The sequence below is a fragment of the Pseudoalteromonas sp. NFXS53 genome (assembly GCF_056629255.1).
In genome coordinates, this window is sequence record NZ_JBWVBR010000004.1 from 115,344 (window position 1) to 173,014 (window position 57,671).

Genomic DNA, 57,671 nt, shown 5'->3' on the forward strand with positions numbered 1-57,671 from the left:
CTGAGTTGATGTCGCGCTTTAGTCTATCTGATAAGCAAGCTGAAGCCATTCTAGATTTAAAACTTCGTCATTTAGCCAAGTTAGAAGAGATGAAAATCAAAGGCGAGCAAGATGAACTTGCGGCAGAGCGTGACAAGTTAGAGTTAACGCTTGGCTCTGATCGTCGTATGTCGACCTTGATGAAAAAAGAAATTCAAGAAGCTGCAGAGCTTTATGGCGATGAGCGTCGCTCGCCAGTGGTTGAGCGTGGAGAGTCAAAAGCCTTAAGTGAAAAAGATTTAATTCCTTCAGAAGCCGTGACGGTGGTGCTATCTGAAAAAGGCTGGGCGCGTGTAGCTAAAGGCCATGATATTGATGCAGAAGGCCTAAACTATCGTTCAGGCGATGAATATAAAGCCTCAGCACGGGGTAAGAGCAACCAGCCAGCCGTATTCTTAGACAGTACAGGGCGCGCGTTTGCGACGGATGCACACAGTTTACCGTCAGCCAGAAGCCAAGGTGAACCAATGACAGGTCGCTTTAGCTTAGCGGGTGGCGCGACATTTGAACATGTGGTGATGGGCGAAGAAGAAGAGCTTTACCTAATGGCAACCGATGGCGGCTATGGCTTCATCACTGGCTTTAATGACTTAGTCAGTAAGAATAAAAATGGTAAAGCGTTAGTAACTGTGCCGAAAGGAGCTGAACTTATAGCGCCTATTTCTGTGAATGATGTTGCAACCGATCGCTGTATGGCAATTTCGAATGAAGGCCGAATGCTCATCTTCCCACTACGTGATTTACCCAAACTGGCTAAAGGTAAAGGCAATAAGATTATTTCGATTCCAAGCGCGAAAGTACAAGCACGAGAAGAGTTTGTAAAAGTACTTGCGTGTGTGCCAGATGGTGCATCGGTTACACTACATGCAGGTAAGCGCAAACTAACCCTTAAGCCGAGTGATTTAGAACATTACTATGGTGAACGTGGTCGTCGTGGTAATAAACTACCAAGAGGGCTTCAACGTGTTGATGAATACGAGATTGAGTTTACCAAGGCAGAGCCGATAGAAGAGGCCCCGTCAGAAAGCTCAGAGTAAGTATCTAAGTTTTGAAAGCCCGCAATAGCGGGCTTTTTTAATGGCTAAACAAATTAACTAATTATCTGAACTTTAAAGATAAAATTTCGTGTCGGGTAAATGTCGTGGTTGTATCACTGTACTTTGTTCATAGTGACCTCGTTGGAAGCAAGGAAACAAGAAATAATGGTTTTAAAACAATTAAGAGTCAGTCGACACTTAACCCAAGAGCAGTTAGCCGAAATGTCAGGCCTCAATGTGCGTACAATTCAGCGAATCGAAAGCGGTCATAATGCCAGTTTGGAATCATTAAAATGCCTTGCTTCTGTTTTAGAAGTGAATGTAGATACATTGCAACAAACGAGGTTAGATATGAAAACACAAGAAGAGTTATGGCAAGCTGCGCCACTGTGGGTCAGATGTTGGTTTGCTTTAAATTATCTCAATTTAACGCCGTCAAAACGAGCGACAGTTCGGGCATTATTTACTTGCCACATTAGTGGTTATTTATTCTGCTTACTAGGCCTTATCAGTCAGCCAGCATTGGCGGGCGGCATCATTATGTTGGGAGTCGGGTATTTCTTTAATTTTTGTTTATGGCTTGGCAATAAGTACAGTATCTGGAGTGATGCAGAGCACACTTAATTTATTATGTTCAGTCAGTTTCTAAAGTGAGTATTAGACCAGTTGCTATTGGCGAAAAGCGACTGAAGCTGATAAGTTTAATGCTCACTTATTACACAAGATAAAAACAAAAAATGAAAAAACTGACTCTTAGCTTAGCCTTATTACTCAGTGCTAATATTCACGCCCTAGATTTAGATAAATCGGTTCAACAAAGTTTACCTAAACTCAATCAGCTTTATTTACACTTGCACCAGAACCCAGAATTGTCCTATCAAGAAGAGCAAACAGGCAAGCGTTTGGCCAAAGAGCTAGATCAGCTTGGTTTTGATGTCACTAACAATGTGGGTGGTTTTGGCGTAGTTGGTTTATATAAAAATGGTAATGGCCCAACAGTGATGATCCGTGCTGATACAGATGGTCTTCCTATTGTAGAGCAGACAGGTAAACCGTATGCATCAAAAGTGAAAGTGATAGATAAGCATAATAACCAAGTCGGTGTTATGCATGGCTGTGCTCACGATATTCATATGACCAGTATGATCGGTACTGCTGAGCAGTTAATGAAGCATAAAGATCAATGGCAAGGGACGCTGATGATGGTTGCTCAGCCTGCTGAAGAAGTCGGTGGCGGTGCCAAAGCCATGATCAAAGAGGGGTTATTTAAAGAGTTTGCAAAGCCTGACTATGTGTTGGGTTTACATACCAGTGCATCACTCCCTGCTGGGCAAGTGGCAATTGCGCCCGGGTATGCTTTAGCGAACGTTGATTCGGTGGATATTTCAGTCAAAGGCAAAGGCGGACATGGTGCTTACCCACATACCACTATCGATCCTGTGGTATTAGCATCTCGCATTGTTTTAGGTCTGCAAACCATTACCAGTCGAGAAATATCACCGCTTAAGCCGTCTGTTATCACAGTCGGTTCAATTCATGGTGGCTCAAAGCACAATATTATTTCAAATGAAGTGAAGTTGCAGCTAACGTTACGCTCGTATGATCCTGCGGTTCGCGAGCAACAAATTGCAGCAATTAAACGTTTAACCGCGGGCATTGCGCAAAGTGCCGGGTTAGATGAGTCGCTTTATCCTGAAGTGTTGGTGCATGAATCGGAGTCTATTCCATCAACTTATAATAACCCTGAACTTGCAACTCGTATGACGAAGAGCATTAAACAGGAGTTAGGTGACTCGCAAGTTGTCAAAGCTGAGCCTGTTATGGCGGGCGAAGACTTTGGTTTATTTGGCCGTACTGAAGAAAACATTCCAATTACCATTTTTTGGTTAGGCGGGGTTGAGCCAAGCAGCTACAAAGCAGCAATGCAAAGTGGTGAGCCTTTACCTTCATTGCATTCTAGTAAGTTTGCGCCAGATTATGAATTGGCAGTACATACGGGTGTAAGAGCCATGACAGCGAGTGCACTCGATCTTTTTAAGCAGTAATTTTGTTATCTAACCTGAGCTCAGGTTATTTAGCTAAATGATAAGAAGCGCCGCAAGATAAAATGCAGCGCTTTTATTTAAAACGGTGCTGGTGTGGTAAAAGTCATCATCTCTTCATTGCGAGGATGTGCGATTTGCAACATTTCAGCATGTAGCTGCAAACGGTTTGCTGCGGCTAGCGCTTCATCTTTAGCATATAACCTGTCACCTAAGATCACATGACCGAGTGATAACATGTGTACTCTCAACTGATGTGAGCGCCCTGTGATAGGAGTGAGTTTTACGCGCGTTGCAGCTGCTTCATAGTCTAACACTTCAAAATGTGTCAAAGACGGTTTACCACTTTCGTGGCACACCATTTGTTTTGGTCGGTTAGGCCAATCGCACGTCAGCGGTAAATCAACTGAGCCTGTAGGCTGCGCTAATTTGCCATGCACACGGGCAATGTAATACTTGTTGGTCAATCTATCTTGAAACTGAATACTCAAAAAGCGATGTGCTTCTTTGTGCATGGCCAAACACAGTACACCAGAAGTCGCCATATCTAAACGATGGACTATTCGCGCACTTGGAAAAACACGGTTTACTCGCGCAATTGCACAATCTGCATGCTTTGGGTCTTTACCGGGTACTGTTAACAATCCACTGGGCTTATTGATAACCAACATATCGTCATCTTGATACAGAATATCTAAATATGGGTCTAGTGGGGGAGCGTAATTAAGTAGCACAGTAATACCTCGTTTTTAGCAAGGGCGCTATTCTACCTTAAGGCAAAGGTAATAAGCGAGTTAACTTCGCATACAAAAACAGACTCATAGGAGTCTGTTTTAAATTTTTAAAGTTATCGATTTTCGCTAAACTTTAAACTGCTCAAGCATATCTTCTTGATGTGCAATTTTATCAAACTGTGACTGCATGGTTTGGTCGACATTGGCAGCTTGAGAAAGCACAGTATCTGAGATAATACGAATTTCAGAGGCATTGTCATTGACGTCTGTGACCACTTGTCTTTGTTCATGTAGCATATTGGCGATTTGCATATTTAAATCAACAATATGTGCAATTGAATCACGAATTGCGTCAAGGGCATGTTTGGTTTCATCGGCTTTACCTACCGTCGTTTGTACCACTTGCTGACTTTGTTTCATAACTTGAACTGCACTCATAGCACCAGCTTGCAGTTGATCAATCATCGATTTGATTTCAGTAGTCGCTTCTTGTGTGCGCTGTGCAAGTGTTCTGACTTCATCGGCAACTACCGCAAAGCCTCGACCTGATTCACCTGCACGGGCTGCTTCAATTGCCGCATTCAGTGCTAACAGGTTAGTTTGCTCGGCAATGCCATTGATCACAGACAGAATTTGTTCGATACCACTTGTTGAGACTTCAAGTTCATTCACAACATTAACAGCATCGCTTATTTGCTCGGATAATTGCGCAATTGAAGAGGTAGTTTCTGAAACAACCTTTTGACCGTCTTGTGCTGCTGTATCGGTATTTTGAATCGCTGAAGCGGCTTCTTGTGCGGTATTGGCAACACGCTGTTCGGTATCAGACATACTGGCTGTCGCCTCGACTAACGCACCTAGTGCATTCACCTGACGAGAGATTTCTTGTCTAGATTGGTTTGCATCATTTGACGTTTGCTTCGCATCTGCAAGAATTTCACGACCTAGGCTTTGAATTTGCTCAATGATCCCCTGTAGACGTGCAGTGAATAAGTTGAAGTTTTCTGCCAATTCAGAAAATTCAGGGTCGCTATCAGTGTTTAATCGCACAGTTAAATCAGCATTGCCTTTTGCAATATTCGCCATTGCGTCATTAATATCCTCGAGCGGCTTAAGTAGAACATTAATCACAATAGAAAGCAGTACAACAGCAATAATCACAAATAAAATAGTGAAAGTGATTGAGTCACTGGTTAAGTTATCAACCGCGGCAAATACTTTATCTTTTTCAAGTGCCACGCCAACCAGCCAATCAAATCCTTCAACTTGTTGAAACACCAGTATGTGCTCTTTACCATTGAGCTCTATGCTTTGCATGGTTTGTCTAAATTGAGTTTTACCTAAGAATTTAGAGGCTTTTTGACCATTTAATTTGCTATCAGGGTGAGAAATAATGGTACCGTCTTCACTCACCATGAAGGCGAAACCGGCGTCAAATAAGTTGAATGAGTTAATCATATTACTCAGTTTTGCTAAGCTCACATCAAAGAAAATAGCACCATGAAATTGACCTGATTTTTTAACTGGCGTACCAATTGAAACGAGGATTTCTTTCGATACTGAATCGGCATAAGGCGCAGTCACAATCAACTTGCCTGCGTTTTTTGCATCTTGATACCAAGGGCGCTTTCTTGGGTCCCATGTTGGGCCGGGGTTCCAGCTCGGGTCGCTGGCAACATATTTGCCCGTAAGCTCTTCCCCGTAACCAATCAATATAAATTCTTGTTGCAGCTTTTGTTGGCTTAGTAGAGGAGCTGCCTCGTTTAAGCTGTCTGTTTGCGCCACTAAATCAGTGGTTAGGCTAGCCAAGTTCGCACTGCCTTGCATTTGGGCTGTGACTGTGTTGCTGATCCCTTGAATAATTTCGGTCACGCTTTGTTCAACTTGTTTTTCAAGGTTACTTTTAAGCGAGAAATATTGTTTTATAGACAGCACAGTCAGTGCAAGCAGTAAGACCAGTGAGGATATGACGATGATTTTGTGTTTAAACTTCACACATAACTCCAAAGGCCTGAGGCCAGTCATTTATTATTATTAAAGTTTTGATTTGTATCTGTTGATTTGTGAGTGATTACTCAGCGCAATCACTCACTCGGCTAAATGCTAAACCCTACTAAAGTCTAGGGTTTAAATGCTTAAAACACAACCTAACTCAAAGAGTAAAATTAAAAGTGTTTTATTGTTTGCTGGTATTGATTAAATAGACGGCTGAAAGAGCCAACGTGCCGCCAATAGCAACACTCAAAGGAATGGTTTCTCCAAAATACCAAACCGACAATCCCATAGCGGTTACAGGGACCACAAAGATAAATGAACTAGAGCGACTCGGGCCTATTTTTTGGTTTGCCAAGAAAAACACACTAGTGGCAATACTGACCACGATCACGGATAGAAATAGCATATGGTGCCAATAAACCTCAGGATAGTGAGTCATTGAAGTAAGAGGGTCTAAATCAAAGGCAAATATATAACTCAATATGCTGGCCCATAAGTACATTAGCGCGCTAAATGTCATGAAGTCGGCAAATTGAGTTCCACGTTGGCTGGCAAGTGTCAGAAAAGCCCATGAAAGTGCTGCGAGTACAAAGAATAAGTTACCTGATGCAAAAATTTGCTCGGTATCAAAATGCCAAACCTCAATCATCATCATGCCACCCGCAAGGCCTAATAGCATACCCACGAGCTGCAAAGGTCTAAACTTTTGCTGATTAAAAATAGCAGCAAGCGCAAATGTCATAATGGGGTTTATGGTTGTAACCAGCATGCCGCCTTTACCAGGTAAACCGTCATGTAAGCCTAAGAAGAACAACTGATTATAACTGGCCAGCAAAAGTCCTGCGGGTAAAGACCACAGTAAAGCGGGCATAGCAAAGCGTAAATTTACTAGTTTGAATTTTTTTACTAGAAAAAGAATAGGTAGCATACTAACGGTTGCCAGTGCCAGGCGATAAAAAACGGTGAGCTTTGCTGGGGCCATATCGGCAATGATTTTCCCCGAAATCCAACTCGCGCCCCAAAATAGCATCGCGGTCACGAGTGCGAGAATAACTGGTGCATCATTCGAATTTTCTGACTGCTGCAAAGAGTGCATGGTTTTCCTTTAAAGCCCTAATCTAGACAATAACGTTTTATATCATACTTATTTCAGTTTTATTCGAAAAAGTGGATGAAATGCACTGGTTTTATCGAGTGCTCAAAAGGCGGTGTGAATGTTTGATCTAAGTCGTTTTAAGTACTAATTTGTGTTGGTGTTTTTTTTAGCCTTTTCAACTTCTATTTCTATACTTCAAATAATAAAGGTCAAAATGGTGAAAAACATGGATATTAAAGTACTCCTCATTGACGATGATAACTTTATTCATAAAGTGGTGAGAAAAGCAGCGGATGGGGTATTTAGTGTTTGCCACGCATACAATGGACCAGAAGGCTTTGAAATAGCCAAGGCTGAACAACCCGATGTGATTTTGCTAGATGTTGAAATGCCAGGACAAAATGGCTATGAATGCTGCGAGGTATTGAAGTCTGACAATTCAACGAAAGAAATTCCAATTGTATTTTTGTCAGGAAAAACAACTTTAAGAGAGCGCATGCTAGGCTACGAGGCCGGTGCTGATGATTATCAACTCAAGCCTTTTGATACCGTTGAGTTAATTGCTAAATTGAAGGTGTCAGCTAAATATAAAACAGAGCGAGATTCATTAAAAACAGAAATAAAAACGGCGCATAACACCGCGATGGATGTGATGACTGGTAATAGCGAGCTTGGCTTGGTGATGCGCTTTGTTGAAATGACCTATGGTATTCGCCAGTTAGATTCTTTAGCTAAACAGTTGCTCGATTTAACGTCTAGCCTAGGTTTGAAATGCTCAGTGTTGTTTGATTTTAATGGCAAGGCATTTACCTATTGTAGCTCAGGTTTACTGTCGCCCATAGAGCAAGAATTGCTAGAAAGCTGTCGCACTAATAAGCGGTTTATTGATTTTGGTTGCCGCACGATTATCAATTATCCGAAAGTAACCCTGCTTGTAAAAAACATGCCTTTACACAGCCCTGAAAAATATGGGCGATTCAAAGATGTTTTGCCTACTGTTTTAGGTGCCACCGATGCCAAACTTAGATTGATGGAAACCAATGATCTCTTACTTAAACAAGGCGAGAAAACCCATTTTGCTTTCACCAATATTCGCCATTCATTACAGGATCTTGTCAAGAGCTTACATGTTCACCAAGCCGATGCGGGAGAAAGTATCGAACGCCTTGCCACGAGTATGCAACTTGAATTACCCAAGCTTGCGCTTGAGCCGGACCAAGAAGAGTTTATCCTTGATTCTATCACCAATACATTTGACGAAGTCTCTGAGCACTTAAGTAACTCAAATGAAGTGAATATTACGTTTGTGCACATTTTAAAAGAGATGAAGTCCTTAGTCGGAGATCTAGAAGGCGTGATTTCTGCAACTCAGCAAGACATCTGCTTTATGCAAGGTGCCGAGGTAGATATTGACGATGAAGACGGCTACCAAATGGACGTAGAACTATTTTAGTGACAATTTGTTAATGAGTAGGGCGCTACTCAGTGAGTAGTTTGTCTATATCCTTGATGGCATTTTGGTAATTGATGATCATAAACTCTTCTTGTGCGGTTAGCTCTTGCAGCAGGTTTCTCATTAAATAAAGTGTTTCTAATAAATATGCCTCTCTGACAGACTCTCGGGAGTAAAAAATATCCCCTAATCGAGTCAAAGTTGCTTCTATGCTTAAGGTTTGAAAACGATATAGGGTATTTAACGCAGAGATAGTCTCTATACGCATATTTGAAGAGATCCCTGATTGCTTTAGTGCATCCCAGGCGGAGTTTCTTAACATATCTTGCACTAAACCATTTGGCATCTGACTCAAAATAAATGCTCGTTGCTTACTACTATCTAGAAACTCAGGTGGCTCGGTAATAGCAGATTCAACATTGGCAAGTACTTGTTGATGATAAGGTCGCCACTGTTCTAGCAATGCTTTATTGGTTGTTAATTCAGCTTTTATGAGTTGCAGGGCACGGACTTTTTCTTGGTCTTTTTTAACTTGCGAATGCATTTCACTCAAAAATAAAGCCAATAGTACACTGAATACGATTAACCCAGATTCAAATAAAACTTTGATGATATTTGCCCGTGCTTTTTTAGTTTGAAAAATCATCGTCCATCCCCTGAAGTTAAGTGGCAACCTCTTTTGGTTAAGAGGATTATCAAAAACATAATAGGGCTGTATCTGATTAGGGTAAATAGAAAAAAGGTAAGTTCACGATGAAAAATCATCAACTCTCTAGTAATACTACTAGGCAGGGGCTTTGGAAGTGCAATTGATATCTGTTTGCAGGTTTAGAAAGAAATGTAATTGAGGGGAAAAAGAGGCCAGCCATTGACTGACCTCACAGGGAATTTAGTGAGATACCACAATTAAGCGGATCGCATCGAGTTTCAATTGCGCTTTTTCAATAAATTCATCAAGCTGCGCTTTTTGCTTATCAAACACCTGAATTTCTTCATCACGAATATTCGGGTTGATGGCTTTAAGTGCCTCAAGGCGACCTTGCTCTTCGTTTAACGACATTTGCATCTTCTCTTGTGCCGCAGCCCTTAGCGTCACTAACTCAGCTCCGGCTAGTTCATTTGCTTTGTTAATGAGTGGGTGGATCGCAGCTTGTAACGCATTTGCCAATTTACTACCCGTTTGGCGACCAACTGCCGAAAGCTGGTTGTTGAATGCATCGAAGGCCACATTCTCAGCTAGGTTATTACCTGCTTTATCAAGTAATACGCGAATAGGTGTTGGCGGTAAGAAACGACCAACCTGCAACGCTTTTGGTGCAGAGGCTTCAGCGACAAAAATTAACTCAACAAAGAAGGTACCTGCAGGTAGCTTTTTGTTTTTCAGTAGTGCCACAGACGCACAACCAAAGTCATCGTCACAGATCATGTCCATGGTGCCTTGTACCATAGGGTGATCCCAACTGATGAACTGCGCATCTTCTTGAGAAAGAGAGGTTGCACGATCAAATGTCACTGTAATGCCCTCATCACGTAAACACGGGAAAGATGGGTTTAGCATATGCTCAGTTGGCTTCAAGATAATGGTATTTTCGCCTTTATCTTCTTGGTTTACACCAAACATATCAAACACATTTATCATGTAAGCTGGTAGTACAACATCGTCATCAAGTTGTTCAATTTCAGCGGCTAATGCATCTGATTTACCTTGACCACTCGAGTGTAGCTCTAATAAACGGTCACGGCCTTGTTCCATTTGCTTACGTAGTTGTGAGTTTTGTTTCGCAGCTTGCTCTAAAAGCGGGTCTAATTCTTCCTCGTCACAGTTATGCTCACTGATAAACTCTAATAAGTCATCGCTGAACTCTTTGTAAAGAAGCTGACCTGTTGTGCTGGTGGTTTCGAATGCATCAAGGCCTTCATGGTACCAGCGCAATAACACTTCTTGAGCGGTATTTTCAAAGTAAGGCACATGAATATTAATATCGAACTTCTGACCAATGCGGTCAAGACGACCAATACGTTGCTCTAGTAAGTCTGGGTTGAGCGGTAAATCAAACAACACAATGTTATGTGAGAATTGGAAGTTACGGCCTTCAGAACCAATTTCAGAACAGAGTAATACTTGCGCACTGTCGTATTCGTCGGCGAAGTAAGCGGCTGCACGGTCACGTTCAACAATGCTCATGCCTTCGTGGAAAACGGCTGACTTAATGGCTTCGCGCTCACGTAAAATTTGTTCAAGGCTAATTGCGGTTTGTGCTTCGGCACAGATCAACAACACCTTTTCGTGCTTAAGCTCTTTGAGCTTGGCAATCAACCACTCAACTCGAGGGTCAAAACCTGCCCAGCTACTGCCAGCGCCTTCAAACTCTTGGAAGATTTTTTCAGGAAACAGGGCGCGTAATGCAGACTTTTCTGGTGTTTGAATGCCGCCCATATTACCCATTACAGTCATAGCGGTTTTGTATTGCTTAGGTAACTCAACCGGGTAGCTATGTAATTTACGGCTTGGGTAACCATCAATACCACTGCGGCTATTACGGAATAAGATACGACCTGTACCGTGTCGGTCTAATAGCATCGACAAGATTTCTTGCTTTGCTGCGTCATCACCGCTTTGCGCTTTGGCTAGTAATTCCGTGATGTCAGTTTCTTTTAACAGGGTCTTTAAAGTCGTCTGATTCTTTTCATCTAACTCGCCTTGCTGTAAAAGCTGGTTAGCTGCATCAGCCACTTCTTTATAGTGGCTTTCTTCTTCAACGAAAGCATCGTAATCGTAGAAGCGGTCTGGGTCTAACAGTTGCAGACGAGCAAAGTGACTGTAGTGGCCTAGTTGGTCTGGCGTTGCTGTTAGAAGAATTAAGCCAGGAATATCTTGGCTCAGCTCTGCAATACGCAGGTATTCTGTGCTTGGCTTTTCTTTAGTTACTGTTAAGTGGTGGGCTTCATCGATGATCAATAGATCCCAATCAGCCAAAGTGGCTTGTTCAAACCAGCGGCGTTTTTTAGTGATGAACTCAAGACTCACTAATACCAGTTGCTCAGTCTCAAATACGTTTGGAGAGTCGGCAAAAGCTTCATCACAACGTTCTTCGTCGAAGATAGAGAAATACAAGTTGAAGCGACGCATCATTTCAACTAACCATTGATGCTGTAAGTTTTCAGGCACAACGATTAAAACGCGACTAGCACGGCCAGTTAAAATTTGTTGATGTAAAATCATGCCCGCTTCGATGGTTTTACCTAAACCTACTTCATCTGAAAGTAAAACGCGTGGCGCGTGACGTTGGCCCACTTCATCTGCGATGTACAACTGGTGTGGAATAAGGCTGGCACGTTGGCCAATTAAACCTTTTAAATGCGATTGCTGACGGGTGAACTGGTGCTGCCATGTGTTATAGCGCAACGTATAACGGTCGAATCTGTCAATTTGACCTGCGAATAAGCGATCTTGTGGCTTATTAAACTTAATAAAGTGGTCTAAAAACGTTTCTTTTAGCGTGGTTTTTTCTTCTGTATCGAGGCGAATACCGTGATAGCTCAGAATGCCATTTTGTTCTTCAACGGTTTCTACCTCTAGTTCCCACTCTTCGACACTGCGAATAACATCACCGGGATTAAAAATTACACGGGTAACCGGAGCTTCTTGTACTGAGTAAACGCGGTTTTCTCCACTGGCAGGGAATAAAATCGTAAGCTGTCGCCCCTCTAAAGCTACGATGGTACCTAATCCTAAATCTGATTCAGTATCACTGATCCAGCGCTGACCTAAGGAAAAATTCATGTTTGTCTCGACTTAGCAGAAAAAAGGCGGCTATGTTAACCGTAAGCAAGGGCCTATTCAATCTTGTTTCTCAGGCAATTTTATGCTTTTGAGGATCCAGTAGCGCGCAGATAAATCACTGCCTTTTAAGATAGTCGAAATCTTCTGATTTAGTGAAGGGAATTGAGCAGTGTATTGAGCTTTGTTTTGAACAAAATTTATGCCTTAAAGATAAACACAATCTATTTCTGTCATAAAACAGACTTTTATGACAGATAGGCTAAACTTACAGTGTGGCCATGAGTTTTTGATGGCAACGTCATCAAAAGCCATGGCTGTCGCGGTATCAATGCAACGATAGGAAGATGCTATGGTAAAAGCTCAAGATGTCGATAAAAAAATGTACGTGCTCGACACTAACGTACTACTCCACGAACCCCTCGCATACCTCTCTTTCCAAGAACATGATGTAGTCGTCCCCATGACAGTGTTAGAAGAGCTTGATCATATTAAGGATAGAAAACGTGATGTAAGCCGTGATGCACGTGTTGCTATACGCGGTCTTGAAGATATTTTAAGAGATGCCTCACCAGAACAAATGTTAGAAGGGGTGAAGCTCCCTAATACAACTGGTGAGAATAACTCAGATAATTGTGGTCGCCTTGTGATCATCAACGACCATTTATTTCCTGATAATGTCTCTGGTCTACCGGGTAATGAAAACGACCACAGAATCATTAACTGTGCCATTCATTTACAGCAGCAACATAAAAGTACCAAGGTTGTGCTGGTCACCAAGGACATTAACATGCGCCTCAAAGCAAAAGGGGCCGGACTGAAGTTTGTAGAAGACTATCGAACAGACCAACTCATTGACGATATTAAATTGCTCAGTTCTGGGTTTAAAAAGTTCCAAGGTGATTTTTGGCAAAGTGTTGGCGAATGTAGCTCAGAGCAGCAAGGGCGCTACACGCTGCATCATATTCCTAAAGAGCGCATTGAAGACGTTTTCAGCAATGAGTACATCGTTGATGAAACCGATCACTTTGCAGCGCGAGTGGTGGGGTATGACGAAAAACATATTACCCTCAAAGATCTCGGAGTTGAGCGCCTTATGCATCAACAAGCTTGGGGCGTTTCACCGAAAAATATTTATCAAGGCATGGCACTTGATGCTTTATTAGACCCTGAAATAGAACTGGTCATTCTGACAGGCCCAGCCGGTTGCGGTAAAACACTCCTTGCTTTGGCCTGTGCGTTGGAGATGGTGATTGAGAAGAAGGTTTATGACAAGGTTATTGTCACTCGTAATACTCCTGAAATCGCAGAGAGTATAGGTTTTCTTCCCGGCACAGAAGAAGAGAAAATGGCACCTTGGCTTGCGGCTATTACCGATACCCTTGAAGTGCTACATAAAAATGATGAAAGCCCCATTTCAAGCCGAAACTACATTATGGAAAAGGCTAACATTCAATTTAAGTCAGTAAACTTTATGCGAGGCCGCAGTATCCAAAATGCAGTGGTGATTTTGGACGAAAGCCAAAACTTAACTGCTTCGCAGTTAAAGACCATTATTACCCGATGTGGTGAAGGCACAAAGCTCATTTGTACGGGTAATTTGGCACAAATAGACAGTAATTATCTGACCCCAGTGACCTCGGGTTTGACTTACTTAGTTGAGCGGTTTAAACATTTTGAAGGTAGCGCCACCATCAATCTTAACGGTGTGGTGAGAAGTCGTTTGGCGTCATTTGCCGAAGAAAATTTATAGCTAAATTAAATCTTTTCTATTCAAATCAATGCTCACCTAGGTGGGCATTTTTTTATGATTGGGTTTAATCAATCCTTTTATGTTTTTATTTCGTAGCTATATTTTGATACAGGAAGTTTGGGTATATAAGCAGTTAATAATAACGAAAACTGAGAGTCATCATGAAAACATTATCGATATTAATCGGGGCGTCTTTACTCAGCGCGTCGTTTACAAGCATCGCAAACGTCAAATTTAAGCTAGAGGCATTGTCTGAAAACCTACATGTGCTTTATGGACGAGGCGGTAACATTGCCATTAGCACGGGCGATGATGGCATTTACTTAGTAGACGACCAATTTGCCAAGCTCAGTGATGACATCAAAAAACAAATTAGTCAGTTAAAACCTGGTGCGCCTGAGTTTGTGATTAACACACATCACCATGGCGATCACACTGGTGGAAATGAGAACTTTGCCAAAGCAGGGAGTCATGTCATTGCTCATCATAATGTTTATAGCCGTTTGAAAGAAAAGCATGGTAAAGGGTCTAAATATCTGCCTGTTTTAAGTTTCAGCCAAGATATGACGCTTCATTTTAACAATGAGCATGCGCAGCTTTGGCACTACGCTCATGCTCACACAGATGGCGATGCTGTTATTTTTTACAAGAATGCCAATGCAGTACACATGGGAGATATTTTCTTTAATTTAGGCAGTTTACCTTTTGTAGATGTCGACAGTGGTGGTTCTCTCGATGGGGTGATAAACGCGGTAGAGCAAACCTTATCAAGAATAGATAGCGATACTAAAGTGATCCCAGGTCACGGCCCAGTTACTGACAAGCAGGCACTCGAAGCGTATCGAGCATTACTATTACAAGCTAAAAGTGCCATGGTATCAGCAATGAGCGGTGGAAAATCGCTTGAAGAGGTGCTTGCTGCAAAGCCGCTGTCAGTGTTGAATTTAACTTATTCAAATTGGTTACCAGAAGAGCGAGTGACCACTTTGTTTTATAGAAGCTTGAGTGCGCCAATCCACAGTCATTAAATAAAATAAAACATACCCATCCATCAGGATGGGTATGTTTTATAATCACTACGACTAAAGTTTACGTCCCTAAATTTAAAACCTTGTTTTAGATCAATTATTTTTCTTTGTACCCTGCCACACTCAAAACAGTAGTAAGAGATCAAATCTAATTGAATGGGAAATTCACATTATGACTTCAGCGTTTTATATTCCAACAGTAAATCTTATGGGTGCAGGTTGTTTGAAGGATGCCGCCGACAGCATTCAAGCACAAGGTTTTAAAAAGGGCCTTATCGTTACCGACCAAGTATTAAATAAAATTGGTGTTGTGGCTCAAGTGCAAGCTTTATTAACTGAACGTGACGTGCAAACGGCTGTTTTTGATGGCACGCAACCAAATCCAACCATTGGCAATGTTGAACAAGGGTTAAGCATCTTATCTGACAACCAATGTGATTTTGTTATTTCACTGGGGGGGGCTCTCCGCATGATTGTGCAAAAGGTATCGCACTAGTTGCCGCTAATGGCGGAAAAATTGCTGACTATGAAGGCGTTGATCAGTCTGCAAAGCCGATGTTACCGCTGATAGCAATTAACACCACAGCAGGAACGGCATCAGAAATGACGCGCTTCTGTATCATTACCGATGAAGCGCGCCACATAAAAATGGCGATTGTTGATAAACATACTACGCCGCTTATTTCAGTAAACGACCCAGAACTGATGTTAGCAAAACCAGCGTCATTGACAGCTGCAACGGGTATGGATGCACTGACACATGCCATTGAAGCGTATGTATCAATTGCAGCGACGCCAATTACAGATGCAGTTGCAATTAAAGCCATTGAATTAATTCAAGCCAACCTGCGTGAAGCTGTGCAAAACGGCGAAAACATTGAAGCGCGTGAGCAAATGGCTTATGCACAGTTTATGGCGGGGATGGCATTTAATAATGCATCACTTGGTTATGTGCATGCCATGGCACACCAATTAGGTGGTTTTTACGACTTGCCACATGGCGTATGTAACGCAATTTTGTTACCTCATGTACAGCGCTTTAATGCCAAAGCTTGCCCAGAGCGACTAACGGATGTGGCAAAAGCCATGGGTGTCGATGTAAGTTCATTGACTGCAGAACAGGGCGCTGAAGCGGCGATTGATGCCATCGTTAAATTAGCGGCTGATGTAGGTATTCCTTCTGGTATTGAGCAGCTAGGTGCCAAAGCTGATGACATTCCAACTTTAACTGAAAATGCATTGAAAGATGCCTGTGGTTTTACCAACCCAATTCAGGCTACAGCAGAAGAGATTTCAGAAATCTTCCGTGCTGCAATGTAATTAAAAAGAACGAATTTGCTTTTTAGATGTCGAAGCCTTGATAAATTTATCAAGGCTTTTTTGTTTTTGGGGTTCGCTTTTACTTTTAGCTGAGGATTTTTTATCCTTATGCTTTATGTTGTCATTTGTAAGCTAGGGTCAAGCTATGTTTAGTAAAATTGTAAAGCTTAAAGACTATCAATTACTCACATTAGGTTGGATAGTCATGCTGTGTCTGGTGTGCTTAAACTGCACGGTGCATAGTTTATTTATTGCTAAACAGCGGGTTGATATACATTCATCGATCCTTTGGTCGCTACAAGAATTTGGGATCTGGTTGTTGATCACGCCGTTTATTTGCTTTGCTTTACAACGCAGCATGCAATTAAAGCAGTTGATGCTGGTTGGTATGATCTCTCTTGCTTGTGTATTAATGGTTAACACCGGTTTAGATGTGTTTATTGAGCAAATGACTTGGCAAGAAAGCCTTTTTTATAACTGGCATAAACATGTTATTGCTTATTTGGCCATAGTCACTTTGGTGCATTTTAAAAGCCGGTTTGTCGATGTAAATCGGGTACAAAGTAGCATCTCAGTTGCCCAAGCGTCCCGCTTATTTGTTAATCAAAAAACTGAAGAACAAACAGAGTTAAAAAGATTGCAAATAGAAGAGTTTGATATTGCGTTAGCAGATATTTATTTTGCAAAAGCCGCGGGCAATTATGTTGAGTTACATACCAAGCAAGGTATGTCGCTTGTACGCACAACCATGAAGGAGCTTGAAAGCAGCTTGCCTGCAAAAACATTCTATCGCTGCCATCGCTCTTATCTTGTCAATCTATCGCATAGTGAAAAGCTCATCAATGCGCGCTCTGGGCATGGCCTATTAGTGCTTAATAACGATATTGAAGTGCCTGTCAGTAAAAGCAACCGTTCAACAACTAAATTGCTTTTAGGCCTTTAAAAATAAAGGCTAGGGACGAATGGATGAATCACTTTTTGTCCCAAATCTATTGGATTCGTCACATAGCGCTGGGTTAAGGAACATCGATTTTATATAGTTTTCATCATCAAAATTCTGAGGAGAAAACAATATGAATAAGCCGTCGCTTACTCCAACGACTCGGTTACTACACTGGTCTGTTGCATTTACTATGCTAGGTTTGATTAGTGTGGGTTATTACATGGTGAATTGGGAAGTATGGTCTTTATATCCTATCCACAAAGCGTTAGGTGTTATCGCGCTCTTACTTGTATTACCGCGTGCGATTTACCGCATTAAAAAAGGCTTTTTACCTGCTGAGGACAATGCGTCTGAGGCGCTAAATAAAGTCATTCACTACGCCCATTGGGGTTTATTATTAGGTACGCTTCTTATGCCAGTAAGCGGCATGCTTTACTCAGGCTTTGGCGGATACGGTATTGATGTGTTTGGCCTGACTTTAGTGCCAAACAACTATACAGAGAATGGCGCAGTACCTTTCAATGAGACTATTTTTGTGGTTGCTAAAGTTGCACACTCTTACATTGCTTACGCGTTAACTGGGCTCATTGCATTACATGTACTAGGTGCGATGAAACATCACATCTTTGACAAAGATGCGACGCTACTACGTATGCTCGGTCGTGCTTAATTAAATGGAGAGCTTTAACCTTAGCTTTATTTATGTGGTTGAAGTTAAAGCTTCTCTTCGACCACATGCACAATACTGTAAAGCCCTTGTTTGTCTGGAAAGATTAAATTTTCATTCGTATCGACCATTTTCCAATCGGTCCGACAGGTACCTGGGTATTTTGGCGTAGTGAACTCAATAGAAATATCTATGATTTCACCAGATTCTACTGTAGGCAGGGGAATGCTATCTCTTGAGTAGCATAAGTTAGGGTCCTGAGGCGTCATACGTTTTAAATGTTTTTCTTTCCAAGGCACGGTGCCAATATTTTGCACCCGCCAAGTTTTAGTAAAACGCGTGTTAATAGGGATAGGTGTACCATCTGGAATAGTGACGTCTTTAATAAACTTGGTTGCAAAGCCGGTTTTTAGTTTTATTTTTTCATTCTCACCATCTGAAATATAAGCATAAAAATAATATGGCGACGCTATTAAGCAGATCAAGCTAACTAGCCATACCACATAGCTAGGTAAAGTCTCAGGCTTCAATTTATTCACTATAGCGCGCAGCCTAACAGCGTTAAGATTATTACTGTTAGTCGATACTTTTCTTTGTTCATCAGCTTTATTTGCTTGCAACAACACTACAAATTCTTCTTCGCTTATCTCTAAAACGGCCATTAATTTATTTTGCAGGCTTTCACTGGGTGTACGTTGACCATCAAGTACTTTGTAAAAATGAGAGCGGCTGCATTCGCATAGGTTAACTATTTGTTTTATGGTTAGTCCTTTTGTCTCCGAGACACGTTTTATCTGGCGTCTGAGTGGTGTCATGTTTATTCCTTTTTGGGACTTTTTAGTACTTTAAGTTTTTTGTCTCTGAGACATTTTTTCCATTGTACATAAAAAAAGCAAGGCATAGAGTATGTTGTAGGACTTTTGTAATACAAAATACTTATAAAGCATAACAATAACCCTAGCCCCAACGCCAAATAAGAAATTTAAGACAATGAAATGGTTAAAGAATTTTTGGTTTTATCTAGTCACGTCTAGTCGAACATGTGAAGAGTGTACTCTGATATTTAAACCAAAACAGAGTAATGAACGGCTATGTGAAAAGTGCCAAGCGCGGAGAAATGAGGTAAAGCAATGAGCTTTATTGAGTGAGTAGATTAGTTATAAAACCTCTCGAAGTTGTAGGTGTCGATTATACTTAATAAAACTTCTTTTTTAGAGGCGACATAATGAGACGAGTATGTCTTGTTTTCCTATTAATTATATCGACCTGCTCATTGGCTAAGCCATTTAATGTTGTAACAGGTATTGATAGACCGCCGTACTCTTTACAACGAGCCAAAACAGGGTTTGAAATAGAGCTATTAAGTGCTGTACTAGACAAGGTAGTGAATAAGCATGAATTTGTTATCGCCCCCTATGGTCGGTCAATTAAAATTCTAGATGTTAGAAACATAGATGCTATGACTACAGCCAGTGTCGCTTTGTATAGAGAATCAGGCAAGCTTAGTCTGCCCTATATTCAATATCAGAATGTCGCAGTGACTTTAAAAAGCGCAGATTTAAAGCTTGGGTCAATCAATGACCTAGAGCACTTTTCTATCGCTACCTTTTTAAATGCTAAAACGATTTTAGGAGACACTTTTAACCAAGCAGTCTCAAAGTCGAGCCAATACACCGAATTATCAGACCAATCTCTGCAATTACACATGCTCAGAAAGAATAAGGTTCAAGTCTTAGTAATGGATATCAATATATTTAATTACTTCAATAAGTTTCATGAACTTGAGGTTGATATTCACCGGATCTTTCCGCTCACTGCTTATGGACTTCTTATTAAAGAGAATGCTGTCAAAGTCCATTTTGATCATGCATTACAGCAATATTTAAATTCCGACGCCTACCTTTCATTAGCCAACAAATGGTCTATTGACCCTAGTCTATTAATACAGCAGTAAATTTTAAATTGCATTTAGTATGCATGTTATTTTTTTTACAGAGAAAAATATGCTTACAGCCTGGTTCTACCAGTTTCAGTTAGATAGCTTTTTCGATGGAAATATTTCTTTGTTTACAAAGTTTCACATTCTACTTTTTTAATTTAAATCTATTTAAAACAGTTTATTAGCTTCTTTGCTTAAGTGGGGTTTTATGTTGGTTGTTGTAATAAAAGATTCATTTAGTTTACAAATTTGTAAATGTAATTAGAATTTATTGCATACAATATTCTTTGTTGTATTTTGGACTGACTTTCGTGCAACTTGAGTCAGTCTTTTTTTTGCGTCAGATCAGCTGGTTATTGGCTTAATCCGTTTCCAACGCAATGGTAGTAATTGATTATCTGGAAGTAGAAGTATGATGTATAAATCTAAAAAGTTGTTTGTAGGAGCAAGCTTATTAGCTGTTTCTACCTTACCAACTTACGCCTCTGCAGCCGCTATGTGCGGTGCAACGACAACAACAGGCAATGCTTTAACACTTGGTCAAGCTGAGTGTATTTCAGGAAATGGACTTTATTTCTATGTAGATATTGAGCAGGATGGCACACCACTTAACATTTCCACTTCTGGTGGCACTGGCGAGGCCGATATTCTCGTAAACACAGGAAGTTGGGCAACTTCTAGCTCCCACATTGCGCGGACACAAGAAGCGGGCACAAACGACTCTTTAAAAATTACAGCAAATAAAGGTCGTTTGTATATCAGCGTGTTTGGGCTTCATGAGCAAGTACAGCTGTCTTTGACTAAAGCAACGTTAGATGAACAACCGGCTACAGATAAATGCCTTGAAGCAAGACAACAAAGTGGCGAAATAGCCTTGAATGAAGCGTTATGTATAGGCGGTAATGGTCTTTATTATTATGTTGACGTACCAGAAGACAACACTGAGCTAACAATTGAAACTCAGGGCGGTGAAGGCGAAGCGGATATCTTTGTAAATCGTGATGGCTGGGCAACACGTAGCAGCTATACTGCATCATCTGTGAATGCAGGCACGAATGAAACACTAAAAGTGACAGCTAATAAAGGTTTGTTTTACGTCAGCGTTATGGGCCAAAATGACGGGGTGAACTTCTCTGTTAAAACAGGTACTGCAACCCCAGATCCAGTAAACCCAACAGATCCTGCAACAGCTGACTTTGTGGTTGTAGAACCAGTAGTCGTGTCTATACCGGCTGCAGCGATTAATTCAAAAGCAGAATTTAGTGCAGACGTTGAGCAGATCATTGCCTCTACTTGGGCGCAGTGGAGCGAGATTTCAGCAAACTCTCCAGGTGTAGTCTCTGATGTCGCTAAAGCCATTCATTTCCTTGCACAGCAAGATAATATAAAAGACAAAGACCTAGATACCTTACTGTATTTTTTACGTAATTTTGCGGCAAATGGCGACTTTACTCAGTTTAGCCAAGCTGATGCTAAGTTAATCAGTGACGCGCTTCATGCGGTTGCCATGATGACGGAGTTTTATACCACAGGTGCGCCAGCAGGCTTAATCCATGAAAGCTATGCAACTGCTTTAATTAATTTAACCACAGCCGAAGGCGCACAGTTTATTACTGAGCAATTACCACATTTAATGGCACTGACTCAGTTTTATGCGGGTTTATCTAACCCATATGTAAACGACAATTTTGGCTATAGCACCAATCAAATCTTAAAAGCATTTTATGATTTAGCTTACATTGGTAAGCAAAACGCGGTAATTAAAGCGGCATTTAATGAGCATATGCTTGCCGTGATGTCTGTGCTTCGTAGTTATGCACTAGGCGAAACAGGCTTAGATATGCGCTGGAATGCAGATGCAGATCGCATGTGGATCATGCCGCACGAGTTTTTAGCGTTAGGCCATGTTGCAAACCTAGCAGAACCTGCTGTTCAGGCTCGTATTGATAGTATCGTAAAAGAAATCTTCGACGTGACATCGGCACAAGTTGATGCAGAAGAAGTGAAGAAGAAAATCACAGAAAGCTACCTTGAAACCGTAAACCGCAGCTGTGACAGTAGCGATGCACTGAATGGTTATTGCGCGGTGCCTAAAAAGGTGGAAGATATTTTAACCATTACTTATCAGTGTAATGATGCTATCACCATTCGTGCACAAGCAATGACAAACCAGCAACTTGCAACAGCATGTAGCAAAATGGCTGATGTAGGCACGAATTTCCACCAGTTCTTTAATACCAATATGCAGCCGGTGAGTAATGATAACAACACCAAACTTGAAGTGATTGTCTATGCAACGCCTGAAGACTATGAAGCCTATGGTTATCAATTCTTTGGTCATAATACCAATAATGGTGGCATTTACCTTGAAGGCGACCCAAGTGTAGCGGGCAATATTCCGCGTTTCCATGCAATGCAATGTCCACAAAGCTGGGTTGGCTTTTCATGTGACACCGCAGGTGAAGTTTATAACTTAGAACATGAATACGTTCACTATTTAGATGGACGTTACAACTTATATGGCATGTTCGCACACCATAATAATACGGTTTCTTGGGCCGAAGGGTGGGCTGAGTTCTTAACCAAAGGTCAGTATAACAAGCGTAACTTTGATGCCATTGCAGGTAAGACTGTTCCGTCACTGCGCAGCATTTTATTCATGGAATATGGATTTGATAATTTGTATCCATGGAGCTACTTAACCATGCGTTACTTGGCTGAAAACCATAAACAAAGTGTTTTGGCGCTTTCAAATGCATTGAAGTTAAGTGACAGCACGCAGTTTGAAACACTACTGGGTCAAATTGCGACAGACCATAATGATGACTTTATCAATTGGATGGTTGCAAACACCGACGCGGTTGCACCAGGCGTACTACCAGACCCTGTTGCAGGTGTATTCTCTGGTTGTGAGTTATTGACCACTTATGAGCGCGGCACGGCAAAAGCAAGTGTTTCAATCACTAACCCGTATGCTGAGCCTGTGACTTTGTACTGGGTGAACCCAGCAACAGGTGCTGCGGATTTAGCTAACCCATATGCAACCTTGAGTAACGGCGAAGTATATAGCGCTGATTTTTGGTCTCAAGGCGACCGTATGGCAGTTATGGATAGTCAAAATACCTGTTTAGGTGTGGCGGCGCTCACTGAGCTAAACAGTGATTATGTGATCACGCAAGCTATGCTACCAACGACAGATTCTGGCACAGACAACGGTTCTGGCACAGACACTGGTTCTGGTACAGACACAGGTTCTGGTACAGACACTGGTTCTGGCACAGACAATGGTTCTGGCACAGACAATGGTTCTGGCACAGACAATGGCTCTGGCACAGATAATGGCTCTGGCACAGATAATGGCTCTGGTACAGACACAGGTTCTGGTACAGGTGAAAACCCTTGGGCGCCAATTGCGAACTGTCCAAATACTGAAACAAACAGTGCCTATGACATCGCAATAAATGAAAAAGTTTGTATGACGGGCTCAGCACCTAAGTACTTCACAATGACAGTACCTTGGGATGCTTCAACCGTTACCATCGGTCTTATGGGCGGTGAAGGTAATGTAAACTTATATGTGAACAATGAAAGTAATGCTTGGCCGACGTCTGCTGCAGCTGATTTATCGAGTACCAATGCGGGTACATCTCAATCAGTTCAGTTTACTGCCAATGCAGGTCAACAGATCATGCTTCAGCTTGATGGCCAATTTACTGGTGTGACATTCCATGCCTTAGTGCAAAGTAATGAGCAAGGTGGTGGCAACTCAGATCCAACACCAACCGATCCAAATGACCCATTTGTAAATAATCACCCAGAGTTAAATGATGGCTTACCTGAAGATGAGTCTCGCTTCTTAGGCCTAGATGGTCAGGCTTTGGTTGAGCGTATTATGGCGTCTAACCCGCAACATGTGGGTGCCGTATTCAACATTAAATCGGGTCAGGCAAGATACTTATTCAGCGAATCTAATATGATGTCGGTGATCAGTGAGTTACGTCGTCAAGCGCGTACTATTGATGAGTATAATGCCTATAAAGTACAAGGCTTAATTTACTTCTTACGTGGTGGGTTATTTGTACAGTTCTTTAATCCAGATCTTGTGCCTGCATACTCTTCATCTATTGAAGTAAACCTAAAAGCGGCAATGCAGGATTTATTTGCAAGCGCTGGCATTTACGGTGAGTCAAACGACCAAGCATTGGCATTACAAGAGCTATTAACGCTGACTGACTCAGCTGAGATCCGTGCGCCATTCTACGATAACTACATCAATATTTTAGAGATGTTTGATGAAACATGGGCGGCTAAGCGAAGCCGAATGGCGGCTGCTAATGCCATGATGACCGCGTTTTTCCGTGCTTCACAAGCAGCGCCAAATGGTGATGCAGATTTCATCGCGCGTATGCAAGATGGCCGTTTACTAGATACCATGTATCGCTTCCAACGTGATAATCGTTATTTACTGCAAGCAGACGATAACTACTTCATTAAAAATGTGGTGAATGAGCTTGCGCGTTTCTTAAGTGTGCCGTCATTAAAAGATCAGGTTAAGCCAATGGTTAAGAACATTTTGGCATCAACCAGTCAGTATGATGAAACCGCGCCGTTATGGGTAAAAGCAGGCAGCATGGCAGATACATTTGACCGTCAAGATTGTGGTTACTATGACATCTGTGGCTTTGCATATTACTTAGAAAAAGAAACCTTAAAGTTTAACTATCAGTGTTCAGATACATTAAAGATCCGTGCTCAGCAGATGTATAACGATCAAGCTCAGTGGATCTGTGAAGTATTAGGTCAGCAAGAAGCGCACTTCCACAATGTATTAAAGACGTACAACATCCCTGTGGCAGATGACTATAACGATGCACTGGAACTGGTTATTTTCAACTCGTCAGAAGATTATCGCGACTATGCAGGTACATTCTTTAACATGGATACCAACAATGGCGGTATGTATTTAGAAGGTGCACCGAATGATCCGAATAACCAAGCGCGTTTTATTGCTTATGAACAAAATGGTGATGACTACTTCCATGTATGGAACCTACAACACGAGTATGTTCACTATTTAGATGGTCGCTTTGATTTATACGGTGACTTTGCACAGGGCTTAACCGCTGCTACAACTTGGTGGACAGAAGGCTTAGGTGAGTACATTGCATATCAAGACGGCTATAACCACGCAATCAATGTTGGTAAAGCGGGCAATGTAGCACTGTCTACTATTTTCACAAACACCTATGAGTCTGGCCAAGAACGCATCTATCGCTGGGGTTATTTAGCCGTACGATTCATGCATGAGCGTCATTCAAGTGATGTGGCACAAATCCTAACCTACTTACGTAACGGCGAGTATCAAGCTTATCAGCAATACATGGATGAGATTGGAGCACGTTATGACAATGAGTTTGCAAATTGGGTTGCGTCATTAGCTGAAGGCGTAAGCGGTATTGTTGAAAAAGGCCCGGACGATTCAGTGGCTGTAAACTCTGGTGAATTAGGTAACTGGGCGGGCGAGCCAGAAACGATTGGTACCGATTTCACGCCATGTTTGGCAACCGATGCAGCAAACGCATATGACTCAAGCAATAACGAAATGAAAAAAGGTGTAACTGTGGTTGAATGCATTTCACCAAGTACATCAAGCGCAAACTTTGTGTTTGCCAATTCAGGCTCAGAGCCGTTAACGCTGCGTATTACCACACAAGGTGGTTGGGGTAACCTAGATATCCTATACAAAGGTGGTAACTGGCCAACACGCAGTGACTACACAGCCAAATCAGGTGGTCACGGCAATACAGAATCGATTGACCTACAAATCGATGCCAATGAACACTGGCACTACTTCTCTCTTGACGGTCAATTTGGCGGCGCCAAGATGACCGTGGAGATTGTTGAGTAACCCTTCAACAGAAGTAAAAATCAGTTTCATTATTTGATACGTCCCTAAAGCCACTCGCAAGAGTGGCTTTTTTGTTTTTAGCATTTTATCTAAGGAAGCCCGCAATTAAATTAAGTTTCAACGAAGTAAGGGCAGTAAAAACAGACATAAAAAAAGAAAGCATATGCTTTCTTTTTTGCTTAGTTTGTATTTAAAAATTAGCGCCGGTTGGCGGTATTTTACCATTATGTGTTTTAGGCCTTTGATGGTGTTCATGGCCGTGCTCAAGCTTTTCGTTATGGCCATGACGACTTCTAGTTTGATGGTCCGGTTGCAATGGGGGGGCAGAAATATTAGGGCTAACTGGTGCTGCTTTCATTGCAGGTGCCTGAAAATCAGGTGTTTTGTGCGCCATCGCAGTAATTGGTTGCTTGAACTCAGTACTTTGTGTTGGTAGTGAGCTGGGTGGCGCATTTTCCTTATGCTGACTAGTTAATACAGAAGGTTTTAATGGTGCTTCTTCTGGTTGAGAATTATGCGTGAAAATAATGATGCTAGACACCGCCATTAACGCAATAGGAATGACAATTTTATTCATACGACACCTCTGAATATTGTATACATAAAATCTATCACTTAAGCAGGTCTAAACCAAGTTTGGCATGTATAAAATTGTAAATATATTAATGATAAAAAGTCACCATTAAGTAAGATTGCTTGCTAGTATTAACTTAGATCATTACCCCAAAGGAATTTGTGCATGATGATGCACACGGATGAACAACTAACCACATCACCGCTGCAATTTTACCGACGTGCATTTTGGGTTGCGCTTGCGATTACGATTATGCTGGCAGCAACACTGACATTGCACTTGTATAACCTTAAACTGCAACAAACATTTACTCAGTTCGAAACCCACTATGAACGGCTTAATAGCCAGTTAGATAAAACGCTGATGGCCGTTGATAATATATTTCTCGCCGTTAATGTGAGCTTAGAGCAACCTCTTAGTTACGAGTTTTCTCAACCTAAAACCTCTCCCATTATTCGTCATTCAAATTATTATTATCAATCTTTAGGTAAGCACTTTGGTGAGTTGGTCGGCTATGGTGATTTAACAGGTGTTGATTTATCGCATCCATATTGGCAAAAAGTAATGGCATTAGGTGGCGTGTTTAATACTTCTTTGGCTTTGCTTGAGCCTCTTGAAGCAATAGCTTACGTCAGTGATAGTGGTCTAGTTTTTGTCAAAAGAAGGCATACTCAGAACAGTGAGCTTTTGAGTAAAATTGTTTCAGGTAGCTTTAGAGTAAATACAGACCCTTCTAAATTTATTGTCAGTCAGCGATTGGAAATAGCAGGTAAAAGTTACTTTGCGTTCTCTAATCAGCGTATTTCAAGTTCACGTGCTCATACATTGATGATCTTTGATGCGAGCAAGTTCCAGGCATTATTCTTTGACAAATCACAACCAAAAGCTGAAGTTTATTTAACCGATAAATTACATCGGAACTTAATTACAGACTTGTCATTGGGCGAGCCTTTTTATCCAGACCAAGGTGAAATTGCACCATGGCAAGACGGGGTTATATTTTATAAAAGTGAAGCATCGCGCTCGCTTGATGTCGTTATGAGTGTGTCTGAGCAAGGCTTTGCAGAATCTATTATTTATAGTCTAGGGCTAGAATTTAGTTTCATTTTATTATTTATTTTAGCAACTTACTTTCCCTTGCACTGGCTTTGTGAACAAATATTTGTAAGACCATTGAAGGAGCTTTTCTCATTTATTCAGCAGCCCGAAAATCACTCCAATACTTATATTGTGCCTAAGCTTTGGCTGTCTGAATTTAAACAAATTAAAACCATTCATCAACGTCGCGCACAGTTATTTTCAAGGGTAAAAGAAGATCATCAAACGCTCACTGATCAACTCCAACAGAAGCAGAAGTTTCTGGAGCTTGCAGGGCAAGATAAAGAGCGACAAAGTGCAGTATTGAAAGGGGTATTAGATGCGGTGCCAGATGCCATTTATTATAAGAATACAGATGGCGTATTGATTGGCTGTAATAGATCTTTCGAACGCTTGCTCAAAACAAGTAAGCTAAACTTGCTTGGCAAAGACTTTAATGATTTTGACGAACATTTCCTTGCAATAACGGATATCGAAGCAAAAGTTGTAGAGCAGCACAAACCCTTATCTCAACAAATGAGTGTCGAGAATAGTACTTACTTTGTTACGGTCGCGCCTTTTTTCAGTGAACAACTAGGTGTAATGGGGTGTGTCGGGGTTTTACGTGATATTACTGAGCACCAAAAAGCACTGCAATCTTTGCAAGTGTCTGAATCTAACTTTAAATCTGCTATTGAGTATGCACCTAATGGGATCGCGCTTGTAAAAGTAGATGGCACTGTAATGATGTTAAATAAGGCCGCTGAGCGTTATTTAGGGTGTAGTAATAAACAAGGGCAGCACGTATCTACACTATTTGGTTATGAGAATTATCAGCAAATTTCTCAGGTATTAGAGCATTTATCAAAGCACAAACAGTCTGTTGATCAGCTGAGTTTGACACAATCTGGAAACTATCCGTTTCTCGATTTGCGTGTGTCTTTGGTATGCGACAGTGAAGAAATGCCAAAGTATTTTGTGATCCATATTCAAGATATCACAGAAATTACTACGTCAAGGATGGAAGCCGAAAGAGCCACACTAGCCAAAAGTCGTTTTATTGCCAACTTAAGCCATGAAATCAGAACCCCACTCAATGTTATTATTGGGCTGGTTGACATGGTAAAACGGGCTGTTACAGAGAAGCAGCAGCAAAGTCGCCTAGACACTGTCACGCATGCCGCTGAAACCTTGTTAGAGATGCTGAATGATATTTTGGATTTTGCCAAAGTTGAAAGTCATGAAGTGAGCATAAAAAATAACGACATTATTGTTAGTGAACTCTGTGAAAATCTTCAAGAGTTAATCGAACCGTTGGCAAACAAAAAAGGGCTAGCAGTTTCATTTAAAGTTGATGAAGATGTATGGCCTTGTTTATATGGTGATAAACAAAAGCTTACGCAAATTCTGTTGAACTTATTGAATAATGCTGTGAAGTACACACAAAAAGGCACGGTTAGCTTTGCGCTGAGTCTCACTAACTCTGATGCTGAGACACAAACCATTCAATTTTCTGTTAAAGACACAGGCATAGGCATTAAAGAAAGTGACCAAATAAAACTATTCGATGCCTTTACCCAAGTTGATGATAGCCTGTCTAGAGAACATGAAGGAATAGGCTTAGGGCTTGCCATAGTAAAACATGAAGTTGAGTTATTGGGGGGCGAAATCGCCTTACAGAGTCAGTTAGGTAAGGGCAGTGAATTTTACTTCTCACTCACTCTGAATAAAAAGCTGTCCTCAGATGTAAAAGTCGCTAAATCGTGTGTATATTTTGGCGTAGCAGTGCCTAATTTACTTGAAGATTTTGGTATATGCACAATACAAGAAGCGGATGTACTGCCAGATAATAGTCGTTATTTGATTGTTGAAAAAGGCAGTTTACCTAAGTTACCACTTACTCTTTTGAGCTCAATGACAGGCCTTAGACGCATTTATGTGAACCAAGCAGAGCCGCAAGTAAACGACATAGATTTGGCAGACATATCTTTGCACTGTGAAGAAGGGGCATTTCTTCAATCGTGCTTATCAGATATATTTTTCAAACCTCAAGAAGTGGCAGTGTTACCTGAGTCTCTTGAGTATGAAGCTAATAATCCAAAGCCTCAAAGCGGTTATCAAGGTGCATTATGTTATGTGGTCGATGACAATGACATAAACTTAGAAATCGCTAAAAATTTATTGCAGCAATTGGGCGTCAGTGTTGTTGTCAGTCAAACGGCAAAAGATATTTGTGATGCGGTCGATAACCTTAGGCCCGATATTATTTTTATGGATATTCATATGCCAGAAGTCGATGGCTTCCAAGCAGCAAAGCAACTCAATGATTATCAGTATTTAAATGAGATCCCCATTATTGCCCTAACTGCAAATACAGAAATCTCTTCTCAACAAGAATATTTGCATTCTTCGATGCAGGGATATATTAATAAACCTGTAACCATTGAAGAGTTAGAGAAAATATTGGTTAAGCATGTAAAGCCACAACGTAAGTTTTTTGACGAAGCTTTTGCGCTTCAGCAAATGATGGGTGAAACCACATTTTTAGATAATATGATGGTAAAGTTTCTTGAGATGTGCGAGAAATACATAGCGCAATTAAAATCAAATGTAGAGACTAAAGAAATGATTTTATTAGCGCATAGTATTAAAGGGGCATCAGCTGGGTTAGGGTTTGAACAATTAGCAGAAGCTGCGAAACAGCTAGAAGCAGAGTTAAAGCAACAACAAAAATTAGTAAACCCTAAGTTAGTCGTTGAGCTTGAAACGCAATTAATAAAAGTACAAGCGTTTCTGAAAAATAGAGCAAGTGGGTGTTAAATGGCAAAAAGTGCGCATATTTTAATCGTAGATGACGATCCGCTTAATCGTGTCGTATTAGAGAACACCTTGTCTGATGAGTACAGTATCTCACTGTGCGCAAGTGGTGAACAAGCGGTCAGTTTTCTAGAATCCAATACGGTTGATTTGATTATTTCAGACATCCGTATGCCAGGTATGAGTGGCTATGACTTGCTTGAAAAGTTAAAAGAAAAGCAGAGTACTTATTCTATTCCATTCATTATTATCTCTGCGAGTAACAGTTACAACGATGAAGCTAAAGGGCTTGAAATGGGCGCAATGGACTATATTACCAAGCCATTTAGTCCAGTCATTGTAAAAGCAAGGGTGAAGAATCACTTAGCGATTAAGCAAAAGAATGATTTACTCGAAAAGCTGGCTGCGATTGACGGTCTAACAGAGATCCCCAATCGTCGATTATTAGACGAAACTTTAGCCAGCTATTGGCAGGATTGTTCACAAAGCCATGAGCCCTTTTCTTTATTCTTAGTCGATATAGATTATTTTAAAGAATTTAATGATAACTATGGTTATGCAGCGGGTGATGAGTGTTTAATTAAAGTCGCCCAAGCTTTGAATGAGAGCAGTCATATATATGATGGTTTCGTTGCTCGATATGATGGAGTGCGATTTGCAGCGCTACAAAAGGGTAAAAATAAAGAGCAAATCTCACTGTTTGCAAAACATATGCATGATGTTATTGATGCGTTGAAAATCCCTCATAAAAGCTCGCCAATTTGCGCTCATGTCAGCATTAGTATTGGCATAGTAAACATAGAGAAGGATTTTAATGGTAGTGATCAGGATGTATTGAAGATTGCTGATGACGCGCTTGTGAAGTCACATATGCAACAAGAAAGGGTAACAATATTAAGCCGTTAAAAGAGTTTAACGGCTTAATGAAATACTTATAAAATTTGCAGTAGTGCTGATTGACCAAAACCAATTAGCTTTTCATCCTTAAACACCAGTGGCGTGCATTCGTCTTTTGTTACTTTGCCATCAGAGTGTTTGCTGTTTGTTGCAAAGTAAATCACTTTGAAAACACCTTCATCTTTTTTCACTAACTCTGTAAAGTCAGGTGTTGGGAATTGACCAAGTACTTGGTTGTAGTCGGCACCTAAGTCTAGGCTCGCTATAGTTTTACGGTTTTCTTCTTGCTGATACTGCCAGCGATTACCGTTGTGATTTGACGCCCAGCCTGGCTCAACGCCATCATCAGAAACAGCCACAATACAGCCTGAAAGTAATGGTGCACTTAGCGCAGCAACAAGTAATAATTTTTTCATTGTAGATTTCCTTAAAAATTCGTTTCAGATAATTTGTTCTTATTAGAGCAATATTGTTGCCAACTTTAAAAGTCTTTATTTTACAATTGCCTGTTGTTTTTTATACAGATTTTTAAGTGTTGACCCTTCTAAATTTTAGGGTAATTCACCAACTTTTAGCTAATTACACAACAACATTACTGTCTCTGCCATTGTTAAAGTTAACAATATTATTTGCGATTTCTTTCACTAATCGTTCAATAGATTCTTTCGCCGCCCAAGCTGTATGTGGGGTCAGTATTAAATTGTGACCTTGATAATTGGCAAGGGGATTGTTTGCTTGTGCAGGTTCAACAGATAATACATCAAAGCCTGCTCCTGCAATTTGGTTATTTGTCAGAATTTCAACTAAAGCCGCTTCATCAACTATACCGCCTCTGGCTGTATTGATCACAAAGCTGGTAGGCTTAAGCAAACCTAAGGTTTCCCTATTGAATAAATTTCGGGTCTCATCATTAAGCGGGCAATGAATAGATAACACATCGGCCACCTTTAACGCTTCGATGAACGCTGTTCGGCCAGGGCGAATATCAGTAGCGTTCGGTCTTTCAGCAATAATGACCTGTGCGCCAAATGCTTCAGCAACTTTGCCAACCGCTTGTCCTAAGCTACCATGACCAAAAATCACAAAGTTTTTACCCGACAATTCAGTGATCGGATAATCAAGACGACAAAACATATTACTTTGTTGCCAAAGACCATTCGCACAATCTTGCTGGTAGCGGTGAATATTAGTCATTAAGTTGCCAAGTAGAGTAAAAGTATGTTGCACGACTGATGGGGTTGAATAACCCGCGACGTTACAAACACGAATGCCCAATTCTTTAGCCGCATCAAGATCAATGTTATTAGTGCCAGTCGCAGCAACACAAATGAGTTTTAGATGAGGCAATTCAGCTAAGGTTGTAGCGTCTAGCACCACTTTATTCGATATTACAATGTCTGCATCTTTACAGTGAGTAAGTACCTGCTCTTTGTTCGTGTTTTGATATGTAACCAATTCACCAAGAGCCGACAAAGGTACTAGGTCAGTATTGGCGAGTGTGGCGGCATCAAGTAAGACAATCTTCATAAATTTAATCTGCTCTGTTGACCTTGGAGTTTACTCAAAGGTTTATAATGTGCTTAATAAGTCGGGAGTGTAAGATGAAAATAGGCGAATTAGCAAAGCGTTTAGATATTAGTAAGGATACTTTAAGGTATTACGAAAAGCATGGCCTACTGAGTTTTAGTGAACGCAGTGAGTCAGGTTATCGTATTTATGGTCCTAAACATGAAAAACAAATGCAGTTTATTTTAAGAGCAAAAGCAGTCGGATTTAGCCTTAAAGAAATTCAAGAATTGCTAGCAATTAAGGTAGAAAAGCAACATCACAGCTGTGGCGAAGTGAAACAACTCACTTTGCAAAAAAGACAAATTGTTCGTGATAAGATAGCTGAATTACAGCGTTTCGAAAAATCTCTATCATTGTTGGCAGATGCTTGTTGTGGCGGCTCTGAGCTTGCGACTGGCTGTTCAATTTTAACTACCTTGGAGGCAGCGGATGACATTGTTATCTAATTTCTGGTCTTTATTTTTAGTTTCAGCCCCTTGGTTAATGTTGGGGTTATTACTGGCAGGCCTTTTAAATATCTTCATACCTAAAAACTTTTTACAAAAGCACTTAGGCAAAGAAGGTGTGTGGACGACCATTAAAGCGGCTTTAATTGGTGCGCCAATGCCTTTGTGTTCCTGTGGTGTTATTCCTGCTGCGGTGGGGCTCAGAAGGGCTGGTGGCTCAAAAAGTGCCACCACGGCGTTTTTAGTGTCTACACCAGAAACTGGCGTAGATTCGGTGTCAGTGTCTTATGTGTTACTTGGGCCATTTATGGCGATTATCAGGCCAATAGCCGCTGTGTCGAGCGCGATAGTGGCGGGTTTATTGGTTGGCAAAGAAAAAGGGTCTGAAACAAAGAACTTAGATAAAGAGATTGAAATTGCTGCATCTGAAAATTCAGTATCTATGAGTACAAGCTGTTGCGCTCCTAAGCCAGGTGATGTTGAGGATGGCACAGATAAGCAGACAAGTTGCAGTAGTAAAAAAGCAGAAATAGTAACAAAGCCAAAAGCATCATGCTGCTCAATGTCATCTGATGAAGTGACTTTAAAGAAAGAAGAAAAACCCGCGACAACAAACTGTTGTGGATCGAAGAAACTAGAAGAGCAATCAAGCTGTAGTAGTCAAAAAGCAGAAACTGTAACTGGTACAAAAACAGCTTGTTGTACAACATCATCAGATCATGTCACCGTAAATAGTAGCGAAGCGTTACTTGAAAAAACGACAAGCTGTTGTGATACAGAGCTCCCAGCACAGCCTGTGAACAACGGATCATCGTGTTGCGAAAGTAAAAAAGATGAGCAGCAAGCAGCGTCTTTCTTCTCCAAGATAAAACAAGCCGTTCACTTTAGTTGTAATAAGCTACTTAGTGACACTATGGGGTGGCTGATGATAGGACTGTTTTTCGCTGCGCTAGTACAAACTTATGTACCGACCTCATTCTTGAGTCAATGGGGCGATGGCATATTGGCAATGGTTGTGGTGATTTTGGTGAGTATACCTATGTACATTTGTGCGACGGCTTCTACACCAATTGCTGCAGGCTTATTAATGGCTGGTGTATCACCGGGAGCCGTATTGGTATTTATGTTAGCAGGCCCTGCAACCAACATTGCCACTTTGGGTGTGGTTGCAACCGAGCTAGGAAAACGAGCCGTGAGCGCCTACTTAACAGGTGTGATTGGGGTGGCGATTACTTTTGGTTTTTTAACCGATTATTTAGTCGAGCAGTTTGGCTTTGAAGTTAATCCAGCCCATGGCATGGAACATGAGCTAATGCCGAGTTGGTTAACTCAAGGTTTGGGGGTGATATTGTTGATTTTAATGTTGCGTTTAGTTTTGATATCGTTAAAACAACGAATGAAATGATGGGCTTATCTGGTCGGAGTTGATAACCTTAGCATCCGACTGATTAGCAAGATAAAATACGACGTTTTTTTTACCCAGTAACAATGAGTAGTTTTGTGGATAAATACGCAGATATAAGACCTTACAATGATGAAGAAGTCCCAGCCGCGCTGTCTCGTCTTCTAGAAGACAATGACTTTATTGATGTTATCGCCAAGCATAATGCGCCAAGTTGGTTAAATAAATGGCCTTTCATTGCAAGACCTCTAGTGCGTAGCCAACTACGAAAGAAATGGGGCAATATCGCAACCGTTGAACAAGTTCAGCAAGAAGTAGCGGGCTATTTAGAGTTATTAATCAAGCGTACAACCAGTAAAGTGACTTTTTCTGGTTTAGAAAAGCTCGATAAATCTACCCCGTACTTATTTATCTCAAACCACCGCGATATTGCTTTAGATCCAGCCATCATGAACTGGGGCTTGCACTCGCATAATATGCAAACGGTGCGTATTGCTATAGGCGATAACTTATTACAAGTGCCTTATATCAATGAGCTCATGCGTTTAAACAAGAGCTTTATCGTTAAGCGCTCAGTGAAAGCACCAAAAGAAATGCTCAAAGCATTGAGCCAGCTTTCTGCTTACATCTACGACTCTTTAGATACGGGTAATTCAATTTGGATTGCACAAAAAGAAGGCCGAGCCAAAGATGGTGTGGATCAAACTGATCCTGCGCTTTTAAAAATGCTGCAACTGCAAGGTCGTCGTTTGAAGCTGTCTTTTGAAGACTACGTAAAGCAGTTAAAAATCGTTCCAGTGTCGATTTCTTATCAATACGAGCCTTGTGCCGTTGCTAAGGCCAAAGAGCTTGTTCATAAAAAAGCCCATGGTGAGTATGTAAAAGCTGAAGGTGAAGACATAGAGAGTATCATTGAAGGTATGCGCTCAGACAAAGGTCATGTTCATGTTTCGTTCGGTTTGCCGATAACAGAAGAGTGTGATACACCGGAAGCGCTGGCAGCCAGTATTGATAAACAAATTATCAGCCAGTATTACTTACACTCAACAAATTACATTGCAGGTGGCCAAGAAGAAACGGTGTCTGCAGAACTTAAGAGTGAGTTTCAAACTCGACTTGAGACTATTCCAAGCGAATTACACCAACAGATTTTGGCTATGTACGCAGAGCCTTTAAAGCGCAAAGGCGAATTTGTCTAAACATTATTTGATTGACGGAAGGGAGCTTTTGAGCTCCCTTTTTTATTGCATGCTTAAAGCTCGAACTCTGATCTTTCAATTTATATTGTTGACAACAGAGGGTTAAAAAATCTAAAAATAGATTAAATACCATACATTTTTAACTTTTGTTGATGGAACAAATCGAGATTTTTGAGATCCCCAGTCCATGTAAGGGGATCTGCCAGGTCAATAATCGCGGCTACTGTAAAGGTTGTTATCGCAGTAGAGAGGAGCGTTTTGCTTGGAATACATTGACCGATCAACAAAAAAGAAAAGTGATAGCCTTGTGCCAGCAACGCTATAAACGCTATCTAGCCAGTAAGAAAAAATCATCTGATGATCAAAGCGAGCAGCAAACTCCGTTTGATTTCTAACATCTTTTTTGTTTATAAATTATGTTTACTCTTTAATTCGCGCATTTTACCTGATTGTTTAAACTGTAGCAGCGTTGCAGACAGTGCAGGTACTAGGTGTTGGTGTTTCTTGTGAAGGTAATGGTATACATATTGTGAGTCTAAGGTTGTGAGCTTGATGCCAGAGTTGTGCAGTTTTTGCATATAAGGGTCTAAATAAAAACCGATGACAAGCGCCGCAGACACTTGTTTTTGCATCAATAAATTCAATAGTGTCGAAACACTTTTCACTTTATAAAGCTGACCCTTATATGGGGTAGACTCAAGATACTTGGCTGCTGCAGGATAAGTCGAATGGATAACCAATGAAGGCATATCAGACAAAGTACAGTCGTCACAAAAGCTGATTAAATTGAGTTTAAAATCTAATAATGGTGTATCAAGACGTAATAGATTCTGATAGGTGTTACTTAAGCCTGATATTTTAGCTAATTGTCCGTCTAACACCCCTTCATTAGCGGCTACAAGCGCACTGTCTCGGTTAAAGTCTATTAGCTCAACTTCAACCCCTATTTCTTTATAGGCGAGTGATATCAGCTCCACAACATATCTTGATTGCGCAGTATCAGCAGGGCGATTAAAAGTGAGTTTATCTGTGCTAGCTTGAATAAATGATGAAAAGAGTAACAGCAAAAATATACTTCTGTGTACCAAAAACAAATTCATTCCTTAAATATCTTATTTCACTGTTTTGTAAAATATAGCGAACTATAGCTAAAAATAGTATGGTACGCAGTCTGATTATTATGTATTTAATTTAGTGAAGCCGTTATGAGTTACAACTTGTGCAACCTACCTAGACAAGAAAAATACCAAATTCAACTCGATTACGAAGCCTCATTTTGGGCTTATCAAATCAAACGTGGTAAGAATTCTCGTGAAACGATTTACGATACTATCAATAATCGCCCACTTTCGGAACAGCAAATCTTAAAGCAAAAGTTTGAATACTACCTCAGCATGATGTTGGCAGGTTAACCTCCATGAAGGTTGAGCGCTTAGAGCAAATCGCCATTCCTTTGGTGAATAAGTTTTATCAAGCTCATAATGTTCGCGGTCGTGCTAACAAACAAGATGAAGTGTGGGTAGTTAAGAGTCAATCTATTGTTGCTGCGTGTCGTATTCAAAATAGAGCGGGCGAGTTATTTTTATCGACTTTGTTTGTTGCTGAGGCGTATCGCGGTCAAGGTATTGCAAAACAAATCATACTTAAGGTTTTATCTCAGCACACTCAGCCCATATTTACCTTTGCATACGCTCACTTAGAAGGGTTTTACCGTGCTGTTCAATTTACCTGTGTCGAAGCCTTACCAGAAGAGTTAGCGTGTATGCTCAACGCTTATCGACAGCAGGGCCGCAATATCATCGCCATGAAGTATCAGCCCTAGCGGCTATTAAGGAAGGAGATAACATGAGGCTAATAAGCATTGTCATTTTTTGGATATTACTGGTATGCAGCAGTGTCGTAAATGCTAGCGTTAGCCGCTTATCTCCTGCAGAAGGTTTATCACAAAGTTACGTAAATACCTTGTTACTTGATAGCCAAGGCTTTTTATGGCTTTCGACAGAAGCTGGCTTAAATCGATACGATGGCTATCGAGTACTCAATGTGTCAGGTCCAGAAGGGGTACTTGAAGAAGTCGTTCTAAATCGAATCTATCAAGATTCTCAAGAAAGGGTTTGGATAGCGACGCAAAATGTGGGTTTTTTCAGCTACGACGTGAAATCAGACAGTTATAGAAATTACTTTCCAGCCCCAAAAACGGAAGAAGACTATGTCAATTTTTCAATAAACCAAATTTTAGAAAAAGATGATAACCATATTTGGTTAGGCCGTTTTGATAATGTGGCTTTAATGCAGGTTGATACGGGCGAAATTGTTGACCAGATCCAGCTGCCTGTTTTAGAACAACGCACTTTTGTTAGGGCGTTGCTTAATCATGGCGATTTTCTCTTTATTGCGACCACTGATGGTGCGTTTGTATTCCAGCATTCATCAAAACAACTTCAGAAAATAACATACATTGACGAAGTCACACATGAATATCAGTCCAATACTAAGCGACTTTATCTGAAAGATACCAACACCCTATTGTTGGGGGCGGTGAAAGGGTTATATGAAATAGATATTAGCGACCTTGAGCAAAAATTTGCAAGCGGGTCATTTGATTGGCAATACAAAACATTGTTTGCTGATATTAATGTATGGGATATCGAGCCTCAAGACGATCATTTGCTCCTAGCTACAGATAAGGGGTTAATACATTTTTGGCCAGAAACAGGGCAAAGAGTACGCGATCAAAGACTGCTAAACAGTGAGTTTACCCTTGCTGATAGCAGCATTATGGAAATAGTGCGAGATAATCACGATGGCTTATGGTTAGCAACGAAAAGTGACGGGGCGTTTTATCTTTCAGAGCAAGTTGACCGCTTTAAAAATGTCAGCAGTTTGAATACCCAAGGGTCGGGGTTTTCACATAATACCGTTTGGCGAATGGTGGAGCTTGGAGGCTATATTTGGGCTGCAACCAATGATGGCCTCACCCGTTACGACCCTGAAAAAAATGAAACACAGATATTTTTAAAAGGGTATTTAGGTGAAGATGTCTATCCTGAATTTTCAATATATACGCTTCACTTGTATGAAGATAAGTTATGGCTAGAAACAAATCGAGGCTTCTTTGTTTATGATCCAGTCAAAGGCGAAGCAACACAACTGACAGGGCGTGACGAAGAAGAAACCAAAATTCTGCAAGATAGGCTTTATGGCGTTTATGTGTCTGAAGATGGATTTGTGTACTTTATTCACGCAGAGCATGGCTTTTTTAAGTACAGTATCAATGATAAAAAGCTGCACAAACTAGAAGGGGAATTTGAACAGTTTGACCCGTTTTTGTCTTTTTCATTTTTAAAGCCTTTACCAAGCCACCCAACGCATCCGTTGTTTTTTACAGGCGGAACTTTGTACCGATTTGATCCTATCTTCAATAAATTACATGTTATTTATGCAGTACCGGACGCACATCAAGATATACCCATTATCGTGCAGTCTTACATGATAGATAAAAACAATATTCTGTGGCTGTCACTTTCGAATTACGGGTTAATCGGCCTTGACCCACAAAGCTCTGAAAGAGTGCACACCATAAATTTAGAAGAGAATAACCTTGGCACCTTGATGTACGGTATGCAAGAAGATGATGAGGGCATGATCTGGATGTCTTCTCACAAAGGGATTTGGCGTTTAGACCCTGATAACCTTCACTTGCAGCAATTTACCACAGGAGATGGTTTACTCAGTAATGAATTTAACGGTGGTGCTGCGTTAAAGTTAGCAAACGGAAATATAGCCTATGGATCGGTGAAAGGCTTCACTATGTTTGATCCAAAGGTCAATAGGCCTAAGAAAAACTTGTTAGATAGAGTGAATATTACCTCGGTTGAACTCATGTCTAGAAAGTTGACGCACAGTGGCTTAAAGGTTTTTGAGGAAATAGAATTAGCCCATGATGACATAGGCCTTGAAGTGTCTTTCTCTGCAATGAGCTTTATATACCAAGATCGCATCGTCTACGAATACCAAATTTCAGGTGGACAAAGGATCTTAACCCGAGGTAATAACCGGGTTGTATTTCCAAAGTTAAACCCAGGTAGCTACCAGTTGAAAGTGTGGGCGAAAGATCCACTTACCGGAGATTACACACCGCCGGCTTCGCTCGGCATTAAAGTGAATTACCCTATTTGGCGCTCGCCTTTGGCAATTGCAAGCTATGTCTTTATTATCACCGTTTTATTTGCTTTATGGTTACGCCGAAAGCAGCGCATTGAGCAAATTTTATTGGCGGCACACAAAGAGACGCAAAATAGTGAAATGCGTTTAAAGCTTGCACTTGAAAGTAGTGACTCAGGGGTGTGGGATTGGCAATTAGACCACCACTTAATTTACCAGCCGAGACTTACTGCTGAGCTTGGTTACAATAATGATGCTGTGACGCTAGACGAGTATTTGCAAAAAATTCACCCATTTGAGCGTAATCTATTCAGGCTCGAATGGCTTGAATTTGTGACCACCAATAAAGGCTATTTTAATTGCACTTACCGCCTGCAGCACAAAGAGGGGCATTGGCGTTGGTATAAAGACTCGGGCAAAGTAATGGCTTGGACCAATGATGTGCCAGAGCGTGTAACGGGTACTTATACCAACTTAACCAGAGAAAAGATGTTCGCTGAGCGGGCAAGGTTGTTTGGTGCTGCCTTCGAACAAGCCAGAGATTGGGTGTTTATTCTCGACAAACAGTTGCGCATCAAAGCCTGTAATGCAGCCTTACAACAAGCATTTAATATCGTTGAAGAACCCAAATCTAGTTCTGCGTTGAACTTAGGGCTGCCAATTGCAACGCGAATGCATTATCTGCGTAAAATAAGTCAGTTAAAAGTGTCAGAATATTTTGTTGGCGAAGAACGGGTTGGTCTTGCCAATGGTAAGCAGTGTCATGTGCTGATTAAAGTGACTGCAGTATCTGATGGTAATGGTGAGTTGAGCAATTATGTGGTTGGGTTGACAGACATTAGTGCCCAAAAGGAGTCAGAACGCTCCTTGCAGCAACTTGAAAGTATCAATACAGTCACACAACTTGCAGGCAAAGCCCGTTTTATTGATTGGGTTGAGCATGCAATCAGTCAAAAAGAGATTAATCAGAGCCTAGCTGTGATGGCGATACGAGTCGACAGGCTCAAGCATTTCTATGACATTTACGGTAAATCATTCTTTGAAAGCCTTATTAAACATATTGCGAAACAATTAACACTCAGTCTTGGGCAACAAGTAAACATCGCATTTGCGAATGGCCGTGAATTTATGGTGTTGTTGGAGCGATTAACTGAGCCTGCTGAGGCGACCCAATGCATTACAAAAATAAAGAAACAGTTTGAGCAAGCACAATTAATTGATGGTCATAACATTCAGCTTATGCCATTTATTGGTGTCGCAAGTTACCCTGAAGATGCAGATAACGCTGAAGAGCTATGTCAAAAAGCGCGTATGGCACTTAATCATGCAATGGATGAGAAAAGCAGAGACTATCAATTCTTTACGCGAGCCATGCAAACCCGTGCAGAGCGAATTTTTGCGATTGAGCAAAGCTTGATGGCTTCCCTGAAAGAAGGAAACTTCATAAATCAGTATCAGCCAATCTTGAATTACCAAACCCGGCAAGTAGAGGGGCTCGAAGTTTCATTAAAATGGCCATCATTAGATGATTACTCTCAAGACGATGTGAATGATGTGGCTAAGCAAATTGGTGCCAGTCATCGACTTTTATTACATGCCTTGAGTGCTGGCCTTATCGAGTTAAAACAATGGCACTTACATCACCCGAATCTTTATTTAGCAGTTAACTTAACGGCAGCAGATTTGGTGCAAAGTGACCTGTTAAGTCGCATTGCGAATGTTATCTCGCGCTGTAATATTGGCGCTGAACACGTGGTGATTGAGATCACTGAAGCACAGACGGTGGTGAATTCAGAGCAAACCCTAAATTTGATGACCCAGCTCAAGTCGATTGGCTGCCAAATCCATATAAATGGCTTTGGCTCTGAGTTTGCATCATTGGCCTCAATGCAAAGTCTGCCAGTCGATGCTTTCAAGATAGCGCCTGCACTAATTAATCAAAAAGAAGGTGATCAAGCCGTGATTGCTCACGCCGTTATTAGCGTTGCAAATCTGCTTGAAAAGCGTTGTATTGCTGAAGGTGTAGTGAACGCTGGGCAGATTAATAAACTCAGAGAAATAGGCTGTGATATTTTCCAAGGCCCAATCTATGGCGATGCCGTTACAGGTGATTATGTGTCAAACATGCTAGATAAAGCTTGGTATGTATTTACACCAGAGGCTTCTTCAGAGGTAAAGGTTTAAGGCCGAAAGCAGTTTATCTAAATAATAGATATTTTTTGATTGAATATCGCTGTGGCCTTAAAGCTTGTGGCCACAGTGTCTGCAATATTGGCTATGCACCCGTTTGCTGGTCATCACCTTTATTGCTTGATTAGCTTCTGCTGCGCTTAAGCCCAATTCGACTCTCAGAGCCTCAAGATGCGCACGTTCTTCTTCATCGACATGACCGTCTATTAAACTGTGTAACACCGCTTCATGAAAGACTTCACGGCGCTTACGTAGCTGCTCTGCAAAGCTCGATGCTAGTAGGCCGGTTGGTATTGCAACCATACCCATACTTAACATAGTAATGACCCCACCAAAAAAGCGTCCTAGTGGTGTAATTGGCACCACATCACCGTAACCAACTGTGGTCAGGGTAGCCATTGCCCACCACATGGCTTCAGGTATTGAGCCAAACTTATCGGGTTGAACATCGTGCTCAATAAGATAAATACCGCATGACGCCATGATAAGCACCACAGACATAATAAAAAAGGCTGCCATTAAACTGCTGGCTTCTTCTTTAAATGCCGCCAGTAATAACTGCATGGCTTTAGAATAACGGGTGAGTTTGAATATTCTTAATAATCGAATGACGCGCAAGAACCTTAAATCAAAGGTGAAGAACATCATCAGTAGAGTAGGAGCAATAGCCAATAAATCAATTATCGCAAGCGGCGTCAGAGCATATTTAAAACGCTTTTTAAGGTTTGAGCCTTTAACTTGTTTGTATTCGATTTTATCGACACAAGACCATAACCTTGCTAGGTACTCCATTGTAAATATGGCGACAGAGCCAATCTCTATAACAAGAAAAACAGTGTGATAAGCCTGAGCAAGTGACGCGACTGACTCTAAAACAATGGCGATAACATTAACCATGATTAAACAGATCAAAAATACATCGAGTATGTGACCTGCTTTTTGGTGACGGCCGCTACTTTCAAGTAATTCTGCAACTTTTTGTCTGGTTGTTAGCATAATTTATTGTTGTGATTCATCTAACTTCAAAACCATATTAATGGTTCCCTCTTCAAAGTCACGAGTTACTTTAAAGCCTAGGCGCTTAGAAAGCTCAATCATGCCGGTATTTTCTGGCAGAGTAATGCCTTCAACAACGCCCACACCTTGGCTTCGGCAATACTCTATGGCTGCATTCATAAGCAGTTTTCCTAGTCCTAGGCCTTGGCTTCCTGAGCGAACGACAACCGCAAATTCCGCAGAAAGGTTATCAGGGTCCATTAATACCCGAGATACACCCAACGTGCGATAAGCGCTTTTATGCGGGGCAGAGACAATAAACGCCATTTCTCGGTCGTAATCAATTTGCGTCATTTTAGCCAATTGCTCATGGTTGAACTCAGGCAATTCACCAAAGAAGCGTTTGTATCTGTCTTCTTTGGTTAGCGACTGATCAAATTCTTGGTGGGCGCGCTCATCTTCAGGGCGTATTGGTCGTAAAACAGCTGCTTGGCCGTCTTTTAAGGTGACCTTCTGCTCCCACTCTTTCGGATAAGGTTTAATGGCTAAACGTTTACGATTAGCTTTGGCCTGATATGGGCGAAGTTGTATCGCGGCGTCTAGCACTAAAAATTGTCCTTCACTGGCAAGCACAGGGTTTAGCTCTAAATTATAAATATCAGGTTGATCAACCAATAATTGCGAAATACGCGTCAGTAGGGCACATAGTCGATATTTATCGACCTTATCGGGTAAGGTGCGCTCTTTTAGTACGCCTTTATCTTGCGCTGCGGCGATTAAATATTTTGCCAAGTTCATATTAAGTGGAGGGAGGGCTACCGCTGCTTGAGAGAACTCAAGACCTGTACCCGCTTCACCTAATAATATGACAGGACCAAAGCCTGGCTCGGTTTTGATGGCAATACGCAGCTCTTGTGCACCCGCTCTTGGCGCCATACGTTGCAATGAAAAGCCTTCAATAATGGCATCTGGGTAGGCTTCTTTAATACGTAGTAAGATGGCAAAGGCATTTTGTTCGACTTCATTGCCATCATTTAAATTCAGTACCACGCCACCCACTTCAGACTTTGAAGGAATAGACGGACTGATAAGCTTTAACGCCACAGGAAAGCCAAGTCGCTCAGCTTGCTCTTTTGCTTCGCTTGGTGTGAGCGCAATTTCAGTTTGAATACACTCAATTGAATAGTGTGACAAAACTCTACGAGCAAGGTGCGTTGATAAGTGGGTATGGCCTTCAGCGATAAATTCAGCAATCTCATGCTTTGCCGCTTGGCTATTGATTAATAGGTCGCTACTGATCGACTCAGGCGTTTGCGTTAAGTGCTTTTGGTTACGGCGATAGCTCACTAAGTGCATAAATGCGCCAACAGCGCCTTCGGGTGTGCGGTAGGTTGGAATTGAATGTTCGGCACACACATAGCGCGCTTCATATGCTGCATACTCTCCCATGAAGACGGTCATTACATAGGGGCGAGCCATTTTTGGAATTTTTTCTAAGGCGTTGGCAATGATCTCAGCATACTCTTCGCTCGGTGCAAGCGCTGAAGGGGTGTGGATGATCAGTAAGTTTTTCACCTCAGGCGCTTTAAGCAATATCTCTAGCGCTTGTTGGTAGCGTTTTGGTGATGAGTCACCAAATAAATCGACGGGGTTATAGATTTTCTCAGCCTGAGGAATGACTTTATTCAATGCCTCACGAGTTTGCTCACTCAGCTCTGCCAGTTTTCCTGAGCCTTGTAAAAGTGTATCAACGGCCATAATGCCCGGGCCGCCACCATTAGTGAGAATGGTCAACTGTTCTACTTGTAACAGTTTAGGGTGAAGTGCCAAGGTTTGAGTGGCAGCAAAAAGCTCACGTAAATCATTTACCCTTAGCATACCCGCACGTTGGAACATGGCGTCGTACACCGCGTCGTCACTGCTTTGGCCGCCAGTATGAATATACGCTGCTTCTGCGCCAGCGCGGGTGCGGCCTGTTTTAATTACCAGCACAGGTTTACTGAATGCAGCGGCTCGCGCGGCAGAAATAAAACGGCGAACGTCATCAATGTTATCGATATACAGTAATATCGCGCGAGTTTTCGCGTCACGGCCTAAAAAGTCCAATAACTCATCAAAGTCGATATCAATACAATCGCCGACAGAAATAAAGTATGAAAAGCCAATACGCTTATTCTGCGCCCAATCTAGAATCGTTGAGCATACTGCAGCCGATTGTGAAATAAACGCCAATTTGCCGGGCTCAGCCACGGTATGAGAGAAACTCGCATTTAAACCTAAGTGAGGAATGAGTAAGCCCAAGCAGTTGGGTCCAAGTAGTGTCACGCCTGCTTCTTTTGCAGTCTGCTTAAGGACTCTCTTTTGCGCTTGGTTTGCACCTGAAGCAATAATAATCGCATGTTGGCAACCAAGCTCACCGAGTTCGATGATGATTTGCTCTAAGGTATTTTTGTTGGTACAGATAACAGCAAGATCAGGCGTTTGCGGCAGCGCTTTAATGTTGCTGTAGGCAAGCACACCATGCACCGCTTTATGCTTTGGAGAAACCGGCATAATCGGCCCTTTAAAGCCACCTTGCAGTAAGTTGCGCATAACCACAAAGCCTGCACGCCCCGCATTATTTGACGCACCAATGACTGCAACTGACTTAGGATTAAAAAACTGGCTGATCCGCTTAACACTCATCTTCTGCTCCTTACCAAACATTTTTTATAACTTTAACACGTAACAGAGCACAGAAAAGTTGATTTAAGTTAGCGTTGTCACTAAATAACTGACTTTATACCAAAGTCTTATTTTGGAGAGGTCACTGCTTCTTCGGTAACCACTTCTCCATAGCAGCATCAAAAGCTTTTTCAATTTTATCTTTATCGCACTTATAAGGTAGGCTTTGCCAAGTGGTTGGCAGGCTAGAATCGATAGAACGGTTGTTTGGATCTATTTGGTTTTCTTTATAGCAATACGCGCCTTTTTTGAATTCTTTATAGGTTGGTCCTTCATAAACCATTTTTGGCATGTCTTTATTTTCGCGTGCTTCTTTGTGTGTTTTTGGGGTTGAGATACGGCCATTGCCAAAACGGTCAACCGATTGAGCTGTGTTAGTTGATTGTGGCGACGAGAAATAGTCATGCTCACCTGAGCGGATATTATCGAGCGCTTTGAACGGATCTATTCTCGGTTTTTCTAAATTATTTTTGTTTGTGTCATACACTTTAATTGCTTCTGTCGCTTGTTGCGTTTCTATTATTTCTGTTTGCACGGCAGGGGGTTGTGAAGTGACTTGTGCTTGCTCAGATGCCATGTTTTCATTAGCTTGTTCGGCTTGTTCGGCTTGTTCGGCTTGTTCGGCTTGTTCGGCTTGTTCGGCTTGTTCGGCTTGTTCGGCTTGTTCGGGCACTACTTTAGCTTCAAATTCTACCTTAGTTTCAGGTTCTTCTATTACTAGGTAAGTTTTCATCGTAGGCTGTGGTTTTGGTGAAATTGGCAGCACAAATTGCTTGTGTAAGAAATACACAATAGCAACATGTAAAAATACCGACACTAGCAGTGATTTTTGCCAACCTTTTAACACACCAAAGCTCTCCCTAATCTAGATACGGGTTTGAACCTATTCGGTTTAATTAGTTCATTTATCAGGTAAAAATTGTCATAAATTAGATAAGTATATTTTTAGAAAAAAGATAAATCCAAAACGCAAATGGCAGCGTAAACGTTATTCATTATCATTTATTAATTAATCTTTTTAAAATTGTATATGGAGTGAATGTGAAATTTTCGTTGTCTCTTATCGCGCTTTCTTTGGTTGCTCATCAAACAATGGCACAAGATCCTCAGTCTGATATTGAAAAAATCGAAGTCAGTGGAAAATACTTAGCGTCGGATGTATCTAATTCAGTTAAAACACCCACGCCTATTATAGATGTACCGCAGAGCTTATCAGTATTAACGGCTGAGCAGTTGTCTCAACGTGGTATTTCAAACATTGGGCAAATTATTGATTATTTACCGGGCGTAAATACTACGCAAGGTGAAGGGCACCGTGATGCCATTGTATTTCGGGGCGTTCGTTCTACTGCTGACTTTTATATCGATGGTCATAGGGATGATGTGCAATATTACCGCTCTCTTTACAATGTTGAGCAAGTCGAAGTACTAAGAGGGCCGAATGCACTATTGTTTGGTCGTGGTGGTACGGGCGGTATTTTAAACCGTGTCAGCAAAAAAGCGCAGTTGTCAGATAGTTTTGCTGGTTACAATTTGTCTTTAGATAGTTTTGGTGGCACGAGCACGCATCTAGACGTTAACCAGTCGGTGTCTGATGAAATGGCATTTAGAGTCAATACCATGTTTGAAACACTTGAGAACCATAGAGATTTCTACGACGGTGAGCGCGTCGGCATTAACCCAACTGCGCGGTTTGTGCTCTCTGATACGACGACTCTAGATACCTCTTTTGAGTATATTGATCATGAACGTTTTATTGATCGTGGTATTCCAACCAATTCTGAGGGGCGTCCGGCAGAGGAGTTATTGGATATTGTGATTGCCGATCCTCAGAATAATTATCACACAACGAAAGGGCGTACATTCAATACGGCATTAGAGCATTATTTTAGCGATTCATTGAAAGCCAATGTCAGTGTATTTTATGGCTCTTATGACAAGGTATACGCAAACTTTTATGCTACAGGCTATGACGCAAGTGAAAATAAAGTTCAGCTAGATGGTTATCTTGATGAAACCACACGTGAAAACTTAATTATTACCAGTAATTTGGTAAATGAGTTCACAGCGGGTGGGTTTGAACACACTTTGATTGTCGGTGGCGAATATATTGAGACCGAATCAGATCAATACCGTTTTAATCCTGTATGGAGTAGTAATCAAAGTGATAAAGAGTGGTTTAGTGTCGCACGTCCACTTAATCTCGATGGTTTTGTTGGTGTGAACGCCGATGGTCAAGCTGTCTCGACGAGCTTCTCAGAAGACTTAAACGACGATACCCGTGTCGATTTAGAAGTCACTTCTTTCTATGTTCAAGATCAAATCGCGATTAATGCGCATTTTGATCTAGTGCTTGGTGCCCGTTACGACCGTTTTGACATTGCTGTTGTGAATATGAAAAGTGCCACCAATGAACAAAGAACCCGTGTCGATACAGAGGTATCACCGCGTTTAGGTGCAATTTATAAGCCTGCTGAAAATGTCTCTTTTTACTGGAGTTACAGCGAATCATTTATGCCACGTAGCGGCGAGCAGTATACTGACATTAATGGTGACAAAGATAAACTCAAGCCAGATACGTTCGAAAACAACGAAATTGGTTTGAAGTGGGATTTAGACAGTGGTTTAAGTCTCACAACGGCATTTTTTAGAAATACCCAAAGCTCTCCGCAACCCGCTGATGATGACCCTGCAACGCTCGATGTTGTTGACTCAGATATTGAAGGTTTTGAGATCCAGTTATCAGGGCAGATCACTGAAGGCTTATCTATCTCTACCAACTATGGTAACTTGAAAGGCGAAGTAGTCAATCGAGATGGGTTAACAGATCTAACGCCACGCGAGTTACCAAAACATAAAGCGTCACTTTGGGCGCAATATCAGGTCACAGAGCAGTTAGATGTGGGGGTTGGCGCTATGTATCAGGGAAGAACTTATATGAATACCTCTAACAGCGCATTTTTGCCTAGCTACACCCGTTATGATATGTACGCAAATTATCAATTAAGTCATGACTATAAGTTACAGCTTAAGCTAGAGAATTTGACAGATAAAGTTTATTTCCCAAACTCTCATTCAACCCATCAGGCATCAGTAGGCCAGCCATTTAATGCGAAGCTTACTTTCTCAGGCCGTTTTTAATTAACGTTATTTATGACAAAAAAGAGGCCTAGGCCTCTTTTCTTGTTTTAATGGTCTCGATAGCTAAAGTCATCTTCACCAAGGTGTTTGCGTAATTGGCGTTGCTCTAAATAATCGTCGAGCTTTCTTTTGACTTGTCGCTTGTGCGAGTTTTGGCTGTTGCGATGATGTTCTTTAGCATAGTCATGATCAAAGTCATCATCAAAAGCGTCATAAGAAAAAGTTTTACCCACAATGCTCTCCAAAAATAGGTAAATAAAGAGTTGTCTGAATGTCTCGGCGCAAGGGTTTGGCCTTGACGTTTTCAATTGACTATTTACCGTGAAATCTTATTTTTGAAAAATGACTTATTTTTATCGTGAAGTTAAAAAGTTTTATCAGTTTTCTTTGATACTTGCTTGTACCTATTATCTTTTCATTTATGTTACATTTTATAAACTTCGGATAGACCTAATTAAATAGTAAAAGCTTTTAAGGAAATAAAGGTGAAAAAAATAATTGGAACTAGCATTTTTGCAACTCTAGTAGCTCTTTTTGTGCTTTTGAGCAGTCAAGAAGCGGTACTCTCGGAACAAGTCGATGTACTTCAAGCTAATAATAACAAAGCAACAGATATAGAAGAACTCCCCAAGCAGGCTAATTTAGACACCAAAAAAGTTTATAAATATTTACCTTTTCCTGCCAACGCACCTAATGAAGAGGAATGTCTAAATGTTCATGTAGAGAAGAACCTACTAACGGAAAAGTTTACATCTAATTTAGAAAAGTCAGCATATGATTCAATGAAACAGGGAAATGATATCAATCATATTGCTGATGCTATTTGGGATGCATATGGTTGGCAAAAAGCGCAAGAGTGGTATTACAATGCTCGTGTTATGCAGACGTTGCATGCTAAGCAAGATGTATTTAAAAAGCTTGATGGCAGTGACAACCTTATCCGTCGATTAGCTCATACCGAGCAGGCTAATGAGTTACCAAGCTTTGAGCATGAGCTCGCAATGATTTGGTCAAACTATCAGGTTAAGGAACTTGAAAAAGCGATTGTGGATGGAGAAAGTGATGAAATAATTTTTGGGTTATTGAGCCAAAAACTTTCTTCCGTCCCTCATGCTATTTTAAATGACCCTTTTGTTAGCCCTTTCACAAGCCTTGCAATCGGTTTAGTTAAAGCGAGACGTTACAATTTGTCCGCAAAAGTGTTGACTGAATACCCTAACTTAGCTCTAAGACAAGGTAAGTATGAGTCAAGGCTTCAAGTTTCTATTTTGAAAGAGCTCGGCATCACAGAAGTTTTGAAATCTGAGGAATTAAGTGACGTTACCGCGCTGATAGAAGCCTCTAATATTTTACAAGACACAATTTATTACCCGCATATAGACCTCAGATTTTTCAATAATGAAGTTGTCAAAGACACGTTAGTAAACCTAAAAAATAAAGGTTTTAACGTTCATTACATTCATACAAATGAGTTAAAACCGGAGCGTATTAACCTAAATCTAAACTTGCCGGAGCAAACACTTCCTGCCGATAGCCAAGCTAAGCTTGATTTGTGTAAAGAGAAAAGGGGTTGGTGGAGGAGTCGACAATTTAAACATCAGGCGCTTGATATGTTCGAGTCTTCAGCATTTATCAAACAATTAACGTCTTCTCCTGAATACCAGTATTGTCAGGCTATGAAAAATAGCAATGAGGGCATTGAACTTTTATTAAAAAATAAAGAACTAAAAGCAGTTTCTATAATAAAAAGTTACATAAGAGAGAATAATATCTCTAGTCTTGATGCTGTTTCATTGGAGGATTTTGCAGAAAAAGAGGTGTCACAATTAGACAGAGATGTTTTAGTTTTACTTTTGTCTGAGCAATACCTAGGTGCAAATAAATATTCACAAAAGGAAGTGTTAGATAAATTCAAGGTTGTGAATTTGACCTTATCAAATCAGCATTTATACATTTTACCCATCTTTATTAAAAATGGTGGTGCGGTTACTTTGTGGCTTGATGAAGTAACGCCTTCACAAGAAGAAGTGACTCTCCTATTAAACGCGCTTGCAGAAGATGCCGATTTTGAAAAGTTCTCCCTAGTAAAGAGTAAATTTTCGGAAAATGTAAATGATACGGCTGAATTAGATCATTTTTATTTCTTCCTAAAAGAGTTTAGTAGCTTTTCTTTCTCATTTGGTGGCAATGCTGCATCACGTCAAAATCAAGATTTTGTGGCGTATTTTCAGCAAAACGGGTATCGAGTAGAAGACCATCATAGACGTGTGATGTTTAAACATAAAGAAAGCAACGCCGAAGATTATCAATTTTTAGTAAGTGCATTTCCAGATTTAGAGATATCAACAGTACCTGAATATTTTGAGGTGAATTGTCTTTAAATAATTAAAAAGCCTAGGAGCGGTGAGGTCCTAGGCTTTGTTGAATTTAATCTGAGCAAACTAGTTGTGCTTTAATTGTTTCTAATAAAAAAATCTCTCTCTGAATCGACAGACCTTTCTTTTCGCTTTGGGCCAAAGTTTGCTTGTTATGGGCAATTGCTTCATCAATATTGACCCAAACAGGGCGCATACCATTCGCCACTTCGTAGTGTTCCATCTGTGGTTTATCAAACTCTCCGCAGATCTCACATTCATAACAATCAGACACGATGTGCACATAGTCGAAATCGTCTTTGTACCAAGCACGAACTTCTTCAAATCGACCAAATTCAGAGCATTGGGTAATACTTTTAACGCCGGTTTCTTCTTGTAATTCACGAAGTAATGCAGCTTCAATGGCCTCGTTTTTGTCAACGCCACCACCGGGCAGCGTGTAATCGTCATAACGCTCTGTGAAGAGTAATAGAATGTTGTTGCCGTTTAAAACAATGGCGCGTGCGGTATGACGAGTGAAAATTGAACCTTCGGGTTTGGTAGGGGGTGTATTGAGTAACTGCATTGAAAAACTGACCTATAAAATTCCGGCTGTCAGTATAACGACTAGAATGTGTGATTACAGCTTTTGAGGCAATATTTGAAAATAACAAAAGGGCTCAGAAAGAGCCCTTAAAATAATCTAACTCGGGTTAAAAATTAAAAAGGCGCAGGGTAGCGGCTGAATATGTCAGCTACGTCATTTAATGCTTCTTCAGAAAGAGACATATCAAATGCGGCTATGTTCTCTTTTAATTGACTCATATTGGTTGCGCCAATAATGGTTGAGGTCACGCCTTTGACTTGGTCGCACCATGCAAGGGCCAATTGTGCGGGCGTCATATTCAGTTTTTTCGCTAAAGCCACGTATTCGGCAGTGGCAAGGCCAGCTTGTTCAGTGTCCCTGAATAAACCTTGGCGCTGAACCAGTGTCCAGCGACTGCCCTCTGGACGAGCACCATTTAAGTATTTACCGGTTAGCATGCCAGCGGCTAGCGGTGACCAAGGTAAATAAGCAATGTCTTCATGCCAGCAGTTTTCAATTAAATATGGCCAGTCTTTGGCATGCAATAAGCTGAATTCGTTTTGAATTGATACAGGCTTTACTAAATTATGCTGCTCAGCAAGGCGCAAATACGTGTTTATGCCCCATGTGGTGTCGTCAGATAAACCCCAATGACGGATTTTTCCAGCTTTAATACTCTTTGTTAATGCTTCAAGAATGGCTTCCATACTGGCGATTTCAGCTTGCGTATCGACATCTACAAAGTTATGACCATTAGGTTTGTGCTGTGCAAAATGCGGAGATTGACGGTTAGGCCAGTGCAGTTGGTAAAGGTCAATGTAATCGGTATTTAACCTTGCTAGTGAATCATCAATGGCTTTATAAATGGCTCCGGGTGTAATAGGCCCGCCATTTCTAACCCAGCTTAAGCCCGGGCCTGCAATTTTGGTGGCAATCACCACCTGTTCTCGCTTTTCTTTATGACGTGCAAGCCAGTTACCAATAATGGTCTCAGTTTTGCCATAAGTTTCTGGTGAAGGCGGAACTGCATACATCTCAGCGGTATCAATAAAGTTGATCCCTTGACTGAGGGCGTAATTGATTTGTTCATCGGCATCATGCTGATTGTTTTGCAAGCCCCATGTCATACTACCAAGACAAATACGAGAAACATCGATTTGACTGCTGCCTAAACGACTAAATTGCATGTGCGCTCCTTGAGTTAATTGCTCAGAGTGTTTTAAAAACTGAGACATTACTTTTTATTAAGTAGTTAGTGTAGTTGATCTTAAAGCGCAGTAACAGTTGCAATAAAAGCAGAAGTTGCGCCATAATGACTGTGTTTATATACAGTCTTTCATATATGCGTAAATTTATCCACATAGACATGGACTGCTTTTATGCCGCGGTGGAAATGCGCGACAATCCGGAGTTGGCTAAAGTGCCAATGGCGATTGGCGGCAATAGCAACCGTGGTGTTTTGGCAACATCGAACTATATTGCTCGTGAATATGGTGTACGTGCTGCTATGTCGAATTATCAGGCCAAAAAGTTGTGCCCGCATTTGCGCATCGTGCCGGGGAGAATGTCGCTTTATAAAGAAATCTCGCAGCAGATAAGAGCCATTTTTGCCCGTTATACCGATTTAATTGAACCCTTGTCTTTAGACGAAGCCTACCTTGATGTGACGGACTGCACGCAATGCAAAGGCAGCGCAACTTTAATTGCTCAACAAATTCGTGATGAAATCTTCAAAGAAACTGGTTTAACTGCTTCGGCTGGAGTTGCCCCGATCAAGTTTTTGGCAAAAATTGCCAGCGATGAAAACAAGCCCAACGGCCAATTTGTGATCACCCCAGATAAAGTCGATGCATTTATTGAAGACCTACCACTTAAAAAAATCCCCGGTGTAGGCAAAGTGACGATGCAAAAGTTACTTGCCCATGGCTTTGAGTTTGGTCGCGATATCAAAAATGCCGATGAAATCTTATTAAAACAACAGTTCGGCAAACTAGGCGATATGTTATGGCGCCGTTGTCATGGCATTGATGAGCGCCGCGTCGAAACTGACCGTGTGCGCAAGTCAGTTGGAGTAGAAACCACATTTGAAAAAGACACCACTGATATTGACGTGTTGAAAATGCGCATCATCAAACAGTTATTACCTGAGTTAAAAGTTCGCGCTAGTAAATATCTGGACGAGCAACATATTATAAAGCTGGGCGTAAAAGTGAAGTACTTTGATTTTCAGTTGGTTAGTAAAGAGTGCCAGTTTGATAAGTTAGACAGTGCGTTATTTTGCCAATTATTAACCGATTTACTTGAAAGAAATCAGGGGCACAAAGCCGTGCGTTTAATTGGTATTCAGGTGGGGTTATCGGCGAAAGAAACCAGCCATAACCAAATGCATTTGTTTTCTTAAGTGTTTTTTATTTAAGTTATCTCCTTATTTATTTACCCGACATAAAGTCGGTGCTACCGAGTAGAGCAGGGTTTAGCAATTCACCTAATAGACTCTGAAATAAATTCAGAGTGACGGTGCTTATTATTTACTCGCTAACTTGCTCACTCAAATCTGGCTAACTAAAAGCTTACTGCTTACCACAAAATGACCCGACATAAAGTCGGTGCTACCGCCATAATAACCTTATGATTTATAGGGTGACTAAAATCTTAATTTGAAATTGTAAATTTCGTGTTAAGGTGAAGTGAGCGTATAACTACAACTGAGAAAAGGAGTATCTGATGCAGTCTATTCTGATTGTATTATTTGGTATTGCCGGCATGCTATTTGGCTGGTTTGTCTATTCTAAGTTCATCGCCACGAAGATTTTTAAAATGGACGATAACTTTGTTACCCCAGCCCATGAGCTTAATGATGGGGTTGATTATGTGCCAACCAATAAACTGGTACTTTGGGGGCACCATTTCACGTCAGTAGCAGGGGCAGCGCCGATTGTTGGGCCTGCCATTGCAGTGTACTGGGGCTGGGTACCAGCCGTACTTTGGGTAGTATTTGGTACGATTTTCTTTGCTGGTGTGCATGACATGGGCGCACTTTGGGCCAGTACGCGCCACAAAGGTAAGTCAATGGGCGCTCTATCTGAAAGCGTAATAGGTAAACGTACGCGCGTATTGTTCATGATAGTGGTGTTCTTGTTGCTGCTAATGGTTAATGCGGTATTTGGTGTGGTTATCGCCAACTCATTAGTGGCAAACCCGAGTGCGGTGGTGCCTGCTTGGGCGGCCATTGTTGTTGCACTTATTATCGGGCAGTTATTAAAGCGTCAGATCCCACTTATTCCTCTGTGTGTGATTGGTGTTGCAGTGCTTTACGCAACGATTTTCATGGGTGCAGAAATGCCGGTGTCATTACCAACAGAAATGTTTGGCTTAACCGACAAAGCAAACTGGATAGTCATTTTATTTGTCTATGCAGCAGTTGCCTCTCTCTTACCTGTTTGGATGTTATTGCAGCCACGTGACTTTATTAATGGCATGCAGCTATTAGTGGGTTTAGTGTTACTTTATGGCGCCGTATTTGTGGTGATGCCAGATATCACCGCGCCTGCATTCAATACACAAACCGCCATTGATACGCCGAGTATAATTCCGCTGTTGTTTGTCACTATCGCGTGTGGTGCGGTATCTGGCTTCCACGGCATTGTGTCGTCGGGTACGAGTTCTAAACAGCTTGATAAAGAAACAGATGGCCGCTTTGTTGGTTACTTAGGTGCGGTAGGTGAAGGGTGTTTAGCACTGATCACGTTAGTTGCGGTTAGTGGTGTGATGTTGGCCGTGTCACCAGAAGAATGGCACGAGATATACAGCCATTTAGGGGCGGGAAGTGTCAGCGCCTTTATAACTGGTGGTTCAAATCTTATCAGTGAAGGGTGGGGCTTCTCAGCTGAAATTGCGGCGACCTTATTGGCTGTAATGGTAGTGTTATTTGCCGGTACGACTATGGACTCGGGCGTGCGTTTGCAGCGATATATTATCCAAGAGTGGGGCGATATTTATAATATTGGCGTGCTTAAGAATGGCTTAGTCGCAACCTTTGTTGCGGTAGCATGTTGTTTATTGCTTGCATTTGGTGCTGGTGGCGCATCGGGTACAGGTGGTATGGTGTTATGGCCGCTATTTGGTTCGACTAATCAGATCTTAGCAAGTTTGACTTTACTCGTGCTGTCTGTGTATTTAATCAAGCTAGGTCGACCAGCTAAATATACGCTTATTCCTATGGTCTTTGTGATCTTGATGGCTTTCTTCGCGGGCTTAATTAAGCTGGTAGAATACTACGAGAAAGGTAACTGGCTGTTGGTGGTTTTAGATTTAATTGTGTTAGTAGTCAGTGTCTTGGTGATGCTTGAAGCTTGGTCGGTGATAGGCAAACACAAGAAGAATAAAACCAGCGACGAAGGCGAAACTGCGAATTAATCTCAATTGCTAGAAATAGCAAAGTAAATAACCGATAATTGGCCCTAATTGAATAACAATAAGGGCCTTTTTTATGTCTTTTCCTCTCGCGATTGCTTTTAACGGTAATCTTCCAACTGACGCAGATGCTGTCATTGTGATCACCGGCAATGTTGAAGATTTAGGTCAAGCAGAACTAAATGACATTGTTGCACCTGCACTGGCAATTGATGCACGCATTAAACAAAAAGCATCATTACTATTTGCAGAGAACTTACCGGGCAAACGTCTTATTGTGGCACCAACTGGGCCATTAACACGTGACTATGATGACGTACGTCGTATCTTCGAAGCTGCTAAAAGCGCTATCACCGAAGCCAAAGCAGCAGGTGTTACTCAGCCTGTGTTACAGCTTGCGTCTATTGCTGATGATGCGCGTTACACGCAAGCTTTAGAAGTTGCATTTTTAGGCATGTGCCAAGCGTTATGGCAGCCTCTTGAAGCAAGAGAATATCATGGTGAAAGTATTGAGCCAGTTAAGCAGGTATTTTTAGCGGGGGCTAGCGAAGAGCAAGTTAAACAGCTAAATGCCATTGCGGCAGGTCAGTATGCGGCAAGAGATTTATGTGGCACTGAGCCTGAGCGTATGGCACCACCTAAATTTGCTGATTACTGTGTTGAGCTGTTAAAAGGCTCTGTCGTTGATGTTGAAGTGATCGACAGCATTGACACAATCAACAAAGACTACCCAATGCTTGCAACCGTTGCGCGCGCGTCTTATGCGGTAGAGCGCCATCATCCTCGTGTTGTGAAAATGACCTACGAGCCTGAAGGAAGCGTTGAAAGAACCTTACTATTCGTAGGTAAAGGCTTAGTGTATGACACAGGTGGTGCAGACCTTAAAGTCGGTGGTTTCATGGCTGGTATGAGCCGTGACAAAGGCGGTGCAGCATCGGTGGCAGGTTTCATGAAAGCAGTAGCTGATTACCAGCCTAAAGGCGTTAAAGTCATTGCATATTTAGCGGTTGTTCGTAACTCAATTGGCTCTGATTGTTTCGTACCAGATGAAATTATCACTTGTCGTGAAGGGTTACGCGTTCGCATCGGTAACACAGATGCAGAAGGCCGTCTGGCAATGGGCGACCTACTGAGTGAAGTGAAAGACCTTGCGAAGAATGAAGTAAACCCTGAGCTATTCACAGTGGCAACATTAACCGGTCACGCTGCTCGTGCTGTGGGTCCTTACAGTGCGTACGTTGAAAATGGCCCAGCTCGCGCAACTAATGTATCTCGCCAGATTGCTGACTTAGGTGACTTATGGGCAGATACAGCAGAAGTAAATCGTAGCCGTCGCGAAGATTACGATTTTGTTCAGCCGCGCACGCTAGCCGATGATGTTCTTTCA

General features: G+C 41.4%; 40 protein-coding genes and 1 pseudogene (2 of these 41 cut by a window edge). 25 read left to right on the plus strand and 16 right to left on the minus strand.

From position 1 onward, the window contains the following. The 3 genes from parC to AC1HJP_RS06830 all read left to right on the plus strand — a co-directional run. Positions 1-1,076 carry the end of a DNA topoisomerase IV subunit A gene (parC, locus tag AC1HJP_RS06820; RefSeq protein WP_480361163.1) on the plus strand. 1,222 nt of this gene lie to the left of the window's left edge, so only the last 1,076 of its 2,298 coding nucleotides appear in the window; its start codon lies off the left edge, out of view; its stop codon occupies positions 1,074-1,076. Between the two features lie 165 nt (positions 1,077-1,241). Next, the gene (locus AC1HJP_RS06825) at positions 1,242-1,700 is read left to right on the plus strand and encodes a helix-turn-helix domain-containing protein (protein ID WP_480361164.1); all 459 of its coding nucleotides are present in this window, start codon (positions 1,242-1,244) and stop codon (positions 1,698-1,700) included. Positions 1,701-1,813: 113 nt separating this feature from the next. Next, entirely contained in the window at positions 1,814-3,121 is a 1,308-nt protein-coding gene (locus AC1HJP_RS06830) for an amidohydrolase (protein ID WP_480361165.1), read from the plus strand. 77 nt (positions 3,122-3,198) lie between these two features. On the opposite strand, the gene rluA is transcribed toward AC1HJP_RS06830, so the two are convergent. The 3 genes from rluA to AC1HJP_RS06845 form a co-directional block, all read right to left on the minus strand. Further along, positions 3,199-3,852, minus strand: a complete 654-nt coding sequence (rluA, locus tag AC1HJP_RS06835; RefSeq protein WP_480361166.1) for a bifunctional tRNA pseudouridine(32) synthase/23S rRNA pseudouridine(746) synthase RluA — start codon at positions 3,850-3,852, stop codon at positions 3,199-3,201. A 126-nt stretch (positions 3,853-3,978) separates the two neighbouring features. Next, complete coding sequence (locus tag AC1HJP_RS06840; RefSeq protein WP_480361167.1) at positions 3,979-5,847, minus strand: methyl-accepting chemotaxis protein; 1,869 nt, start codon at positions 5,845-5,847, stop codon at positions 3,979-3,981. A gap of 181 nt (positions 5,848-6,028) precedes the next feature. Further along, complete coding sequence (locus AC1HJP_RS06845; RefSeq protein ID WP_480361168.1) at positions 6,029-6,943, minus strand: DMT family transporter; 915 nt, start codon at positions 6,941-6,943, stop codon at positions 6,029-6,031. Between the two features lie 226 nt (positions 6,944-7,169). Between AC1HJP_RS06845 and AC1HJP_RS06850 the strand changes: the two genes are divergently transcribed. Then, complete coding sequence (locus AC1HJP_RS06850) at positions 7,170-8,396, plus strand: response regulator (RefSeq protein WP_480361169.1); 1,227 nt, start codon at positions 7,170-7,172, stop codon at positions 8,394-8,396. Positions 8,397-8,421: 25 nt separating this feature from the next. Here AC1HJP_RS06850 and AC1HJP_RS06855 read toward each other — a convergent pair whose 3' ends face one another. Together AC1HJP_RS06855 and rapA are read right to left on the minus strand one after the other, a co-directional pair. Beyond that, positions 8,422-9,042 carry a hypothetical protein gene (locus tag AC1HJP_RS06855; protein ID WP_480361170.1) on the minus strand — a complete coding sequence of 207 codons (621 nt, stop codon included), beginning with the start codon at positions 9,040-9,042 and terminating at the stop codon, positions 8,422-8,424. Between the two features lie 243 nt (positions 9,043-9,285). Then, positions 9,286-12,180, minus strand: a complete 2,895-nt coding sequence (gene rapA, locus AC1HJP_RS06860) for an RNA polymerase-associated protein RapA (protein WP_480361171.1) — start codon at positions 12,178-12,180, stop codon at positions 9,286-9,288. A gap of 349 nt (positions 12,181-12,529) precedes the next feature. Between rapA and AC1HJP_RS06865 the strand changes: the two genes are divergently transcribed. The 5 genes and pseudogenes from AC1HJP_RS06865 (at position 12,530) to AC1HJP_RS06885 (ending at position 17,891) form a co-directional block, all read left to right on the plus strand. Next, positions 12,530-13,930 carry a PhoH family protein gene (locus AC1HJP_RS06865; RefSeq protein WP_480361172.1) on the plus strand — a complete coding sequence of 467 codons (1,401 nt, stop codon included), beginning with the start codon at positions 12,530-12,532 and terminating at the stop codon, positions 13,928-13,930. 158 nt (positions 13,931-14,088) lie between these two features. After that, positions 14,089-14,958: an MBL fold metallo-hydrolase gene (locus tag AC1HJP_RS06870; RefSeq protein WP_480361234.1), complete on the plus strand. Its 870-nt coding sequence runs from the start codon at positions 14,089-14,091 to the stop codon at positions 14,956-14,958. A gap of 172 nt (positions 14,959-15,130) precedes the next feature. After that, a pseudogene (yiaY, locus tag AC1HJP_RS06875) lies at positions 15,131-16,278 on the plus strand (L-threonine dehydrogenase). Positions 16,279-16,423: 145 nt separating this feature from the next. Continuing rightward, positions 16,424-17,221: a LytR/AlgR family response regulator transcription factor gene (locus AC1HJP_RS06880; RefSeq protein ID WP_480361173.1), complete on the plus strand. Its 798-nt coding sequence runs from the start codon at positions 16,424-16,426 to the stop codon at positions 17,219-17,221. Positions 17,222-17,351: 130 nt separating this feature from the next. Beyond that, positions 17,352-17,891 carry a cytochrome b gene (locus tag AC1HJP_RS06885; RefSeq protein WP_480361174.1) on the plus strand — a complete coding sequence of 180 codons (540 nt, stop codon included), beginning with the start codon at positions 17,352-17,354 and terminating at the stop codon, positions 17,889-17,891. A gap of 44 nt (positions 17,892-17,935) precedes the next feature. Here the strand turns inward: AC1HJP_RS06885 and AC1HJP_RS06890 are convergent, their stop codons facing one another. Then, positions 17,936-18,703, minus strand: coding sequence for an NBR1-Ig-like domain-containing protein (locus AC1HJP_RS06890; RefSeq protein WP_480361175.1), 768 nt, complete (start codon positions 18,701-18,703; stop codon positions 17,936-17,938). A gap of 410 nt (positions 18,704-19,113) precedes the next feature. Between AC1HJP_RS06890 and AC1HJP_RS06895 the strand changes: the two genes are divergently transcribed. Together AC1HJP_RS06895 and AC1HJP_RS06900 are read left to right on the plus strand one after the other, a co-directional pair. After that, a complete protein-coding gene (locus AC1HJP_RS06895) occupies positions 19,114-19,842 on the plus strand; it encodes a substrate-binding periplasmic protein (RefSeq protein WP_480361176.1) in 729 nt (242 codons plus the stop codon). 397 nt (positions 19,843-20,239) lie between these two features. Beyond that, a complete protein-coding gene (locus AC1HJP_RS06900) occupies positions 20,240-25,735 on the plus strand; it encodes a collagenase (protein WP_480361177.1) in 5,496 nt (1,831 codons plus the stop codon). Positions 25,736-25,925: 190 nt separating this feature from the next. Here AC1HJP_RS06900 and AC1HJP_RS06905 read toward each other — a convergent pair whose 3' ends face one another. Further along, on the minus strand, positions 25,926-26,312 hold the full coding sequence (locus AC1HJP_RS06905) for a hypothetical protein (RefSeq protein WP_480361178.1): 387 nt from the start codon (positions 26,310-26,312) through the stop codon (positions 25,926-25,928). A 162-nt stretch (positions 26,313-26,474) separates the two neighbouring features. On the opposite strand from AC1HJP_RS06905, the gene AC1HJP_RS06910 reads away from it, so the two are divergent. Together AC1HJP_RS06910 and AC1HJP_RS06915 are read left to right on the plus strand one after the other, a co-directional pair. Next, a complete protein-coding gene (locus AC1HJP_RS06910) occupies positions 26,475-30,206 on the plus strand; it encodes a PAS domain-containing hybrid sensor histidine kinase/response regulator (RefSeq protein WP_480361179.1) in 3,732 nt (1,243 codons plus the stop codon). Next, positions 30,207-31,109: a GGDEF domain-containing response regulator gene (locus AC1HJP_RS06915; protein WP_480361180.1), complete on the plus strand. Its 903-nt coding sequence runs from the start codon at positions 30,207-30,209 to the stop codon at positions 31,107-31,109. Between the two features lie 26 nt (positions 31,110-31,135). On the opposite strand, the gene AC1HJP_RS06920 is transcribed toward AC1HJP_RS06915, so the two are convergent. After that, on the minus strand, positions 31,136-31,516 hold the full coding sequence (locus AC1HJP_RS06920; RefSeq protein ID WP_480361181.1) for a DUF3192 domain-containing protein: 381 nt from the start codon (positions 31,514-31,516) through the stop codon (positions 31,136-31,138). Positions 31,517-31,679: 163 nt separating this feature from the next. Continuing rightward, positions 31,680-32,627: a D-2-hydroxyacid dehydrogenase gene (locus AC1HJP_RS06925; protein ID WP_480361182.1), complete on the minus strand. Its 948-nt coding sequence runs from the start codon at positions 32,625-32,627 to the stop codon at positions 31,680-31,682. Positions 32,628-32,701: 74 nt separating this feature from the next. Between AC1HJP_RS06925 and zntR the strand changes: the two genes are divergently transcribed. The 4 genes from zntR (at position 32,702) to AC1HJP_RS06945 (ending at position 36,111) form a co-directional block, all read left to right on the plus strand. Further along, positions 32,702-33,115 (plus strand): Zn(2+)-responsive transcriptional regulator, encoded by a 414-nt coding sequence (gene zntR / locus AC1HJP_RS06930; protein ID WP_480361183.1) that lies wholly within the window; start codon positions 32,702-32,704, stop codon positions 33,113-33,115. Further along, positions 33,099-34,520, plus strand: coding sequence for an SO_0444 family Cu/Zn efflux transporter (locus AC1HJP_RS06935; protein WP_480361184.1), 1,422 nt, complete (start codon positions 33,099-33,101; stop codon positions 34,518-34,520). Before zntR ends, AC1HJP_RS06935 begins: the two co-directional genes overlap by 17 nt. Positions 34,521-34,615: 95 nt before the next feature. Then, positions 34,616-35,716 carry a 1-acyl-sn-glycerol-3-phosphate acyltransferase gene (locus tag AC1HJP_RS06940; protein ID WP_480361185.1) on the plus strand — a complete coding sequence of 367 codons (1,101 nt, stop codon included), beginning with the start codon at positions 34,616-34,618 and terminating at the stop codon, positions 35,714-35,716. Between the two features lie 152 nt (positions 35,717-35,868). Continuing rightward, on the plus strand, positions 35,869-36,111 hold the full coding sequence (locus AC1HJP_RS06945; protein WP_390441584.1) for a DUF1289 domain-containing protein: 243 nt from the start codon (positions 35,869-35,871) through the stop codon (positions 36,109-36,111). Between the two features lie 12 nt (positions 36,112-36,123). Here the strand turns inward: AC1HJP_RS06945 and AC1HJP_RS06950 are convergent, their stop codons facing one another. Beyond that, positions 36,124-36,816, minus strand: a complete 693-nt coding sequence (locus AC1HJP_RS06950; RefSeq protein ID WP_480361186.1) for a substrate-binding periplasmic protein — start codon at positions 36,814-36,816, stop codon at positions 36,124-36,126. 105 nt (positions 36,817-36,921) lie between these two features. Here AC1HJP_RS06950 and AC1HJP_RS06955 point away from each other — a divergent pair, with 105 nt between their 5' ends. Genes AC1HJP_RS06955 through AC1HJP_RS06965 form a run of 3 tightly spaced genes read left to right on the plus strand, consistent with a single transcriptional unit; the run spans position 36,922 to position 42,064 of the window. Continuing rightward, positions 36,922-37,128: a DUF3283 family protein gene (locus AC1HJP_RS06955; protein WP_058030613.1), complete on the plus strand. Its 207-nt coding sequence runs from the start codon at positions 36,922-36,924 to the stop codon at positions 37,126-37,128. 5 nt (positions 37,129-37,133) lie between these two features. Then, the gene (locus AC1HJP_RS06960) at positions 37,134-37,538 is read left to right on the plus strand and encodes a GNAT family N-acetyltransferase (RefSeq protein WP_480361187.1); all 405 of its coding nucleotides are present in this window, start codon (positions 37,134-37,136) and stop codon (positions 37,536-37,538) included. Positions 37,539-37,561: 23 nt separating this feature from the next. Next, entirely contained in the window at positions 37,562-42,064 is a 4,503-nt protein-coding gene (locus tag AC1HJP_RS06965) for an EAL domain-containing protein (RefSeq protein ID WP_480361188.1), read from the plus strand. Between the two features lie 57 nt (positions 42,065-42,121). Here AC1HJP_RS06965 and AC1HJP_RS06970 read toward each other — a convergent pair whose 3' ends face one another. The 3 genes from AC1HJP_RS06970 to AC1HJP_RS06980 all read right to left on the minus strand — a co-directional run bounded on the left by AC1HJP_RS06970 (position 42,122) and on the right by AC1HJP_RS06980 (position 46,637). Next, positions 42,122-43,066, minus strand: a complete 945-nt coding sequence (locus tag AC1HJP_RS06970; protein ID WP_480361189.1) for an ion transporter — start codon at positions 43,064-43,066, stop codon at positions 42,122-42,124. A 3-nt stretch (positions 43,067-43,069) separates the two neighbouring features. Next, the gene (locus AC1HJP_RS06975; protein ID WP_480361190.1) at positions 43,070-45,751 is read right to left on the minus strand and encodes a bifunctional acetate--CoA ligase family protein/GNAT family N-acetyltransferase; all 2,682 of its coding nucleotides are present in this window, start codon (positions 45,749-45,751) and stop codon (positions 43,070-43,072) included. 121 nt (positions 45,752-45,872) lie between these two features. Then, complete coding sequence (locus AC1HJP_RS06980; protein ID WP_480361191.1) at positions 45,873-46,637, minus strand: hypothetical protein; 765 nt, start codon at positions 46,635-46,637, stop codon at positions 45,873-45,875. A 194-nt stretch (positions 46,638-46,831) separates the two neighbouring features. On the opposite strand from AC1HJP_RS06980, the gene AC1HJP_RS06985 reads away from it, so the two are divergent. Next, the gene (locus tag AC1HJP_RS06985; RefSeq protein ID WP_480361192.1) at positions 46,832-48,931 is read left to right on the plus strand and encodes a TonB-dependent receptor; all 2,100 of its coding nucleotides are present in this window, start codon (positions 46,832-46,834) and stop codon (positions 48,929-48,931) included. 47 nt (positions 48,932-48,978) lie between these two features. Here the strand turns inward: AC1HJP_RS06985 and AC1HJP_RS06990 are convergent, their stop codons facing one another. Further along, positions 48,979-49,164, minus strand: coding sequence for a PA3496 family putative envelope integrity protein (locus AC1HJP_RS06990; RefSeq protein ID WP_480361193.1), 186 nt, complete (start codon positions 49,162-49,164; stop codon positions 48,979-48,981). 252 nt (positions 49,165-49,416) lie between these two features. On the opposite strand from AC1HJP_RS06990, the gene AC1HJP_RS06995 reads away from it, so the two are divergent. Then, a complete protein-coding gene (locus AC1HJP_RS06995; RefSeq protein ID WP_480361194.1) occupies positions 49,417-51,312 on the plus strand; it encodes a hypothetical protein in 1,896 nt (631 codons plus the stop codon). Positions 51,313-51,358: 46 nt separating this feature from the next. On the opposite strand, the gene AC1HJP_RS07000 is transcribed toward AC1HJP_RS06995, so the two are convergent. Together AC1HJP_RS07000 and AC1HJP_RS07005 are read right to left on the minus strand one after the other, a co-directional pair. Beyond that, positions 51,359-51,871 (minus strand): NUDIX hydrolase, encoded by a 513-nt coding sequence (locus AC1HJP_RS07000; RefSeq protein ID WP_480361195.1) that lies wholly within the window; start codon positions 51,869-51,871, stop codon positions 51,359-51,361. Between the two features lie 134 nt (positions 51,872-52,005). Then, a complete protein-coding gene (locus AC1HJP_RS07005) occupies positions 52,006-53,058 on the minus strand; it encodes an aldo/keto reductase (RefSeq protein WP_480361196.1) in 1,053 nt (350 codons plus the stop codon). Between the two features lie 155 nt (positions 53,059-53,213). Here AC1HJP_RS07005 and dinB point away from each other — a divergent pair, with 155 nt between their 5' ends. The 3 genes from dinB to AC1HJP_RS07020 all read left to right on the plus strand — a co-directional run. Beyond that, complete coding sequence (dinB, locus tag AC1HJP_RS07010) at positions 53,214-54,272, plus strand: DNA polymerase IV (protein WP_480361197.1); 1,059 nt, start codon at positions 53,214-53,216, stop codon at positions 54,270-54,272. 323 nt (positions 54,273-54,595) lie between these two features. Then, on the plus strand, positions 54,596-56,287 hold the full coding sequence (locus AC1HJP_RS07015) for a carbon starvation CstA family protein (RefSeq protein ID WP_480361198.1): 1,692 nt from the start codon (positions 54,596-54,598) through the stop codon (positions 56,285-56,287). Between the two features lie 73 nt (positions 56,288-56,360). Then, positions 56,361-57,671 carry the 5' portion of a M17 family metallopeptidase gene (locus AC1HJP_RS07020; RefSeq protein ID WP_480361199.1) on the plus strand. Its footprint extends 222 nt past the window's final position, so only the first 1,311 of its 1,533 coding nucleotides appear in the window; the start codon lies at positions 56,361-56,363; its stop codon lies off the right edge, out of view.

What these genes read in the sequence shown, in the direction of transcription:
- AC1HJP_RS06825 (WP_480361164.1), top strand. Translation starts at nt 1,242, where the DNA reads ATGGTTTTAAAACAATTAAGAGTCAGTCGACACTTAACCCAAGAGCAG.
- AC1HJP_RS06830 (WP_480361165.1), top strand. Translation starts at nt 1,814, where the DNA reads ATGAAAAAACTGACTCTTAGCTTAGCCTTATTACTCAGTGCTAATATT.
- AC1HJP_RS06845 (WP_480361168.1), bottom strand. Translation starts at nt 6,943, where the DNA reads ATGCACTCTTTGCAGCAGTCAGAAAATTCGAATGATGCACCAGTTATT.
- AC1HJP_RS06850 (WP_480361169.1), top strand. Translation starts at nt 7,170, where the DNA reads ATGGATATTAAAGTACTCCTCATTGACGATGATAACTTTATTCATAAA.
- AC1HJP_RS06855 (WP_480361170.1), bottom strand. Translation starts at nt 9,042, where the DNA reads ATGATTTTTCAAACTAAAAAAGCACGGGCAAATATCATCAAAGTTTTA.
- rapA (WP_480361171.1), bottom strand. Translation starts at nt 12,180, where the DNA reads ATGAATTTTTCCTTAGGTCAGCGCTGGATCAGTGATACTGAATCAGAT.
- AC1HJP_RS06865 (WP_480361172.1), top strand. Translation starts at nt 12,530, where the DNA reads ATGGTAAAAGCTCAAGATGTCGATAAAAAAATGTACGTGCTCGACACT.
- AC1HJP_RS06880 (WP_480361173.1), top strand. Translation starts at nt 16,424, where the DNA reads ATGTTTAGTAAAATTGTAAAGCTTAAAGACTATCAATTACTCACATTA.
- AC1HJP_RS06885 (WP_480361174.1), top strand. Translation starts at nt 17,352, where the DNA reads ATGAATAAGCCGTCGCTTACTCCAACGACTCGGTTACTACACTGGTCT.
- AC1HJP_RS06890 (WP_480361175.1), bottom strand. Translation starts at nt 18,703, where the DNA reads ATGACACCACTCAGACGCCAGATAAAACGTGTCTCGGAGACAAAAGGA.
- AC1HJP_RS06895 (WP_480361176.1), top strand. Translation starts at nt 19,114, where the DNA reads ATGAGACGAGTATGTCTTGTTTTCCTATTAATTATATCGACCTGCTCA.
- AC1HJP_RS06900 (WP_480361177.1), top strand. Translation starts at nt 20,240, where the DNA reads ATGATGTATAAATCTAAAAAGTTGTTTGTAGGAGCAAGCTTATTAGCT.
- AC1HJP_RS06905 (WP_480361178.1), bottom strand. Translation starts at nt 26,312, where the DNA reads ATGAATAAAATTGTCATTCCTATTGCGTTAATGGCGGTGTCTAGCATC.
- AC1HJP_RS06910 (WP_480361179.1), top strand. Translation starts at nt 26,475, where the DNA reads ATGATGATGCACACGGATGAACAACTAACCACATCACCGCTGCAATTT.
- AC1HJP_RS06915 (WP_480361180.1), top strand. Translation starts at nt 30,207, where the DNA reads ATGGCAAAAAGTGCGCATATTTTAATCGTAGATGACGATCCGCTTAAT.
- AC1HJP_RS06920 (WP_480361181.1), bottom strand. Translation starts at nt 31,516, where the DNA reads ATGAAAAAATTATTACTTGTTGCTGCGCTAAGTGCACCATTACTTTCA.
- AC1HJP_RS06925 (WP_480361182.1), bottom strand. Translation starts at nt 32,627, where the DNA reads ATGAAGATTGTCTTACTTGATGCCGCCACACTCGCCAATACTGACCTA.
- zntR (WP_480361183.1), top strand. Translation starts at nt 32,702, where the DNA reads ATGAAAATAGGCGAATTAGCAAAGCGTTTAGATATTAGTAAGGATACT.
- AC1HJP_RS06935 (WP_480361184.1), top strand. Translation starts at nt 33,099, where the DNA reads ATGACATTGTTATCTAATTTCTGGTCTTTATTTTTAGTTTCAGCCCCT.
- AC1HJP_RS06945 (WP_390441584.1), top strand. Translation starts at nt 35,869, where the DNA reads ATGGAACAAATCGAGATTTTTGAGATCCCCAGTCCATGTAAGGGGATC.
- AC1HJP_RS06950 (WP_480361186.1), bottom strand. Translation starts at nt 36,816, where the DNA reads ATGAATTTGTTTTTGGTACACAGAAGTATATTTTTGCTGTTACTCTTT.
- AC1HJP_RS06955 (WP_058030613.1), top strand. Translation starts at nt 36,922, where the DNA reads ATGAGTTACAACTTGTGCAACCTACCTAGACAAGAAAAATACCAAATT.
- AC1HJP_RS06960 (WP_480361187.1), top strand. Translation starts at nt 37,134, where the DNA reads ATGAAGGTTGAGCGCTTAGAGCAAATCGCCATTCCTTTGGTGAATAAG.
- AC1HJP_RS06965 (WP_480361188.1), top strand. Translation starts at nt 37,562, where the DNA reads ATGAGGCTAATAAGCATTGTCATTTTTTGGATATTACTGGTATGCAGC.
- AC1HJP_RS06970 (WP_480361189.1), bottom strand. Translation starts at nt 43,066, where the DNA reads ATGCTAACAACCAGACAAAAAGTTGCAGAATTACTTGAAAGTAGCGGC.
- AC1HJP_RS06975 (WP_480361190.1), bottom strand. Translation starts at nt 45,751, where the DNA reads ATGAGTGTTAAGCGGATCAGCCAGTTTTTTAATCCTAAGTCAGTTGCA.
- AC1HJP_RS07000 (WP_480361195.1), bottom strand. Translation starts at nt 51,871, where the DNA reads ATGCAGTTACTCAATACACCCCCTACCAAACCCGAAGGTTCAATTTTC.
- AC1HJP_RS07005 (WP_480361196.1), bottom strand. Translation starts at nt 53,058, where the DNA reads ATGCAATTTAGTCGTTTAGGCAGCAGTCAAATCGATGTTTCTCGTATT.
- dinB (WP_480361197.1), top strand. Translation starts at nt 53,214, where the DNA reads ATGCGTAAATTTATCCACATAGACATGGACTGCTTTTATGCCGCGGTG.
- AC1HJP_RS07015 (WP_480361198.1), top strand. Translation starts at nt 54,596, where the DNA reads ATGCAGTCTATTCTGATTGTATTATTTGGTATTGCCGGCATGCTATTT.